The organism is Pseudomonas mendocina (assembly GCA_037482215.1).
GTDB classification, from domain to species: domain Bacteria; phylum Pseudomonadota; class Gammaproteobacteria; order Pseudomonadales; family Pseudomonadaceae; genus Aquipseudomonas; species Aquipseudomonas mendocina_E.
This window is the reverse complement of record CP148074.1, coordinates 1382471-1440141: the sequence shown is the minus strand read 5'-3', so window position 1 is coordinate 1440141 and position 57671 is coordinate 1382471. Positions and strand designations below refer to the sequence as shown.

At 55.3% G+C, this 57671-nt stretch carries 52 protein-coding genes and 2 pseudogenes (2 of these 54 running past the window's edge); 18 read left to right on the top strand and 36 right to left on the bottom strand.

The window, feature by feature from the left end; genetic code table 11:
- Positions 1 to 45 carry the final stretch of a hypothetical protein gene (locus WG219_06520; protein ID WXL27103.1) on the top strand. The gene continues 516 nt to the left of window position 1, outside the view, so 45 of the gene's 561 nt are visible here — the last part of the coding sequence; the start codon falls outside the window, past its left edge; its stop codon occupies positions 43 to 45.
- Between the two features lie 4 nt (positions 46 to 49).
- Here the strand turns inward: WG219_06520 and WG219_06515 are convergent, their stop codons facing one another.
- From WG219_06515 to prfB, 11 genes are all read right to left on the bottom strand, one after another.
- Positions 50 to 913 (bottom strand): DUF72 domain-containing protein, encoded by an 864-nt coding sequence (locus tag WG219_06515; GenBank protein ID WXL27102.1) that lies wholly within the window; start codon positions 911 to 913, stop codon positions 50 to 52.
- 47 nt (positions 914 to 960) lie between these two features.
- Complete coding sequence (locus WG219_06510; protein ID WXL27101.1) at positions 961 to 1302, bottom strand: hypothetical protein; 342 nt, start codon at positions 1300 to 1302, stop codon at positions 961 to 963.
- A gap of 99 nt (positions 1303 to 1401) precedes the next feature.
- Entirely contained in the window at positions 1402 to 2082 is a 681-nt protein-coding gene (gene tsaB / locus WG219_06505; protein ID WXL27100.1) for a tRNA (adenosine(37)-N6)-threonylcarbamoyltransferase complex dimerization subunit type 1 TsaB, read from the bottom strand.
- A 147-nt stretch (positions 2083 to 2229) separates the two neighbouring features.
- Positions 2230 to 2877: an adenylate kinase gene (gene adk, locus WG219_06500; protein ID WXL27099.1), complete on the bottom strand. Its 648-nt coding sequence runs from the start codon at positions 2875 to 2877 to the stop codon at positions 2230 to 2232.
- A 583-nt stretch (positions 2878 to 3460) separates the two neighbouring features.
- Positions 3461 to 3757 carry a hypothetical protein gene (locus WG219_06495; protein ID WXL27098.1) on the bottom strand — a complete coding sequence of 99 codons (297 nt, stop codon included), beginning with the start codon at positions 3755 to 3757 and terminating at the stop codon, positions 3461 to 3463.
- 78 nt (positions 3758 to 3835) lie between these two features.
- Positions 3836 to 4582, bottom strand: a complete 747-nt coding sequence (locus WG219_06490; GenBank protein WXL27097.1) for a TIGR00266 family protein — start codon at positions 4580 to 4582, stop codon at positions 3836 to 3838.
- A gap of 69 nt (positions 4583 to 4651) precedes the next feature.
- Positions 4652 to 5947: a flavohemoglobin expression-modulating QEGLA motif protein gene (locus WG219_06485; GenBank protein WXL27096.1), complete on the bottom strand. Its 1296-nt coding sequence runs from the start codon at positions 5945 to 5947 to the stop codon at positions 4652 to 4654.
- 17 nt (positions 5948 to 5964) lie between these two features.
- Positions 5965 to 6516, bottom strand: a complete 552-nt coding sequence (locus tag WG219_06480; protein WXL27095.1) for a hypothetical protein — start codon at positions 6514 to 6516, stop codon at positions 5965 to 5967.
- Positions 6517 to 6544: 28 nt separating this feature from the next.
- Entirely contained in the window at positions 6545 to 7255 is a 711-nt protein-coding gene (locus WG219_06475; protein WXL27094.1) for a TetR family transcriptional regulator, read from the bottom strand.
- 117 nt (positions 7256 to 7372) lie between these two features.
- On the bottom strand, positions 7373 to 8887 hold the full coding sequence (gene lysS / locus WG219_06470; protein ID WXL27093.1) for a lysine--tRNA ligase: 1515 nt from the start codon (positions 8885 to 8887) through the stop codon (positions 7373 to 7375).
- Positions 8888 to 8977: 90 nt separating this feature from the next.
- Positions 8978 to 10073 (bottom strand): peptide chain release factor 2 gene (gene prfB / locus WG219_06465; protein ID WXL27092.1). Its coding sequence is split into 2 segments (ribosomal slippage): positions 8978 to 10000 and positions 10002 to 10073, totalling 1095 coding nucleotides; the frame shifts between segments, so codons are not numbered across the junction.
- Positions 10074 to 10235: 162 nt separating this feature from the next.
- On the opposite strand from prfB, the gene WG219_06460 reads away from it, so the two are divergent.
- A complete protein-coding gene (locus WG219_06460; GenBank protein ID WXL27091.1) occupies positions 10236 to 11873 on the top strand; it encodes a GGDEF domain-containing protein in 1638 nt (545 codons plus the stop codon).
- A gap of 41 nt (positions 11874 to 11914) precedes the next feature.
- Here the strand turns inward: WG219_06460 and WG219_06455 are convergent, their stop codons facing one another.
- The 3 genes from WG219_06455 to WG219_06445 form a co-directional block, all read right to left on the bottom strand.
- Positions 11915 to 12661, bottom strand: a complete 747-nt coding sequence (locus WG219_06455; GenBank protein WXL27090.1) for a tellurite resistance TerB family protein — start codon at positions 12659 to 12661, stop codon at positions 11915 to 11917.
- Positions 12662 to 12793: 132 nt separating this feature from the next.
- Positions 12794 to 14506, bottom strand: a complete 1713-nt coding sequence (gene recJ, locus WG219_06450; protein ID WXL27089.1) for a single-stranded-DNA-specific exonuclease RecJ — start codon at positions 14504 to 14506, stop codon at positions 12794 to 12796.
- Between the two features lie 84 nt (positions 14507 to 14590).
- Positions 14591 to 15130, bottom strand: a complete 540-nt coding sequence (locus WG219_06445; GenBank protein ID WXL27088.1) for a YaeQ family protein — start codon at positions 15128 to 15130, stop codon at positions 14591 to 14593.
- 274 nt (positions 15131 to 15404) lie between these two features.
- On the opposite strand from WG219_06445, the gene WG219_06440 reads away from it, so the two are divergent.
- From WG219_06440 to WG219_06430, 3 genes are all read left to right on the top strand, one after another.
- Positions 15405 to 18293: a discoidin domain-containing protein gene (locus tag WG219_06440; GenBank protein ID WXL27087.1), complete on the top strand. Its 2889-nt coding sequence runs from the start codon at positions 15405 to 15407 to the stop codon at positions 18291 to 18293.
- A 135-nt stretch (positions 18294 to 18428) separates the two neighbouring features.
- Positions 18429 to 19628 carry a CaiB/BaiF CoA-transferase family protein gene (locus tag WG219_06435; GenBank protein WXL27086.1) on the top strand — a complete coding sequence of 400 codons (1200 nt, stop codon included), beginning with the start codon at positions 18429 to 18431 and terminating at the stop codon, positions 19626 to 19628.
- Positions 19628 to 20254 carry a 2'-5' RNA ligase family protein gene (locus WG219_06430; protein WXL27085.1) on the top strand — a complete coding sequence of 209 codons (627 nt, stop codon included), beginning with the start codon at positions 19628 to 19630 and terminating at the stop codon, positions 20252 to 20254. The genes WG219_06435 and WG219_06430 overlap by 1 nt, the downstream gene beginning before the upstream one ends.
- Positions 20255 to 20315: 61 nt before the next feature.
- Here WG219_06430 and thrC read toward each other — a convergent pair whose 3' ends face one another.
- The 4 genes from thrC to xerD all read right to left on the bottom strand — a co-directional run bounded on the left by thrC (position 20316) and on the right by xerD (position 24918).
- Positions 20316 to 21725: a threonine synthase gene (gene thrC, locus WG219_06425; GenBank protein ID WXL27084.1), complete on the bottom strand. Its 1410-nt coding sequence runs from the start codon at positions 21723 to 21725 to the stop codon at positions 20316 to 20318.
- Positions 21726 to 21788: 63 nt separating this feature from the next.
- Entirely contained in the window at positions 21789 to 23093 is a 1305-nt protein-coding gene (locus tag WG219_06420; GenBank protein WXL27083.1) for a homoserine dehydrogenase, read from the bottom strand.
- A 108-nt stretch (positions 23094 to 23201) separates the two neighbouring features.
- Positions 23202 to 23930 (bottom strand): thioredoxin fold domain-containing protein, encoded by a 729-nt coding sequence (locus WG219_06415; protein ID WXL27082.1) that lies wholly within the window; start codon positions 23928 to 23930, stop codon positions 23202 to 23204.
- A gap of 91 nt (positions 23931 to 24021) precedes the next feature.
- The gene (xerD, locus tag WG219_06410) at positions 24022 to 24918 is read right to left on the bottom strand and encodes a site-specific tyrosine recombinase XerD (GenBank protein ID WXL27081.1); all 897 of its coding nucleotides are present in this window, start codon (positions 24916 to 24918) and stop codon (positions 24022 to 24024) included.
- A gap of 205 nt (positions 24919 to 25123) precedes the next feature.
- On the opposite strand from xerD, the pseudogene WG219_06405 reads away from it, so the two are divergent.
- Positions 25124 to 25799 (top strand): annotated as a pseudogene (locus WG219_06405) (hypothetical protein).
- 15 nt (positions 25800 to 25814) lie between these two features.
- Here WG219_06405 and WG219_06400 read toward each other — a convergent pair.
- From WG219_06400 to ffh, 6 genes are all read right to left on the bottom strand, one after another.
- Entirely contained in the window at positions 25815 to 26219 is a 405-nt protein-coding gene (locus tag WG219_06400) for an acyl-CoA thioesterase (GenBank protein ID WXL27080.1), read from the bottom strand.
- A gap of 143 nt (positions 26220 to 26362) precedes the next feature.
- Positions 26363 to 26713 (bottom strand): 50S ribosomal protein L19, encoded by a 351-nt coding sequence (rplS, locus tag WG219_06395; GenBank protein ID WXL27079.1) that lies wholly within the window; start codon positions 26711 to 26713, stop codon positions 26363 to 26365.
- A 40-nt stretch (positions 26714 to 26753) separates the two neighbouring features.
- On the bottom strand, positions 26754 to 27509 hold the full coding sequence (gene trmD, locus WG219_06390; GenBank protein ID WXL27957.1) for a tRNA (guanosine(37)-N1)-methyltransferase TrmD: 756 nt from the start codon (positions 27507 to 27509) through the stop codon (positions 26754 to 26756).
- A 2-nt stretch (positions 27510 to 27511) separates the two neighbouring features.
- A complete protein-coding gene (gene rimM, locus WG219_06385) occupies positions 27512 to 28048 on the bottom strand; it encodes a ribosome maturation factor RimM (protein ID WXL27078.1) in 537 nt (178 codons plus the stop codon).
- Positions 28049 to 28053: 5 nt separating this feature from the next.
- Positions 28054 to 28305, bottom strand: coding sequence for a 30S ribosomal protein S16 (rpsP, locus tag WG219_06380; GenBank protein WXL27077.1), 252 nt, complete (start codon positions 28303 to 28305; stop codon positions 28054 to 28056).
- Between the two features lie 188 nt (positions 28306 to 28493).
- Positions 28494 to 29867: a signal recognition particle protein gene (gene ffh / locus WG219_06375; protein ID WXL27076.1), complete on the bottom strand. Its 1374-nt coding sequence runs from the start codon at positions 29865 to 29867 to the stop codon at positions 28494 to 28496.
- Between the two features lie 155 nt (positions 29868 to 30022).
- Here ffh and WG219_06370 point away from each other — a divergent pair, with 155 nt between their 5' ends.
- Positions 30023 to 30823, top strand: coding sequence for an inner membrane protein YpjD (locus WG219_06370; GenBank protein WXL27075.1), 801 nt, complete (start codon positions 30023 to 30025; stop codon positions 30821 to 30823).
- A 46-nt stretch (positions 30824 to 30869) separates the two neighbouring features.
- Here the strand turns inward: WG219_06370 and WG219_06365 are convergent, their stop codons facing one another.
- Genes WG219_06365 through WG219_06345 form a run of 5 tightly spaced genes read right to left on the bottom strand, consistent with a single transcriptional unit; the run spans position 30870 to position 34155 of the window.
- Positions 30870 to 31583 carry an SGNH/GDSL hydrolase family protein gene (locus tag WG219_06365; protein WXL27074.1) on the bottom strand — a complete coding sequence of 238 codons (714 nt, stop codon included), beginning with the start codon at positions 31581 to 31583 and terminating at the stop codon, positions 30870 to 30872.
- Positions 31584 to 31600: 17 nt separating this feature from the next.
- Positions 31601 to 32782 carry a formate-dependent phosphoribosylglycinamide formyltransferase gene (gene purT / locus WG219_06360; protein WXL27073.1) on the bottom strand — a complete coding sequence of 394 codons (1182 nt, stop codon included), beginning with the start codon at positions 32780 to 32782 and terminating at the stop codon, positions 31601 to 31603.
- A 33-nt stretch (positions 32783 to 32815) separates the two neighbouring features.
- On the bottom strand, positions 32816 to 33004 hold the full coding sequence (locus WG219_06355) for a DUF1289 domain-containing protein (protein ID WXL27072.1): 189 nt from the start codon (positions 33002 to 33004) through the stop codon (positions 32816 to 32818).
- Positions 33004 to 33528: a gamma carbonic anhydrase family protein gene (locus WG219_06350; GenBank protein WXL27071.1), complete on the bottom strand. Its 525-nt coding sequence runs from the start codon at positions 33526 to 33528 to the stop codon at positions 33004 to 33006. Before WG219_06350 ends, WG219_06355 begins: the two co-directional genes overlap by 1 nt.
- 21 nt (positions 33529 to 33549) lie before the next feature.
- A complete protein-coding gene (locus WG219_06345) occupies positions 33550 to 34155 on the bottom strand; it encodes a CoA pyrophosphatase (GenBank protein ID WXL27070.1) in 606 nt (201 codons plus the stop codon).
- A 171-nt stretch (positions 34156 to 34326) separates the two neighbouring features.
- Between WG219_06345 and WG219_06340 the strand changes: the two genes are divergently transcribed.
- The 7 genes from WG219_06340 to nagE all read left to right on the top strand — a co-directional run bounded on the left by WG219_06340 (position 34327) and on the right by nagE (position 42785).
- Positions 34327 to 34884 (top strand): NUDIX hydrolase, encoded by a 558-nt coding sequence (locus tag WG219_06340; GenBank protein WXL27956.1) that lies wholly within the window; start codon positions 34327 to 34329, stop codon positions 34882 to 34884.
- A gap of 15 nt (positions 34885 to 34899) precedes the next feature.
- Positions 34900 to 35403, top strand: a complete 504-nt coding sequence (locus WG219_06335; GenBank protein ID WXL27069.1) for a L,D-transpeptidase family protein — start codon at positions 34900 to 34902, stop codon at positions 35401 to 35403.
- A gap of 253 nt (positions 35404 to 35656) precedes the next feature.
- Positions 35657 to 36400 carry a GntR family transcriptional regulator gene (locus tag WG219_06330; protein WXL27068.1) on the top strand — a complete coding sequence of 248 codons (744 nt, stop codon included), beginning with the start codon at positions 35657 to 35659 and terminating at the stop codon, positions 36398 to 36400.
- A gap of 17 nt (positions 36401 to 36417) precedes the next feature.
- The gene (nagA, locus tag WG219_06325) at positions 36418 to 37509 is read left to right on the top strand and encodes an N-acetylglucosamine-6-phosphate deacetylase (protein ID WXL27067.1); all 1092 of its coding nucleotides are present in this window, start codon (positions 36418 to 36420) and stop codon (positions 37507 to 37509) included.
- On the top strand, positions 37506 to 38528 hold the full coding sequence (locus tag WG219_06320) for an SIS domain-containing protein (GenBank protein ID WXL27066.1): 1023 nt from the start codon (positions 37506 to 37508) through the stop codon (positions 38526 to 38528). The genes nagA and WG219_06320 overlap by 4 nt, the downstream gene beginning before the upstream one ends.
- Before the next feature lie 9 nt (positions 38529 to 38537).
- The gene (ptsP, locus tag WG219_06315) at positions 38538 to 41057 is read left to right on the top strand and encodes a phosphoenolpyruvate--protein phosphotransferase (protein WXL27065.1); all 2520 of its coding nucleotides are present in this window, start codon (positions 38538 to 38540) and stop codon (positions 41055 to 41057) included.
- 18 nt (positions 41058 to 41075) lie between these two features.
- The gene (nagE, locus tag WG219_06310) at positions 41076 to 42785 is read left to right on the top strand and encodes an N-acetylglucosamine-specific PTS transporter subunit IIBC (protein ID WXL27064.1); all 1710 of its coding nucleotides are present in this window, start codon (positions 41076 to 41078) and stop codon (positions 42783 to 42785) included.
- A gap of 58 nt (positions 42786 to 42843) precedes the next feature.
- On the opposite strand, the gene WG219_06305 is transcribed toward nagE, so the two are convergent.
- Positions 42844 to 43161, bottom strand: coding sequence for a YqfO family protein (locus WG219_06305; GenBank protein WXL27063.1), 318 nt, complete (start codon positions 43159 to 43161; stop codon positions 42844 to 42846).
- A 97-nt stretch (positions 43162 to 43258) separates the two neighbouring features.
- Here WG219_06305 and WG219_06300 point away from each other — a divergent pair.
- A pseudogene (locus WG219_06300) lies at positions 43259 to 43464 on the top strand (4-oxalocrotonate tautomerase family protein).
- 6 nt (positions 43465 to 43470) lie between these two features.
- Here the strand turns inward: WG219_06300 and WG219_06295 are convergent.
- Together WG219_06295 and purL are read right to left on the bottom strand one after the other, a co-directional pair.
- Complete coding sequence (locus WG219_06295) at positions 43471 to 43737, bottom strand: CDGSH iron-sulfur domain-containing protein (protein WXL27062.1); 267 nt, start codon at positions 43735 to 43737, stop codon at positions 43471 to 43473.
- A gap of 16 nt (positions 43738 to 43753) precedes the next feature.
- A complete protein-coding gene (purL, locus tag WG219_06290; protein WXL27061.1) occupies positions 43754 to 47650 on the bottom strand; it encodes a phosphoribosylformylglycinamidine synthase in 3897 nt (1298 codons plus the stop codon).
- Positions 47651 to 47815: 165 nt separating this feature from the next.
- On the opposite strand from purL, the gene mltF reads away from it, so the two are divergent.
- Complete coding sequence (mltF, locus tag WG219_06285) at positions 47816 to 49279, top strand: membrane-bound lytic murein transglycosylase MltF (GenBank protein WXL27060.1); 1464 nt, start codon at positions 47816 to 47818, stop codon at positions 49277 to 49279.
- A 10-nt stretch (positions 49280 to 49289) separates the two neighbouring features.
- Here the strand turns inward: mltF and tadA are convergent, their stop codons facing one another.
- From tadA to cfa, 4 genes are all read right to left on the bottom strand, one after another.
- On the bottom strand, positions 49290 to 49772 hold the full coding sequence (gene tadA, locus WG219_06280; protein ID WXL27059.1) for a tRNA adenosine(34) deaminase TadA: 483 nt from the start codon (positions 49770 to 49772) through the stop codon (positions 49290 to 49292).
- Positions 49773 to 49774: 2 nt separating this feature from the next.
- On the bottom strand, positions 49775 to 51145 hold the full coding sequence (locus WG219_06275) for a multicopper oxidase family protein (GenBank protein ID WXL27058.1): 1371 nt from the start codon (positions 51143 to 51145) through the stop codon (positions 49775 to 49777).
- 118 nt (positions 51146 to 51263) lie between these two features.
- Positions 51264 to 51695, bottom strand: coding sequence for a carboxymuconolactone decarboxylase family protein (locus WG219_06270; protein ID WXL27955.1), 432 nt, complete (start codon positions 51693 to 51695; stop codon positions 51264 to 51266).
- Positions 51696 to 51757: 62 nt separating this feature from the next.
- Complete coding sequence (cfa, locus tag WG219_06265) at positions 51758 to 52876, bottom strand: cyclopropane fatty acyl phospholipid synthase (protein ID WXL27057.1); 1119 nt, start codon at positions 52874 to 52876, stop codon at positions 51758 to 51760.
- A gap of 451 nt (positions 52877 to 53327) precedes the next feature.
- Between cfa and WG219_06260 the strand changes: the two genes are divergently transcribed.
- Both WG219_06260 and WG219_06255 read left to right on the top strand, forming a co-directional pair.
- Entirely contained in the window at positions 53328 to 54821 is a 1494-nt protein-coding gene (locus WG219_06260; GenBank protein WXL27056.1) for a GH1 family beta-glucosidase, read from the top strand.
- Positions 54822 to 55624: 803 nt separating this feature from the next.
- Positions 55625 to 57671 carry the 5' portion of an autotransporter outer membrane beta-barrel domain-containing protein gene (locus WG219_06255; protein WXL27055.1) on the top strand. The gene runs 1373 nt beyond the window's last position, so the window shows 2047 of its 3420 coding nt (coding positions 1–2047); the start codon lies at positions 55625 to 55627; its stop codon lies off the right edge, out of view.

Here is a 57671-nt window from a genome sequence, read left to right as displayed (position 1 = left end):
GGACGTAGCGGGCAAGCGGCAGACTTACTGCTGGCCCAGCGCTAAACGCTCAGAGCAACCCCAATTGCTCGCTAGTACTGTCGCCCGGCATAGCAGGTAAGTCCTCCAGGCCGGGCAGGTGCTGCATCAATTGCCGATGAAAACGCACCGCAAGCTCTGGCGCACGTCGGTTATCCGAAGTGTGCAGAAACACGTAAGGCGTTCGCCCTTCTTCAATCCAAGCCGCCACTTTACCTAGCCAAGGCGCCATAAACGGGTCGTTGTCGGCGATCTCAGGATGACCAATAAAGCGCACTTGTGGTGCCCGACTGAACGCCGTAGGCCGCAGCGGCAAACGGGGCTTTTTCGATTGCGCATGCAGCACGGCCGGGGCTCGCGATGTACAGCTGAATAACGCCCGGGAATCCAGACAGATACGTTCAACGCCGCGTCCGTGCAACAGGCGGTTCAGGCTGCGCTCTTCATCGCCTTTAGTGAAAAATGCAGGATGACGCACTTCTACAGCCAGCTCATCACCCTGCCAAGCATCGAGAAACCCAGCCAGCTCCGGTAAACGCTGAGGACTGAAACCTGCCGACAGCTGCAACCAAAACGGTGCGACACGCGCACCTAAGGGTTGCAGGAGTTTGCGAAACGTCATCGCCGCCTCAACCTGATCACGCAAGTCGCCACCATGGCTGATCTCACGGGGTAACTTGGCACAGAAGCGCAGATGCTCGGGCATGCGCTCGGCCCAACGCGCAACGGTATCCACAGAGGGCTGCGCATAGAACGTGGTGTTGCCCTCCACAGCGTTAAATATCCGGGCGTAATGCCCAAGATAGTCCGCGCTGGGGCCACTGTCCGGATACAGCAACCCACGCCAAGCCGGCTCGTTCCAAGACGGGCAACCGAGGTAATAAGGTAACTTCAAGGGCAAGTGCTCACATAGAGGCAGCAGGGCCTAACAGAGGACGCCAATCAGGCGTAGAGATCAAGCCCCATGATCTCGTGAGCGTCGAGGTCACTCGCAAAACTGGCGGTTGTGGTGTAGCTGGCCAGTGCCTGAGCAGCGCGATTATTCAACTGAGGCTGATACAGGTTATCGGTCTGACGGGCCGAAAGAACCTCTACATTACTGTTGGTCGCATCAACTTTTCGCGGCTGGGCAACTTTTTCCAAGCCCTGAGTGATTGCCGGGCTTGCCGGTTGCTCACGACGAGCCTCAACCTCTCGCTGTGCCTCACGGAAAGGCGTGACCGCAGAACCCGGACGGGCACTGCGCTCTGGCGAGTAGGAAGAGATAAAACTGTCGATACGCATTAAATAAGGCTCAATACCCAAACAACTAATTTGAGACGTTAGCTCTGCAAATGTAGCGACTCAATGCAGCAATGGCAATGTTTGAGCACGCACCATCGGTCAGAGCGGGGCCTTAGGAGTAGCCACTTGGTCGCGCAGGTACACTGGCTGCGCCTCGTCAGCGCTTACAGCCTCTCCTCGCTGCCAGGCAAATCGGGCCAACGCCAGCAGATCCTCAGCATGGGGCAGCATCCCCGCGTCACGACCCACGGTGGCCACTGCAATACGCTCAGCGTACGCGCCCCACCCAGTACCCGCAGCAAACCACTCACCGCCCGCATCTCGGGGCAATGACGCTAGCTCAGGCGGCAGCACAGCCTCTACGCCCTGCAAACGCATTTCACCTTGGTCCGCACGGTAGCATCCCCAATACACCTCATCCATGCGCGCATCAATCGCAGCAACGACTTGTGCCGCACCATGCTCACGCAGGCTACGCTGAGCCAGTACAGCCAAATTGGACACCGGCAGTACAGGACGATCCAGCGCAAAGGCAAGCCCCTGCACCACTCCGACTGCAATGCGCACGCCAGTAAAAGCACCTGGACCGCGGCCAAAGGCTATGCCATCCAACGCCGACATTGCGACGCCAGCATCGGCCAGCAACTGTTTGATCATCGGCAGCAGGCGTTGCGCGTGCAAACGCGGGATGACTTCGTAATGGCTGAGAACATTGCCTTCATGCAGCAAGGCTACAGAACAGGCTTCGGTGGCAGTATCAAGGGCCAGCAAAGTAGTCATTTGAGTTGGGCAGGTCGCAGAAATGGGGGGGCATTAAAACGGTTTAGCACTGTTTTTACCAGCTTTGCCGTTCGTGGATGCACATTATCGCCCCGGCTAAAACGACAACGGCCCGCCAAAGCGAGCCGTTTTCATCTGCACAGGTGCTTAGCTCAGCGCTTGGAAGACCTTAGCAGTGATCTCATCAACCGAGCCTACGCCAGCGATTGAGCTGTACTTCGGAGTACCTTCAGCGGCAGCCAGCTTCTGGTAGAAATCAACCAGTGGCTTGGTCTGAGAATGGTAAACCGACAGACGATGACGAACGGTTTCTTCTTTGTCGTCTTCACGCTGGATCAGGTCTTCACCTGTTTCGTCGTCCTTGCCTTCCACCTTCGGCGGATTGTGCTCAGTGTGATACACGCGACCAGAGGCCGGATGTACGCGACGGCCAGCAATACGACCAACGATTTCTTCGTCGTCTACTGCGATCTCAACCACGTGATCAATGGTCACGCCAGCTTCTTTCAGGGCTTCAGCCTGAGGAATGGTGCGAGGGAAACCATCGAACAGGAAACCATTGGCGCAATCCGGTTGAGCAATACGCTCCTTAACCAGATTGATGATCAGGTCATCGGAAACCAGACCACCGCTCTCCATAACGCTCTTGGCAATCAGACCCAGCTCGGTGCCGGCTTTGACTGCTGCGCGCAGCATGTCGCCAGTGGAGATTTGCGGGATCGCAAACTTCTTGGTGATGAATCCAGCTTGAGTACCTTTGCCGGCACCGGGCGCCCCCAGCAGAATCACGCGCATCGATGTGCTCCTCAATAATGTGTATAGAAGATCGTCGGACTCGCCTCTTGGGGCCAATCTCAGAATGGGCTCAGGCAGCAGCGATCAGTAGACCGAAGCGCCGAAAGGCCGATCAAGATACACAGCACACCCATAGCGCACAAGCCACCCAAAGTAGGATATGACTTCCCCCGTATTGTCTCAGATGAACGGGGCAAACTCGCGCCAGAATGAACCTAGGCGGAGACTCAGCCCTTGCATGAGAGGCACCTCGCAGGCTGATTGCCAACTGTCTTAGAGGTCAGTTTTGATGACTAGTAATGCCCGGAGCAAAGCGCTTCAAGCCTGATTTTCGAGCATGTGGGACGCCAACATGCCAATCATCGACCCAATATCACCACTCGATGACGGCGCGTGAGTGGGAGCTGATAGCGGCTCAAGAGCCACCCCGCAACAAGGCAATACGCCACCACTTCAACAAGCTAAGTTTAAGGCCGGAGCTGCGACAATCGGACGCGCAAAAAAACGCCATAAATCTGATCAAAAAATGACCAAAGGCAATCTTTCCACATCAATACGAGAGTAAGCAGCCCGTCCCACTTATTTAATTACAGCGTACGGCCTGCTTGCGGTCATCCACCAGCACGCCACTCAAACCCTTGTTTTCGGTGTCGAACAGTACCAATACGTTATCTATGCACTGAGCGACTTGGCGGGCAGGCTTGAGGGACACCTTGTAATCCTCGCCAGGCACGGTCTTGAGCATGGTGAAATCGGCCAGCAGTAATGCGTCTTCGGGCTTAGCAATGTGCAGATAGCCGTAATAACCCAACACTGCAATCGTGGCACAGATACTGCCAACGGCCGTTAGGATCAAAGGAATGGGATTCAACTCGCTCATAACAATTACTCGAAGGTGAAATCAGCGGCGCAGCTTGCGACAAATGCACGCGCTTGCAAAGTTAAAAGAAGTCGCAGGTCATTTCCCACCGGCACGGACTTCGCCTTGTGGTTTGGCTGTAGCCACAGCAATACGCTGGGCCAGACGGGAAAACGGCAGGCTCTGAATCCATACAGTACCGGTACCTTTAAGGGTCGCCATGATGATCCCCTCGCCGCCAAAGAGCATGCTTTTAAGCCCCCCAGACAATGCGATGTCGTAATCAATGCCGGAGGTAAAGGCCACCAGACAACCGGTATCAAGACGCAGCGTCTCGTTTTTCAATTCCTTACGGATTACCGCCCCACCGGCGTGCACAAAGGCCAGACCGTCCCCTTCCAGCTTTTGCAGGATAAAGCCTTCACCGCCAAAGAACCCCGCTCCAATTCGCTTGCTGAAACTAATGCCTACTTGTGTGCCATAAGCAGCACATAAGAAAGCATCTTTTTGACAGATCAACTGGCCACCCACTTCGTTCAAGTCAACCGGCACAACTGTACCCGGATAAGGTGCAGCAAACGCTACGTGAGCCTTGGCATTGCCCTCATTGGTGAAGTGGGTCATGAACAATGACTCCCCGGTGAGCATGCGCTTGCCCGCACTCCATAACTTGCCGAGCACGCCGCTGCTGGAACCATCACCGAGCCGCGTTTCGAAACGCACCCCCTCCGTCATGTAGTTCATCGCACCGGCTTCGGCGATGACCGTTTCTCCTGGATCAAGCCCAATTTCAACGCCTTGGGCTGAACTCCCCTGAATTACATAGTCGAGTTGGTGGCTACTCATTGATGATGCTCCGCGGTGTTATAGCAAAGCCCTGGCGCTGATTAGATCAGCGCCAGGCTCGATGGAGGATTAAAGGATATTGGCGTAATCCGCCTCGATCCGATCAAGACTGAGGTTGTTCAGGAAGTTGGAGAAGCACATCCACGCGGACAGCGAATTGAGGTCGCTGAACTGGGGTGGCAGGTACTTAGGTGGCACCACCAGCCCCTCATCGACCAATTGGCGCAGTGTGCGCATGTCTTCGAGGGTGGTCTTGCCGCAAAACAGCAATGGGATCTGCTCCAGCTTGCCTTTACGCACCGCAAGCTGAATGTAGTTGTAGATCATGATGAAGCCTTTCAGGTATGACAGGTCCTTGGTGAAAGGCAACCCAGTGCTGCTGGAGCCGCGAAAAACACGGCTGGCATTGCTATAGCTCTGTTCAAGGCTAAAGCCCTGCTCCAGATAAAACTCTGCCACTTGCAGGAAATCCGCCCCTTCTTCGGCCATATGAATAGCACGGGTACGGTTAGTCAGTTTGCGCAGACGAGATGGATAGGAGGCAAAAGCAATCACCTCCATCAAAATGGCCAATCCCTCTTGCGTCACAGTGGATGAAGGTGGCCCTTTAGCTAGGAATGTACAGATAGGCTGGTTCTGGCCATTGAGCGTGGTCGCCACGTGCACCAGCCCCTCATGGACTTCTAGCGCTTTTACGTCACGCTCGTTGAACATAGCGTCACTGCGAACCTTGATGTAGTCCGCGCCAGCCGCTGCGTCGGCAATGATGCCATCGGACTCGAAAACACGGATGGTGTCTTCATTTTCTCCGAACACCTTGTTCAGACGGCTCTGCAAGATATCAACGGCGTCCTTGGCAGTAAGGTTCTTCGCCTCGTCCTTAAGGTCCCCGCGCTTGTCGATGTTGTTCAGAAAGCCAGAGAACATCAGCCCCAAATCGGCAAGTGTCGGATCCCCGGCATGAAAGGCATCAGAAGCCGCACCATAGAGGTCCTGACTGATCAAACCGAAGTCATCAGTCCCCCGTGCCTCCAGCATGCGAATGACCATGCGGTATTCGCGACACATACGACGCATGATCTGCCCGACCGGGCTGAACTGGCCGAGCTGGCGGGTAATGTCCCGCTCAATGTTCTGAAACTCGAGCTTCTTAGCGGCCGCATCAAAGGCCAATGGCCGACCGAGGTAATAATCTCGATCAACAGCTGGCAGCTTTTTGCCTTTGTGCTTGATGAACTCTTGGCGGATGCTGTCATCCCACTTTACGGCATCCAGCACCCTGATCGGGTTTTGTGCTTCAACAATTCGGTCAGACAACGCCCGTACGGTCAGCTGGTATTCATCCAGCCCGTCACGACTATTCATGCGTACCCCATAACCCGCTAATCACCTGCGCGCTGATAGCGTGCGACCTCTATGAATACATCCGCATTGGCCGGTTCGTCGAGAAATGAAAAGACGTCAGTCAGTGGGCTAGTCATCAAGGCGCCATTGGCCTCTGCGATATCAACATTTTGCCCTTGCAGAACGCCTTGGTTGATTTCCTGACGGATACGATCAACGTCGAGATTGTATAGGACCAGCTCATTGTTGGCAGTCAGCTCGAAACCAGCAATGGCGAAGTTGGCGCCCATATCTTTAGGCAAACCTGCTGATATGTACCAGCGCCTGCCATGATGAGCAACAGTGAAGCCATACTCTTCACCACCGCCGCTTTCGGCCTGATCGGCATCGTAGACTCGGGCGCGGTAAACATTGGCCCCGGCCCGGGTAACCTCAATGAACACCTGTTCACCCCACTCGTTCTTGCGACTCCACTCCCCCAACAAGGGTATTGGAGCAGGTTCATTAGCTGGAATGGGATCCTTAAGGGTCACCAAACAGCCTCCGAGTAACGTACAGCACACGACAAGCAGCGCGCGCCAGGTGTTCATCGGGTTCTCCTTATAAAGGGTTAGTACCTCACAACCCAAGCACTAGGTACATATAGCGCTTGAGCGTAGCCAGCATTTCTTCAGTATCCAGTTTTTCAACACCATCGAGTAGGCCCATGTATTCCATGCGCAGGATGATGGCAGTCATCAGCTTAGCGTCCTGCTCAACCTCATTTGAGCCAAGCACTTCGAAAAATCGCGTCACTCCATTGAGTATGAGCTTACGGTGAGCATGTGCAACCTCATACAGGCGCGGGTTAATCAGCGCTTCCTGCATGAATGCCTGCTCGGCAAGCAGCAGTTGGCGATGGTTAACCAATTGATCTTTAACGTATTCAACAGAAACCCTGGCGACCTCATCGGCAAGGCGCTTGCGCGACTCAGGCGTGCCGTCCAACTGGTCAACCATTTGTTGTAACAAATCCTCGGTACCCGCCCAGAATTGCTCGAGGTGTGCAGCGCTGCGCTCGACAAACTGATTGAAAGTATCGGTGATTAGATCATTGATATCTTTGAAGTAGTAGGTGGTCGCTGATAGCGGTACCTCTGCTTCAGCGGCTACGGCCCGGTGCCGAACAGCCCGGACGCCATCACGCACGATAATGCGCATAGCGGCATCAAGAATGTTTTGTCGGCGTTGCTCACTGCCGCGGCGACTTGCCTTGCGCCCCAGATAGTGAACGCTATCCGAAACAGCGCTTGCTACTACGGTATTACTTGCATAAGCGGTATTGGACATCTCAATGACCTTCCATTGTCGGTGGTACTTGCGGCTGATTAAGTACTTAGTCAGCTAATAGCTGAAAAATTCCCAATCCCTGAAAGAAAAAACCGCCCGAAGGCGGTTTTTTTCAAATCACCCTTGGTGCCGCATATGTGGGAACAGAATGACATCACGGATTGATGGCGAATTGGTTAATAACATGACCAAACGGTCAATTCCAATGCCCTCACCGGCAGTCGGCGGCATGCCGTACTCTAGTGCACGTACGAAGTCAGCGTCGTAGTGCATCGCCTCATCATCCCCGGCATCCTTGTCGGCAACCTGCTGCATAAAGCGCTCGGCTTGATCTTCAGCGTCGTTAAGCTCGGAGTAAGCGTTGGCAATCTCACGACCACCGATGAACAACTCAAAACGGTCGGTAACGCTCGGATCGTCATCACTGCGGCGAGCCAGCGGCGATACTTCGAACGGATAACGGGTGATGAAATGCGGCTGTTCCAGCTTGTGCTCGACCAGCTCTTCGAAAATCATCACCTGCAACTTGCCTAGACCTTCGTGACCCAACACTTTGGCACCGGCTTTTTTGGCAATCTCACGGGCCTTATCGATGTTTTGCAGATCGTCGGCCGTGATGTCCGGGTTGTACTTGAGGATCGAGTCAAAAACCGACAGACGGACAAACGGCTCACCGAAATGGAAAACCTTGTCGCCGTACGGCACGTCAGTAGTCCCCAGCACACTTAGAGCCAACTCGCGGAACAACTCTTCGGTTAGGTCCATGTTGTCCTGGTAGTCCGCATACGCTTGGTAGAACTCAAGCATGGTGAACTCAGGGTTGTGACGGGTCGAAACGCCTTCGTTACGGAAGTTACGGTTGATTTCGAACACCTTCTCAAATCCGCCAACGACCAGTCGCTTGAGGTAAAGCTCTGGTGCGATACGCAGGAACATCTGCATGTCCAATGCATTGTGGTGAGTCTCGAATGGTTTCGCCGAGGCGCCGCCCGGGATGGACTGCAGCATCGGAGTTTCCACTTCGAGGAAGCCGCGCTCGTTGAGGAAACGACGGATGTGAGCGATGACCTGGGAACGCACACGGAAGGTGTCGCGGACCTCTTCGTTAACAATCAAGTCGACGTAACGCTGGCGGTAGCGCTGTTCGGTGTCGGTCAAGCCGTGGTGTTTGTCCGGCAGTGGGCGCAGGGATTTGGTCAGCAAGCGCACGTTACTCATGTCGACATACAAGTCGCCCTTGCCGGAACGAGCCAGGGTGCCCTCGGCAGCGATGATGTCGCCCAGGTCAAAATGCTTGACCGCATCCAGCTGTTCTGCGGACAGCGTCTTACGGTTCACATACACCTGCAAACGGCCGGAAGTGTCCTGAATAACAATGAACGCACCACGGTTAAGCATGATACGGCCAGCAACCTTGACCGGAATGGCTGCGACTTCCAGCTCTTCCTTGGTCTTGCCTTCGTACTGCTTCTGCAGATCGGCGCACAGGCTGTCACGACGAAAATCGTTGGGGAAGGCGTTGCCCTGCTCACGGACGGCGGCGAGCTTTTCTTTACGCTGGGCAATCAGCTTGTTTTCTTCGTGTTGCCGCTCTTCATGAGAAAGGGACTGCTGGTCGTTTTGGTCGCTCATGGTCGTTCAAGTGTCCTGTAAATCGTTGGTTGGGCATTAAGCCCGGCAGGTTCGCGGCAGCTCAGGCTGCCGCTTGCCGTCTGGTGGCGGTTACAGCCCCTGTTTCAGGCTCGCCACGAGGTAATCATCAAGGTCGCCGTCCAGCACCTTGTCGCAGTCACTGCGCTCTACGCCCGTGCGCAGGTCTTTGATGCGCGAGGCGTCGAGTACGTAGGAGCGAATCTGGTGTCCCCAGCCGATATCGGACTTACTGTCCTCAAGTGCTTGGGAGGCGGCGTTACGCTTTTGCATCTCAAGCTCATACAACTTGGCCCGCAGCATTTTCATGGCGGTGTCCTTGTTGGCGTGCTGGGAGCGCTCGTTCTGGCAGCTGACCACGGTATTGGTCGGGACGTGTGTAATACGCACCGCAGAGTCTGTGGTGTTTACGTGCTGTCCACCGGCACCGGAGGAACGATAAGTATCAATACGCAGATCAGAGGGGTTGATCTCGATTTCGATGTTGTCATCGATCTCAGGCGAGACGAACACTGCAGTAAACGAGGTGTGACGGCGGTTGCCAGAGTCGAACGGGCTCTTACGCACCAAGCGGTGCACACCGATCTCTGTACGCAGCCAGCCAAAGGCATACTCACCCTTGATGTGCACTGTAGCGCCCTTAATGCCCGCCACTTCACCCTCGGAGAGTTCCATGATGGTAGCGTCGAAACCACGCTTATCAGCCCAACGCAGGTACATGCGCAGGAGCATGTTGGCCCAGTCCTGAGCCTCAGTACCGCCGGAGCCGGCCTGGATATCCAGGTACGCGTTGTTTTCGTCCATCTCGCCACTGAACATACGGCGGAACTCGAGATTCTCGAGAATTTCACGCAAGCGGTCGATTTCAGTAACGATGTCGTTAACGGCACCCTCATCGTTCTCTTCAACGGCCATGTCGAGCAGATCGCGGGAATCTGCCAAGCTGCCGGTGAGGTCATCGATGGTTTCAACGATCAGTGCCAACTGGGCACGCTCGCGCCCCAGGTTCTGGGCGTATTCAGGGTTGTTCCAGACGTTGGGGTCTTCGAGTTCGCGGTTTACTTCAACTAGACGATCATTCTTATGATCGTAGTCAAAGATACCCCCGAATGGTCTGGGTGCGCTCGGACAGGTCCTTGATGCTATTAAGGATCGGGTTGATTTCCATGGCTGGCAGCACTCGCTGGTCAAACTTTCGAAAAGCCGATGATTATACCGGCAAAACCCACTACCCTGCAGTAGGAATCGACCGACAACCGAGCACAAACGTCCACCTGCCGTTCTATAATGGCCACAGACTATTGCCATTGTTTATAAGAGTTGTCGTGCCATGTTCCGTTCGCACAGTCTGCGTACCCGCTTTGCCCTCATCATTGCGTTACTGGTCGTCAGCTTGAGCTGGTTACTCGGTTCCATCATTGAACAGGATGCGAGCAAACGCATTGAGCAACGGGTGGGGCAAAACCTGGCAGAAGTCGCAAATACCATGGTTGAGCGCCTGGACATCGACATGCAAGTGCGCGCTTCCATGCTCAGCGTCATCAGCAATCTTGAAGTGCTCAAACGGCCTGACGATATCGCCCAGGTACGCACTCTTCTGGATCAGCTCAAAGAGAACTTCCCCAGAATTGCCTGGATCGGCTTTACCAATGCGCAAGGGTTGGTCTTGGCCTCCAGCAATCGTGTGCTTGAGGGTGTCAGTATTGCCCAACGCCCGGTTTATCTGGAGGCACTGAACGGCGTATTCATCGGTGACGTCCATGAGGCGGTTCTGCTGGCCAAACTGCTGCCTAACCCCACGGGTGAGGCCATGAAGTTTGTTGACATCAGCATGCCGGTACATGACAAAGATGGACAATTTATAGGTGTTCTCGCCGCCCATCTGTCCTGGGCATGGGCCAACGAAGTGCGCCTTGCCATCCTTGAGCCCATTCAAAAAACGCGCAATGTTGAATTTTTCATTCTTAGCAAGGATGGAACGGTACTGCTGGGGCCACAGGAGATGATCGGCCAACCACTGGTTTTATCGGGCATGCAATCCACCCCAATCTCCCAACCGCAATGGTTTACTCAGAAGTGGCCAGATGGTCAGGAGTACCTGACAGGAGTGGCGTCCAGCAAGGGCTACAGAAACTTTGAAGGTTTGGGCTGGACAGTGATCGCCCGCCAGCCACTCAATCAGGCCTATGACCCCGCCCGTGAGATGACTCGCAACATTTGGCTTTGGGGCGGCCTGCTGGCGGTGCTATTTGCGCTACTGGGTTGGTTCCTGGCCGGGTATTTCACCCGCCCACTGCGCCGTATTGCAAAAGCAGCAGACCGTTTAAGCGCTGGCAAGGTCAGCGTGATTCCAGACCTCAAGGGAACCAGCGAGATTGTGACGCTGAGTCAGTCCATTCGCCACTTGGTCGAAAGCCTACGCCTGCAGCAAACCGCCTTAGGCGCCATGCAGGATCTGGCTCATCACGATGCACTGACAGGCTTACCAAACCGCATTGCCTTGGAAGGTTATCTGGCCAAAGCCCAGCAACTGTGCATGACTGGCCAAAGCAGTCTGGTCGTTTTTTATATGGACTTGGATGGTTTCAAACCGGTTAACGATCAATACGGTCACGCAGCGGGCGACGAATTACTTAAAGAGGTTGCTGTACGCCTGCGGGGCTGCCTGCGCGAAGGCGATCTGGTCGCACGCCAGGGAGGGGACGAGTTCCTGATGGTGATTCAGGTACCTGCCAGCACCGCCCTGGAGCAAGCTCACATGGTGGCCGAGCGAGCTTTACAGGCACTGCGTCTACCAATCGATCTTGAAGAGCAGACGGTACAAATAGGGTGCAGCATTGGTGCCGCTATTTGGCCGGTGGACAGCCAGCAGCTAGATGACACACTCGAACTGGCCGATCAGGCACTTTACCGAGCTAAAAAAGCGGGGAGAAACTGCGTCGTCTTCCATTGCGAGCAGCCTGCTTAAGCAACTGGCGACCCTTGTTGCTGGTCGCCAGCCCTAAACAATCAGCCTGCGACCAGCTCCTGGCGCACCTGTGCCTCTAGCTCACTTTTAAGCGCTGGATCGAGCTTGAGTTGACGCGCCAGTTCATCCAAATAGGCGCGCTCCATAAAGTGCTCTTCATCTACCATCAGGACGCTAGCCACATACATTTCTGCAGCAATTTCTGGCGTGCGCGCGGCGCGGGCGATCTCTGCGGGGTCAAGCGGTTTGTTTAATTCGGTTTGAAGCCAGTGCTGTAATTCTGCGTCGCCGGTCAGACGACTGAATTCCCCTTCGATCAGTTGGCGTTCACGAGCATCAACATGCCCATCTGCCTTGGCAGCACCGACCAACGCCCGAAGAATGGCCTGGCTGTGTTCCTCAACTTGGGGTGCGGCAATGCGGTCAACCGTTTGCAGGTCAATGGGTTGAGCTACAGACTGCTTTGCCTGCCAGTTGCTGTACGCCTTATACGCCACGACACCCAACGCAGCGAGACCACCATAGGTCAGCGCCTTACCACCAACTTTGCGGGCGCTCTTGTTGCCCAGCAGCATACCCAATGCACCCGCTGCAAGCGCACCACCGCCCGCCCCTTTCAGCACGGAGCCCAAATCGCTTTTGCCGGAGTTGCCGAGCACACTGCCCAATGCGCCACCTAGCCCACCGGCCAATCCACCGCTCAGGCCACCTGATCCACCAGCCCCTTTCTTTTGCAGCAGGTCTTGGCCAGATTTCAATAACTGATCAAGCAATCCACGAGTATTCATCACACGTTCTCTCTATGAGTCTCTACGTACACTAGAGCCATTGTAGTCACTCAAGTTTCTTGACTTAGATGACAGTGTGATTCTAAAAATTGCAGGCCCTCGCAATTGCTTCTAAGCGAAGTTTTCCAACGGTTAACGAGGACTGATGTGAGCAATCATCAGTTGTACGGTCTCTTGACCACGAAACTCGTTCACATCCAGTTTGTAGGCCAGCTCTACCCAGCGCACATTGGGGTTCGGCCAGACATCACGATCTACGCCGAAGGCAATGCCATCCAGCTGTAGGCTTCCACATTCCGTCTTAAGCACCACCTTAAGGTGGCGCTCACCGACAATGCGCTGCTGCACCAGCTGGAACACACCATGAAACAAAGGTTCTGGAAAATGCTGTCCCCAAGGCCCGGCGTTGCGCAATTCTTTGGCTAAGGGCAAATGGAATTCGTTAATGGACAGCGTGCCGTCAGAAAGCAAGCGACCAGTCAGGTCATCCTCTGTCAGCTGTCGGCGAACCTCTGCATCGAAGGCGACTGCAAAAGCGCCAAAATGCGAGGCTGGCAGGGACAGGCCAGCCGCCATCGCATGGCCGCCAAATTTGCTAATCAGTTGGGGGTGCCGCGCCGCAACTGCATCCAGCGCATCACGGATATGGAAGCCCGGCACCGAGCGGGCCGATCCTTTCAGCTCACCATTACCGGCATCGGCAAAGGCGATAGTTGGCCGGTGATACCGCTCACGCATGCGTGATGCCAAAATCCCGATCACTCCCTGGTGCCAATCCGCCTCGAACAGACATAGCCCAAACGGCATGTCATCCAACGGCAAGTCTTTAAGTTGGGCCAATGCTTCGCGCTGCATGCCCTGCTCAATGGCCTTACGGTCCTGGTTGAGTTGATCCAGCTGCACGGCCATATCACGGGCCAAATCCGGGTCTTCGCAAAGTAAGCACTCGATACCCAGCGCCATGTCATCCAGACGCCCCGCAGCGTTCAAGCGGGGGCCAAGAATAAATCCCAGGTCTGTAGAAGTAATACGGCGATGGTCACGGCCTGCGACTTCGAGAATCGCTCGCAAGCCCGGGCGTGCCCGCCCAGCTCGAATTCGCGCCAAGCCCTGATGCACAAAAATGCGGTTGTTGGCATCCAGCGGTACAACATCTGCCACACTGCCGAGAGCGACCAAATCCAGAAGCTCACCCAAATTGGGCTCAGCTCGGCCGTTATTGAACCAGCCCGTCGTACGCAAACGTGCACGCAAAGCTAGGAGCACATAAAACATTACCCCGACACCGGCCAGTGACTTACTGGGGAAGCTGCATCCAGGCTGGTTGGGGTTTACGATGGCATCTGCCGCAGGCAACTCCGGCCCCGGCAAATGGTGGTCGGTAACCAGTACAGTCAGGCCCGCTGCCTTAGCTGCGGCCACACCTTCTACGCTGGAAATACCGTTATCCACCGTGATCAGTAGATCAGGCTGGCGCTCCAGAGCGACTGCAACAATCTCAGGGGTAAGGCCATAACCGTATTCAAATCGGTTGGGCACCAGATAATCCACATGGGCAGCACCTAACATGCGCAGCCCCAGTACCCCCACCGTACTGGCGGTTGCACCATCGGCGTCAAAGTCACCAACGATCAACATCCGCTGCCCCTGCTCCAAGGCATGCACCAGCAGATCAACAGCAGCATCGATACCTTTGAGTTGCTGATAGGGGATCAGCCGCGCCAAGCCTTTATCCAACTCATCGACAGACTTCACCCCACGGGCGGCATACAGACGGGTAAGGAGTGGAGGCAATGGCCCCAGATCGGGCAATTCGGCAGGCAGAGGGCGGTGTTCGATACGCATGGGCATTCCGGAGGGAGCAAAACAGATTGGTACAAGCGCCCAGCTCGTAGCCGGGCCCTGCACTCAAGTGACGTTACAACAGCATCAGCGTTCGCCGATCAGCCATTCCAGCGGCAACTCATGCTGACCGCGCTCGTCAGTGATAAACATCTCACCATCACTGATCATTACGCTCCAGCTCAGGGAACGCGGCATATCCTCAGCAATTGCAGCCAACGCTTCCTGTCCCAATGCAACCACATTGATGTTCTTCAGGCTACGCACGGGGTCCAGCTCCTTGGTTTGCCAGACACGCAGATTGCCGTAAGCCACCAGGCTGAACTTCTCAGTGCGGCGGGAGCACCAGGTCATGCGCTCGCTGTCTGGCTGCCCGACCTCAATCCAGTGCAGCACGCGATCGTCCAGGCTCTTCTCCCACAATGCGGGCTCATCCACATCGGACAGACCACGGCCGAACGCCAACTGCTCGTGATAGAACAGCGCATAGGCCACCAAGCGCGCTGCCAGCCGCTCCTCAGTTTCAGAAGGATGACGGGCAACAGTGAATCGCAGGTTTTCATAAACGTTGCGATCCATGTCGGTCAGGTTCAATTCGATTTTGTAGGTGGTAGACGGCAGGGCCATGGACAGGGCTTCTTGGTAGTTCAGATAAGGGGAGCAAGTTTACCGCGAAATACCACACAGGTGCCGGATGGCATCGCCAATGGCTGAACAGGCGACCAATCATTGCACTCGAGCGGCCTTCATAGGACAGATACTAAAAGCGCCGCAGTCGATATACACAGCCTCCTCCCCTACCTAAGATGCCCGCGCCGGCACCTTCCAACCCAATACCCAGCAGCCTTTCACTTGTCGATTGCGATCGGCAGGCCTGCGGCTGCCTGCAACAGGAATTGCTATGCACCGTTTTAAAAAGAGCGCCCTAGCACGCGCCACCCACCTTCATCGCACCGGGCTCGCCGCAGCACTTTTGCTGCCTCTGTGCACTGACCTGCACGCCCACACCGCGCCAGCACCTCAGCCTGTAGCCCACGAGCAAAGTGCCTTGAGCGGTCACTTTCTCAACCTTAAAGCGCTTAACCCCAAAGCGCGTAACGCCGGTGAGATTGCCACCGACCAACTGCGCCAACAGACGGGCCTTAATATCCACAGTATTGAACCAGCCCAAGAAGAGAGCTTCGGTGATCTGAAAGTGATGGTTGGTAAGACCATGGCCCGCACCCGCGCGGGACAAGCAGAGGATGACTTCATCATTGCCAGTCGTCCTGATGGCAGCTTCGTTGCACTGATACCTCAGGCCAACGCCATTATCCGCGGCGAGAAAGGTGGCCAGCAGACCCTACTGCGCCATGACGGCGTCCCCCTCAGCGAACACAGTGAAGACTCTATCGAAGGCCTCACCTCGCCCGCCCCCCTGCAACAGGAATCCAGCACAGGCCTGCGCAGCCTGCAGCTTGAGCGTAATGCCAGCGGAGATATTGTCATCGATTTGCTGGCAGGCTTTTCCAAGAAATCTGCGCAATACATTGGCGATCCTGAGGCATATGCATTAGGCCAGGTCATCTCAATCAACCGGGCCATCCTGCAATCCCAAATTAGAGGCGTTCGTGTGCGTCTGGTAGGCGTTCAAGTCGTTGCCGAAGACACAGCAATCACCACCCCTGCACTTGCGCAGGTCAAAGAACGTTTCGCCGAAGGCATCAAACAATACAGCCCTGATATCGTGGCCAGCTTTGTGCGCGGCGTATCAGGCGAAGACACAGCAGCAGGCTGGGGTTACGTAAATGGAGTCTACACCCTTAACCAGATCAGCGGACCGACCGTGTTCCGTCATGAGATTGCACACAACATTGGCGGTAACCATTGCTCGGACGGCTCAAGCTATCGCTTTGGCCACAATAACGGCAGGGTTAAAACAATTCTTTGCGGTAATCAGATCCCGTACTACTCCAACCCGGACCTAACAGACTCGCAAGGCGTAGCCATTGGTAATGCGCAGACTGCAAACATGGCCCGTGTATGGCGAGAGAATGCAGCAAAAATGTCCGCCTATGCACCTGCTGTGGTGCCCATGAACGGCGAGCAACCGACCAGACTTGTAGCTGAAGCACTGAGTCTTGCCAAAAACGAGATACGTTATTTCCCGCTGGACATACCCGTTGGCACTCAGCGCCTGCTCTTCACTGCAGTGCCGGGAGAAGGCTATGAATCGCAAAAGAATGTTCAATTTCACCTGAAGAAAGATCAGCCACCGACCAGTACTGACTACGACTACGTTTCCCACAACAGCCGAATCGCTTCACTATCAGTCAATAATCCAGCAGCCGGCCGCTGGTATCTCTCACTACAGGCCGAGAAAGACACCCGAGCCGAAAACCTTATCGTCGAGGCTTATGCCTTCGCGCAGAAAGAAGAAACCGCAAAGGCCCGCTACATTCGCTTTGTTGCCAACTCATCCATTGATGGCACACCAACCGCCAGCATTGCTGAACTGCATCTGGCCGACGCCCGAGGAAAATCACTGCCACGTAACTGGCAGATTCACTCCGCCACCAGCGCAGCAGCCAATTTCCCCGTTGGCAATATTCTCGACGGCAATACCAAGTCCTACTGGAGTACAGCACCTGAAGCCAAGTATCCGCATCAACTGATCATTGACCTGGGCCAGGAGTCGCAGTTTTCCCAACTGCACTACCTGCCACGCCAAGATCAGGGCCAAAACGGCAACATCAAGGCTTATCAGGTTTTCACCGGAAACTCGGCAGAAGGCCCGTGGACACTGGCCGCAGAAGGCGAATTCAATGCCAGTAACGAGGTTAAGTCGACAGCAGTTAAACCTGCGGAAAACGCCCCGTCACCTGTAGCCGTAATCGAAGGCAGTACAGCCGCAAACGCAGGCCAAAAAGTGCAACTGGACGCCTCAAAATCCAGTGACCCCAAGGGCTATGCCCTGGATTATGCTTGGCAAGTTACACCCAAATTGGACTTCGAGACTGATGGACCGCTCCTAAGCTTCGTTGCCCCCAAAGTCGCCGCCGACACTCACTACCACTTCACCTTGCACCTGAACAACGGCAAGAAGATCAGCACCGCGAGCCATCACGTTTTGGTCAAAGCGACCGCAACAGCCGCCACTTGCAGCCCTCAGTGGGATACTAAAAAGGCCTATTCGCAGAACGACAAAGTTCAGCATAAAGGCCGCCAATACATGGCGCGCTGGTGGACTCAGGGCCAAGAGCCGGGCAACCCGGCTTATACCGGGGCTGATGGCAGCGGCAAAGCCTGGAAAGACCTAGGCCCATGCAGCAGTACAAGCAGCGGCAGCAATACAGCCACTCCGGTGCCAACAATGAAAATATCCGGTACCACACTGGCCAAATCAGGCGAGCAGGTAACCCTCAGTGCCCCGGCCGATAAATCCCTAAGCTATCGCTGGAGTGTGTCACCAACCTTGAACTTCAAGGCCAGCAGCGAGCAGCTGAGCTTCACCGCGCCAACGGTGACGCAAGACACCAGCTACCGCTTCAAGCTCGAAGTCAGTAACGGCCAACAGACCGTAGTCCAAGAGCACAGCGTGAAGATTCAAGCCCAGCCGGGAACCCCGAGCAGCACTTGCCAAAGCCCGTGGAGTGCCAGTGCCTCATACCTGGCAGGCAATAAAGTCAGCCACAAGGGAAACGTCTACAGCGCTCGCTGGTGGACCCAGGGTAACGAGCCGGGCAACCCGGCATTCACTGGCGACGAAAGCAGCGGCAAGGTTTGGCGTAACGAGGGAGCCTGTAAATAACCCCCTACACGCCTATAACTGCTGCACGTATTCACGGGCGCCATCCTGCGCCCGTTTTTTCGCCTACATGCATTTCCGTCAGCAGGCTCTTGGGCAGTGGCATAATGATTAAAAGCCACTTTCACCGGAGTCATGATGGCAACGCTTAACAAACCACTCGCCGGCCTTAAAGTGATTGAGCTGGGCACCTTGATCGCCGGGCCGTTTGCCTCGCGCATCTGTGCCGAATTCGGCGCCGAAGTGATCAAGGTCGAGTCCCCAGATGGCGGTGACCCACTGCGCAAGTGGCGCAAAATCTATGAGGGGACGTCGCTTTGGTGGTTCGTTCAGGCGCGTAATAAGCAATCCCTCACGCTTAATCTCAAACATGAATCCGGCCGGGAAATTTTGAAAAAGCTGCTCGCAGAAGCAGACATCCTGATCGAAAACTTCCGCCCCGGCGTACTGGAAAAACTCGGCTTAGGCTGGGACGTGCTCCATGAACTGAACCCGAATCTGATCATGGTTCGCCTTTCAGGTTTTGGTCAGACAGGCCCAATGAAGGATCAGCCTGGCTTCGGCGCTGTTGGTGAGTCCATGGGGGGCTTGCGTTACATCACCGGTTTCGAGGATCGCCCACCTGTGCGCACCGGTATTTCTATCGGTGATTCCATCGCCTCACTCTGGGGTGTAATTGGTGCACTGATGGCGCTCAGGCAGCGTGAAGTCAACGGCGGTAAAGGCCAAGTGGTGGATGTGGCGCTCTACGAAGCCATTTTCGCCATGATGGAATCCATGGTCCCGGAGTTCGACGTGATGGGTTTCATCCGCGAACGCACCGGCAACATCATGCCCGGCATCACCCCCTCCTCCATCCACACCAGTGCCGACGGCAAGCATGTGCAGATCGGCGCCAATGGTGATGCCATCTTTAAGCGTTTTATGCTGGCCATTGACCGCCGCGACTTGGCAGAGGCACCTGACCTAGCCAGTAACGACGGTCGCGACAAACGTCGCGACGAGCTTTACGGCGTGATTGATCGCTGGGTCAACAGCCTGCCACTGGAACACGTTATGACCACGCTACAACAAGCTGAGGTTCCAGCCAGTCGCATCTACAGCGTTGAAGACATGTTCAGTGACCCGCAATTTCTAGCGCGGGACATGCTGCTGTCGAGCAAGCTGCCGGACGGCAAGCCCTTCAAGATGCCAGGTATCGTGCCCAAGCTCAGTGATACGCCAGGTGAAGTTGAGTGGATCGGACCTGAGTTAGGTGAGCACAACAACAGCATCCTCAGCCAACTGGGTTACAGCCCGGAGCAGATCAGCCAGTTGAAAAACAGCGGCGCAATCTGATGCCGCACAACTGGCAGCACACCCTTGCCTGCGAACTGCGGGATTACCCTGAGTGGCATAAGGGGCGCAGGCGCTATGCTGCCTGGGTCATCCGAATTGACGCGCAAGACGTGCTTGCCCGCATGCAACAGGCGCGGGCAATTCTTGGCGACTGGCTGCATCCAAACGGCCAGCGCCAGGCCCACATCACGCTGTTCGTCTGCGGTTTTATGGCCGACAAACAGCTGCATGATGACGACTTCACACACCATCAGCTAAACGCACAACGCAGTGTGCTGAACCAGCTTCAGCACACTGCATTCGACCTGGAAATCGGCGGTGCTGATAGCTTCAGCAGTGCCGCCTATTTGCGCATCACGGATCCCGGCCGACACCTGCAAGCCATAAGAGACTCGCTGGATAATCTGAGTGATGAAATCCGCCAGACGGATTACATTCCCCACCTGACCCTAGGCCTGTACCGCAAAAGCCTGCCACGGCAACACGTTATCGAGCGCTTACAGCAGATACCTGAAACGCCGCTGCGCGTGACAGTGCGGGACATACACTTCGCCACCTACGAAGCCCAAGAACAACACGGCCCTCTGCACTACGAACATGCAGTGGCGTTGCAGACTTCCTGCTAAAAATCGCAGACACAAAAAAGGCCGGTCCCTTGCGGCAACCGGCCTTTATTTTTAACGCGGCTTAGAGCGGCTTACCACGATTGCCGTGCTGAGCAACAAAACTCTGAACTGCTTTCAGGTCGTTCGCCAATACCGTGCAACGCTCTTCACGCTGGAACAGGTCAGTCAGGTGCGCAGGCAGTGCAGGCGCTTGGCCAACACCGGCCTTCTCCACCGCTTCCGGGAACTTAACCGGATGCGCAGTACCCAGCGTCACCATCGGTGTAGCCATGCTACGGCGGCATTCACGGGCAGCGCGTACGCCAATGGCGGTATGCGGATCAAGCAGCTCACCACACTCTTTGTAGACCTGAGCAATGGTCTCACAAGTCTGCTCATCGTTGACGGCAAGGGAATCGAACAGCTTGCGCGCTTCTGTCCAACGGTCTTGTTCAACGCTGAAGCCGCCGCCTTGCTTGAAGGTGTTCATCAGATCAGCGATAGCAGCACCGTTGCGACCGTGCAGGTCGAACAGCAGACGCTCGAAGTTGGACGAAACCATGATGTCCATCGACGGCGACAGCGTCGGGTGCAGGGTTTCCTTCACATACTGATTACCGCTCATGAAGCGGTGCAGGATGTCGTTGCGGTTGGTGGCAACGATCAGCTGGCTGATCGGCAAGCCCATGTTGCGCGCCAGGTAACCGGCGAAGATGTCACCGAAGTTACCGGTAGGCACCGAGAACGCGATGGAACGCGCTGGGCCACCCAGTTGCAGCGCAGCGTGGAAGTAGTAAACGATCTGGGCCATGATCCGCGCCCAGTTGATCGAGTTCACTGCCACCAGACGCGTGCCCTTCAGGAAGCCTTGGTCAGCAAAGCTGGCCTTGACCATTTCCTGGCAATCATCGAAGTTGCCTTCAATGGCGATGTTGTGGATGTTGTCACCCAGAATCGTGGTCATCTGGCGGCGCTGCACCTCAGACACACGGTTGTGCGGGTGCATGATGAAAATGTCGACGTTCTCGCACGCCTTGCAGCCTTCAATCGCCGCCGAGCCGGTATCACCGGAAGTAGCCCCCATGATCACCACGCGCTCGTTGCGCTTGGCCAGCACGTAATCCAGCAGACGGCCGAGCAGTTGCAGGGCAAAGTCTTTGAACGCCAGAGTCGGGCCGTGGAACAACTCCAGTACCCACTCATTGCCATTCAACTGACGCAGCGGCGCCACAGCGTTGTGAGCAAATACTGCGTAGGTTTCTTCGAGGATTTTCTTGAAGTCAGCGTCCGGGATGCTGCCCTCAACAAACGGACGCATCACACGGAAAGCCAGCTCGTGGTACGGCAGGCCAGCCCAGGAAGCGATCTCTTCCTGAGTAAAGCGCGGCAGATTTTCCGGCACATACAGGCCGCCATCGCTGGCCAGACCAGCCAGCAGCACGTCTTCAAAGTTCAGGGCCGGGGCCTGACCACGGGTACTGATATAACGCATAGAAGCAAACCTTTGATTCGAAACTTTAAACCGCAGGTGTTAATACCTGCGGCTATCGGGTAATTAACCGAGCTGCTCTACGCGGATGCGCACAACACTGCCCACAACGTCATCCAGCGCCTCAAGGGCACCGATGGCTTCATTGATCTGCGCTTCCACTACGCGGTGAGTAACCAGAATCATCGGCACCAGGCCGTCTTGTTCCTCAACTTCTTTCTGCATGATCGACTCGATGTTGATGCCACGAGCCGACATGATGCTTGCCACCTGAGCCAGTACGCCCGGACGGTCCTTGGCATGAATACGCAGATAGTACGCGCTTTCGCAGGCTTCGATTGGCAGGATCGGATGATCAGACAGTGCATCGGGCTGGAAGGCCAGGTGCGGGACGCGATTGGTCGGGTCGGAAGTCATCACCCGCACCACATCCACCAGATCAGCCACAACCGCCGATGCAGTGGGCTCCATACCGGCACCAGCGCCGTAGAACAGTGTGCTGCCTGCTGCATCACCATTAACCATCACGGCATTCATCACACCGTTTACATTGGCGATCAGACGGTCAGCCGGGATCAGCGTCGGGTGAACACGCAGCTCGATACCTGCCTCGGTGCGGCGCGCCACGCCAAGGTGCTTGATGCGATAGCCCAGCGCTTCTGCATAATTAACATCAGCAGTGGTCAGCTTAGTGATGCCTTCGGTGTAAGCCTTTTCAAACTGCAGCGGAATACCAAACGCAATAGAAGCCAGGATGGTCAGCTTGTGTGCGGCATCGATGCCTTCAACGTCAAACGTCGGATCTGCTTCGGCATAACCCAGCGCCTGAGCTTCAGCCAGCACGTCGTCAAAGGTGCGGCCCTTCTCACGCATTTCACTGAGGATAAAGTTGCCCGTACCGTTGATAATGCCAGCCAGCCAATTGATGCGGTTGGCAGCCAGACCTTCACGGATCGCCTTGATCACGGGTATGCCACCGGCAACAGCGGCCTCAAAGGCTACGATCACACCCTTTTCGCGAGCTAAAGCGAAGATCTCATTGCCATGCACAGCAATCAGGGCCTTGTTGGCAGTCACGACATGCTTGCCATTTTCGATGGCTTTGATAACCAGATCTTTGGCGATGGTGTAACCACCAATCAATTCGACAACAATCTCGACGTCGGGGTTGTTAACCACCTCGAACACGTCTTGGGTTGTTGCCGTGCCGGTAATATCGCACTGAGGGTTTTGAGAGCGCATAGCAATATGCACCACTTCAATACCGCGCCCTGCACGGCGAGCAATTTCCTCGGCGTTGCGTTTGAGCACATTAAAGGTACCGCCACCGACGGTGCCTAACCCACAGATGCCTACTTTGACCGGTTTCACACTGAACTCCCCATCCGCACTGCATAAAACGGCCGGAGCAAGCTCCGGCCGTAGAAAAAGAGCCGCACATTACGAAGCGGCTGTTTATTAGTCAATCGACATCACGGCCTAGTTAGTGGCTTCAATCGCCACCTTGGCCAATTGAGGCGCAGGCTGATAGCCCGGAATCAGTCGGCCGTTTGCCAGCACAATCGCCGGAGTACCGGTAACGCCAACCATTTGCCCCAATTCGTACTGCTTGGCAACCGGGTTATCACAGGTGGCTGCTGGCACAGGCTGGCGAGTCTTAGCCAGGTTCATTGCTGCCTGGCGGTCCTTGGAGCACCAGACACTTACCAGTTCCTTAGCGGCTTCGCTGCCCATGCCCTGACGCGGGAAGGCTACATAACGCACCTCTACACCCAGGCGATTCAGCTCAGGCACTTCCGAGTGCAGCTTCTGGCAATAGCCGCAATCCGTATCGGTAAATACCGTGATGTGAGTCTTGGCCTCTTTGGCCGGGAAAACCACCATTTCTGCCGCTGGAATTGCATCAATTTGCTTGGCAATGCCACGGCTTTCCGCGGCCTCAGTCAGATTGACTGCTTTGCCGTCCTTAAATTGGTACATATAGCCTTGCAGCAGGAACTGGCCATCCGCGCTGGTGTAGAGCTGCCGCCCACCCGCCAACTCGACTTGGTAAACACCTTTCATCGGGCTCTCGGCAATGGCCTCTACTGGCAGATTCGGGTCGAGCGCTTTGAGCGTCTGACGAATTGCTTCATCAGGTGTTGCCGCGACAGAAACACTACTGGCAAGCCCCAGAGCTATTGCCAGAATAATGCGGTTTGAGAACATAAAAACTCCTGTCGCAGTCAGTCATTCGAAAATTTTTACAGCCTACCATAGAAGCCAAGCGAGGCCGATAACGGCTACACAAACGGCAACATCATCCTCTCGGGTGATGCTGCGCGTGTAGTTCCTGTAAACGGGCACGGGCAATGTGGGTATAGATCTGTGTGGTGGACAAATCGCTGTGTCCTAACAGCATCTGCACCACACGCAGGTCTGCCCCATGATTGAGCAAGTGTGTCGCAAAAGCATGACGAAGCGTGTGCGGAGACAGACTCTTGCTAATCCCAGCAACGCTGGCTTGGTGTTTAATTCGGTGCCAGAACGTCTGCCGGGTCATCTGCTCCCCGCGAAGACTTGGGAAAAGCACATCACTGGGTTTGCCATCCAACAGGAACGGCCGAGCCTCGCGGCAGTAGCGCTCAATCCAGTTAATCGCCTCCTCCCCCAGCGGCACCAGGCGCTCCTTACTACCTTTGCCAAACACCCGCAGTACACCTTGCCGTAGATTCACCTGTTCAAACGTCAGAGCAATTAACTCACTGACACGCAAGCCACAGGCATAAAGCACCTCAAGCATGGCCCTGTCGCGCATACCAATCGGATCGTCCAGATCAGGTGCCGCCAGCAACGCTTCAACATCAGCTTCAGACAGCGACTTGGGCAGTGGTCGGCCTAACTGTGGCAACTCCACCTGCAGCGTAGGATCAGTAGAAATGATTTGCTCACGCAGTAGGTAACGGTAAAAACCACGCAGTCCCGATAATAAACGCGCGGTGGACCTCGCCTTATAGCCTTCATTCATGCGCCAAGCGAGATGATCAAGGATCACGTCACGCCCCGCAGTCTTAAGCTCAACCCCACGCCCTTCCAGCCATCCGTTAAACAGAACCAGATCACTCCGATAAGCAGCACGCGTATGGGCTGATAGCCCTTTCTCAAGCCATAAGGCCTCAAGAAAGCGCTCTATAAGGGGGTGATCAATTGCTGGCATGGGGTAAACTCTGGTTTCAGGCCCAACAGTTTCTAATAGCCCGCCAAGACATTCCAGTGCGGCGGGTTAACTGCCGTTATAAAAACCTGACAAAAGGTAAGTTTTTAGCCAAAAGTCCGCCGACACCTATCCTTGGATCGGTGACAAACCTAATGCCAGAGACCATGCCTTCATCATGCCACCATCGCACAACGGGGCGACCACGATGTCCGGCCACCAACATTCACGTCTCGGCCAAATCTTAATCAATAAGGGATTAATCAGTCGCCAACAGCTGGATGCTGCTATCAACATTCGACTCACAAGCCAAAAGCGACTCGGTGAGATTCTGATTGAACAAGGCCTTCTGACAGAACGGCAGCTCAAGAAAGCCCTGAGCAAACAGACCAATTTGCGCTTAGCGCGCGACCCTCGTTGCCGCCTTGCTCTCCCCATTCCAGATCGTATTTGCTGGTACGACTGATACGCAAAGCGCCTTTAGCCAACAGGCCCCCACAGGTGACATGCGCCCACTGAATGATTTTGAAATGAGCGAAATCAGTGCACAGGGCTTTAACGACGCTCTTCAAGGACTGCTATTACAAGCAGAAAGCGGAAGCGGCCTCAGCACCGTAAAAAAACTGAGCACATTAGTGATGCCCGTACTGAACAACCTGGAGCCTGAAGTCTCTATGAAGGATGTTCAGTACGACGTCAGTAAGCTGATATCGACAGTGAATGCCGACGGCTCAGTGAGTGTCCGCCTGCCCAGCTCAATTGGGGAATTAAAGTTCGACAATATCCGCGTGGCGGGCGCCAACTATAGCCAACCCTTCGGCAATCTAAGGCTGCAGGATATCGATCTCTCGCAGGCCTCACTGAAAATCAGCTTGAACCGATAAGAATGCGCTGCGAAATCACTCGGGCAGCACAGGTACCGGACGCTTGTTTTCGTCAATAGCGACAAAACTGAAGATTCCGTGAATTGCTCGTTCGCGCTCATCACAACTCATGCTTTCCACGTACACCTCAACCTCTACCTTGAGACTGGTGTTACCTACTGATACCACTCTGCCGATCAACTCAACAATCGAGCCTGCGGGGATCGCGTGCTTAAAGTCGATGCGATCAGAGGAAACCGTCACCAGAGGCAGGCGGCAGAAGCGCGTTGCCGTAATGAATGAAACCTCATCCATCCACGCAAGTGCGGTACCACCAAATAGAGTGTTGTGGTGGTTGGTTGTAGGTGGAAACACAGCCTTGGTCACACGTGTTTCACTAAGCGCACTACGACGCTGGATTTCCTGCTCTCTTGGAGTCATTACATTGCACCTGATGGGGAGATACCGGGACGGCCTGTCTTCTTATGCGATCAACTTCTCAGAAGCCAAGTAGAACCCGATTTTTTAACTGCTCTAAAACGCAAAAAGCAGCCCGTAGGCTGCTTTTTGTTGGAACACTGAACTTAGTTCAGTTTTTCCTTAATGCGAGCTGCCTTACCAGACAGGTCACGCAGGTAGTAAAGCTTAGCTTTACGCACGTCACCGCGACGCTTAACAGTCAGGCTGTCAACCAGCGGGCTGTAAGTCTGGAAAGTACGCTCAACGCCAACACCGTTGGAGATCTTACGAACAGTGAAAGCACTGTTCAGACCACGGTTACGCTTAGCGATAACAACACCTTCGAAAGCCTGCAGACGCTGACGGTCGCCTTCTTTCACTTTAACCTGAACGATTACGGTGTCACCCGGAGCAAAAGCCGGGATTTCTTTGTTCATCTGTTCAGCTTCGATCTGCTGAATGATCTTGTTGGTCATGCTGCGCTCCTAAGACAGGCCTTAGCCGGTCATCGATACGTTAACTATCGTCCCGCTGGCGGATGTATTCCTCCAGCAGCTTCTTCTCTTCTCCAGAAAGCGAGCGGCTATCCAGAAGATCAGCGCGACGCTCCCAGGTCCTACCTAAGGACTGCTGTAGACGCCAGCGCCGGATGTGTTCATGGTTGCCACTAAGCAACACTTGAGGAACACGTTTTCCCTCGTACACCTCAGGTCGGGTGTAGTGCGGGCAGTCGAGCAGTCCATCCGTAAAGGAGTCCTCCTCGGCTGAATCGGCATGACCCAATGCACCAGGCAATAGGCGCGTTACCGCGTCGATCAGGACCATGGCCGGAAGCTCACCGCCGGACAGGACGTAATCCCCAATCGACCATTCTTCATCGACGTACGTCTCAATGAAACGCTCATCAATGCCTTCGTAGCGTCCTGCAATGAGAATCAAAGCACTCTCATTAGCCAGTTCACGTACGGCTGACTGTGTCAGCTGGCGACCTTGCGGCGACAGGTAAATCACCTTTGCCGCACCACCTGCAGCCTGCTTTGCGTCAAGCAGAGCATCTTCAAGTGGCTTGATCTTCATCACCATCCCAGGGCCACCACCAAAAGGCCTGTCATCCACGGTGTGATGACGGTCAGTGGTGTAGCTGCGCGGATTCCAGCAGGTCAGTTGTAACAGATCCTGCTTCACCGCCCGGCTGGTGATGCCATATTCACTAATAGCGGCAAACATTTCCGGGAACAGCGTAATGACTTCAACGCGCAGATTGGCCATCAGGCTTAGAAGTCCACATCCCAGTCAACTCGCATTTCGCCAGCGCTCAGGTCAATCGACAACACACACTGCTCGGTATAGGGCAGTAAGCGCTCTCGGTCATCCAGGCTGTCGATGCAAGGTTTGACCACCATTACATCGTTGGCGCCAGTCTCGAACAGATGATCAACCTTGCCGAGCAACTGCCCGTCTTGGTTAATGACCTTCAGACCTTCCAACTGATACCAGTAGTAGTCGCCATCACTCAGATCTGGCAGCTCGCTGCGGGGCACACAAATCTCGAATCCAGCGAAAGTACGAGCGACTTCGCGATCATCAAGGCCCTTCAGCGTGGCTACCAGGACTTTGCCGTGCAAACGTCCACTGGCCAACTCAACTTGCTTAACCTCGCCTTCACGCCTAAGCGTCCAGCGAGGGTAACTGAGCACGTTAGTCAAAGGTTCGGTAAAGGAATACACCTTCACGCCACCTTTCACGCCATACACCGAAACAATCTTGCCAAGGACTACGAGTTCCTCAGCGGGAGCTGGCGTCATGCTCATAATGCTTAGGCAGCAGCCTTAGCAGCTTCCTTCAGCAGCTGAGCAACACGCTCAGACGGCTGTGCACCCTGGCTCAGCCAGTATGCAGCGCGCTCTTGGTTTACGGACAGCTTAACTTCTGCACCCGAAGCGATCGGATTGAAGAAACCGATGCGCTCTACGAAGCGACCATCGCGCGCATTGCGGCTGTTGGTCACGGTCAGGTGGTAAAATGGGCGCTTTTTAGAGCCGCCACGGGCAAGACGGATGGTTACCATTGAACTTCGTTCCTGTAGTCGTTGCTGCAAAACAAAAATGCAAGCATAGGGCGCTAGGCCCGAAAGGCCACATATTCTAAGGATTATCCGGGCTTTTGCAAATCTCTTTTTCAAAGCACCGGTATATGCAGGCTCCAGCCGCAATGTGGCGTGCACCACATCACAACCGCAGCCTTTATTACTGCCAGTTACAACTTGGGCATACCGCCCGGCATCATCCCAGCCATGCCGCGCATCATTTTGGCCATGCCACCTTTAGCAGTGAATTTCTTCATCATCTTTTGCATCTGCTTGTGCTGCTTGATCAAGCGGCCGATGTCCTGCACCTGAGTACCCGACCCCATCGCAATACGGCGCTTGCGCGAGCCGCTGATCATATCGGGATCACGACGCTCAGCAGGCGTCATCGAGTTGATGATGGCTTCCATTTGTTTGAACTGTTTCTCTGCCGCACCCTGAGCGTTGCCCATCTGCGCCAGATTCACGCCACCCAACTGGGGCAACTTATCCATGAGGCCGCCGAGGCCGCCCATGTTTTTCATCTGCTGAAGCTGATCGCGGAAGTCTTCAAGGTCAAAGCCCTTCCCTTTCTTCAGCTTTTTAGTGAGCTTCTCAGCCTTTTCGCGGTCCAGCGTTTGCTCAGCCTGCTCAATCAGACTGAGCACATCACCCATGCCCAGGATGCGGGAGGCAACGCGATCCGGGTGGAACGGATCAAGCGCTTCGGTCTTCTCCCCCATACCGATGAACTTGATTGGCTTACCCGTGATGTGACGCACAGACAGCGCAGCACCACCACGAGCATCACCATCGACCTTAGTCAGCACTACACCGGTGAGTGGCAGAGCATCGTTAAACGCCTTAGCCGTATTGGCGGCATCCTGACCGGTCATGGCATCGACCACGAACAAGGTTTCTACCGGTTTAATAGCGGCATGCAACGCCTGAATCTCGGCCATCATGTCGGCATCAATAGCCAGACGACCGGCCGTATCGACCAACACTACATCAATGAATTTGAGCTTGGCTTCACGGATTGCCGCTTCAGCAATGGCCACTGGCTTCTGGGAGATATCTGAAGGGAAGAAAGTGACCCCCACTTCACCCGCCAGGGTCTCAAGCTGTTTGATCGCTGCAGGACGGTAAACGTCAGCAGACACCACCATCACAGATTTCTTTTTGCGCTCTTTAAGGAAGCGCGCCAGCTTGCCCACTGTCGTGGTTTTACCCGCACCTTGCAGACCCGCCATCAGCACGACGGCAGGAGGAGCAGCATTCAAAGCCAGGTCTTCGTTGGCCGCGCCCATCAGCTCTTCGAGCTCGGCACGAACAATCTTCACAAAGGCCTGACCAGGAGTCAGACTTTTCGACACCTCGGTGCCGACGGCACGCTCTTTGACCTTATTTACAAAGTCCTTGACCACCGGCAACGCAACGTCAGCTTCCAGCAAGGCCATACGCACTTCGCGCAAGGTATCCTTGATGTTGTCTTCGCTGAGCTTGGCTTTACCAGTTACATTTCGCAGGGTCTGCGAGAGGCGGTCAGTTAAATTTTCGAACATGCGCGTTCCTTTCAGACTCTCCGGAGCCGAGGGTGGGCTTGCAACAGGTCGCGGATTATAGCGAAGACTCGTGACATCGGACACCGCCTGACGCTTTCGTGAGACTTGGGTTGTATGCCACACTGATTCTTTTCAGGTTTGCCAGATTAAGATTTATGGATTCCCTGCTTCCTAGCCTCGTCTCTGCCTGCCTTTACGCTGGCGCAACTGTTTACCAGGGCCTGCACCTGAAACAGGGCAAGCCGGTCAATAAAACCCTGCTGATTGCGGTCGGCATCTTGGCGCTGCTGCTGCACGCTGGCAGCCTTTGCATGCAGATGTTCAGCGGCAACAGTTTGTCGCTGGATTTTTTCAATGCAGCAAGCCTGATAGCTGCATCCATGATCACCATTACCCTATTAGCGTGCGCCAGAATCCCGGTAGAGAACCTCCTGGTTCTTATGTTCCCTCTGGGCGCGGTAACGGTAGTCGCAGCGCAATTTATGCCTGCAGGCACCAGCCAATTGATTGATGAAGAACCCGGAATTCTCGCCCACATTCTTCTTTCGATCACTGCTTACGGATTGCTCACCATAGCGGTGTTCCAATCGCTATTGGTGCTGTTGCAAGACTACCAACTCAAGCACAAGCACCCGTCGCGCCTGATCAAGAACTTCCCTCCCTTGCAAACCATGGAAAGCTTATTGTTTGGCTTCTTGTGGGCGGGCTGGATTCTGCTGTCTTTGTCGTTGCTGTCGGGCGCACTGTTTGTCAGCGATTTGTTTGCCCAACACTTAGCACACAAGACGTTTTTCTCTTGTTTCGCCTGGGTTCTGTTCGCGGTATTGCTGTGGGGACGCCACCAACTGGGCTGGCGTGGTCATAAAGCCATCCGCTGGACACTGATCGGCTTCTGCCTTCTGATGCTGGCCTATTTCGGCAGCAAACTGGTTCGCGAATTTATCCTGCACGTCTGATTTTGAAGGGTGGGCATTGCCTGCCCTCTTCTCCTCAAGCACCGCTTTACAGCAGTAATCGCTCCGCTAGGCGCTGTGCCCAAACTCGATAACCCAGCGCTGAGGGATGATAGCCATCTTCAGCCAGATACGCCGCTGAGAACTCCAGTTCAATTGGTACATGCTGTACACCGATCGCAACAGATCGCTGCTTAAGCGCAACATCTAGCAGGGCACCACGCTCGCCAAGCAAGTACCTCAACAAACCAGGTAATGCACGAAAATGCTGCAACGGTGGGACACCACTGGCAGCTACTCGAATTCCGCGAGCCTGTATGGATTCAACCATTGCAGCCTGCTCTGAAGCCCAGCGCTTCAGGGATGTAAGGTGAGTGGTGTCATTCACACCGAAGACCAAAAGCGCCAGATCAAAAGACTGATCCAGCACATCCGGCAGTAGACGTAAGCGGGCCTGCGCCACGGTAACTCCATTTTCACCGCAGGCGCGCCACTGGACAGGACGCTGGGTACGCTCCACCAGTGCTTGCGCGAGCTGGGCAGCCAGCGCTGCACCGGAGTCAGTTACACCGACTCCGGCCACGGTCGACTCCCCCAGCACCAGCAGGCGCAAAGGCACGCCGCCCTTATCAACACCGGCTACACCGGCCTGCGGCCCTTCAGCAGGCGGCAGGCGCAGTGCCGTGCGACGCGTATAGACGGCTAAAGGAAGAGCCAGCGGAGCCAGCACCAGCAACTTTACCCACCAAGCATACGCTCGCACAGAAGGATGCTTGAGACTTACAGCTCGACGTTAACCGCCTGAGCGGCGCGAGTAGCCTTGGCGCGAGCCGCTTCCAGCGACTCATCACGAGCCAGTGCAACGCCCATACGTCGCTGACCGCTGACTTCCGGCTTACCGAACAGACGCAGCATGGTGTCTGGCTCGGCCAGTGCCGCCCCAAGATTACCGAAACTAACCTGCTTAGACTCACCCTCAACCAGCACCACTGCCGAGGCAGACGGGCCAAACTGGCGGATCACCGGAATCGGCAGACCGAGAATGGCGCGGGCATGCAGGGCGAACTCGGACAAGTCCTGAGAAATCAGGGTCACCAGGCCAGTGTCGTGCGGCCGCGGAGAAATTTCGCAGAACCAGACCTGATCGCCTTTAACGAACAGTTCAACGCCGAACAGACCACGGCCACCCAACGCACCGGTTACCGCCAGGGCAATACGCTCAGCTTCTGCCTGCGCTTTCGGGCTCATGGGTTGCGGCTGCCAGGACTCCTGATAGTCACCCTTAACTTGGCGATGGCCTACTGGCGCACAGAAGCTGGTGCCACTGCCGTGACGCACAGTCAACAGCGCGATCTCGTAATCAAAATCGATAAAACCTTCAACGATCACCCGGCCCTTACCAGCACGACCGCCCGCCTGTGCATAATCCCAAGCAGTTTGCAGGTCATCAATGCTCTTCAGAACTGACTGACCCTTGCCGGAGGAGCTCATGATTGGCTTGATCAGACAAGGGAAACCAATGGCCTCGACCGCAGCCTTACACTCATCGAAGGAATCGGCAAAACGATAAGGCGAAGTCGGCAGCCCCAACTCCTCAGCCGCCAGACGACGAATGCCTTCACGGTTCATGGTCAATTGAGCGGCACGGGCACTTGGAATCACCGTGTAGCCTTCGTTTTCCAGCTCAACCAGCGTAGCAGTGGCGATCGCTTCGATCTCGGGAACGATGTAATGCGGCTTTTCCTGCTCAATCACGGCACGCAGAGCATCGCCGTCCAGCATGTTGATTACGTGGCTGCGGTGAGCAACCTGCATGGCCGGTGCATTGGCATAACGGTCAACCGCAATCACTTCCACCCCTAGGCGTTGAAGTTCAATCACCACTTCCTTGCCCAACTCACCCGAACCGCACAGCAGCACGCGGGTTGCACTTGGGGACAACGGGGTTCCAATACGGGACATGGATATTCCTCAGCAGATCAATAAGTAAACAGGTTAAAGCAGGATGCCCTGGGCTTTGGCACGTTCATGGCAGCGCTGCAGCACGGCCCTACGCTCATCATTGCCCATACGGTTCCATTGGGTAATCTCGGCGGCCGTACGCTGGCAGCCGGTACAGATATCATGATCATCCAGTGCGCAAACATACACACAGGGTGAAGTCACGGGACGTTCTTGCTCCATCACTCGCCCTGCTCAGCCAAATCCCGGGCATAGCGCTGGGCGTTATGTACGTAATGGGCAGCACTGGCTTCCAGCATTTTCTTTTGCGCATCGTTCAGCTCACGCACCACCTTGCCCGGCGAGCCGACGACCAGAGAGCCATCCGGAATTTCCTTGCCCTCTGCAATCAGCGTGTTGGCGCCGATGATGCAATGTTTGCCGATTTTCGCACCATTAAGGACGACTGCATTAATGCCAATCAAGCTGTAATCACCCACGGTACAGCCATGCAGCATGGCCTTATGGCCAATGGTGACCCCCTTCCCTAACGTCAGCGGAAAGCCCATATCGGTGTGCATCACACTGCCGTCTTGCACATTGCTGTTTTCACCGATGTGGATAAGCTCGTTATCCCCACGCAGTACGGCGTTAAACCAGACGCTCGCTCCCTGCTCCAGCTTGACCTTGCCCACCAATGTGGCATTAGGTGCGACCCAGCTATCCGGATGGGTCTCAACAAGGGACTGTCCCAGGCGGTATTTCATTTGATGTTCCTTGGCTGCCTCTTAGGACAGCTTGATGAAGTGTTCCGGCGGCTGATGCAGGTCGATATACACGTCATCAAAAGCCAGATTGACCAGTTCGACCACCATGATCGCAGTCAAACCCCATATTTTATACTCACCGAAGCGGTAGCTCGGCACATACCAACTGTTCCCCAGGTAATCAATGCGATGAGTGGTCTCACGCGGATCTGTGCGAAAGAAGCTCAGCGGCACCGCGAACACAGCAGCAATTTCCCCATCGTTGGGTTCGTATTCGACAAAATCCGGCACCACACCGACATAAGGCGTGACCTGAATGCCATGCCTGGACACCAACGAACTCAACGGTGCGACCATCTCCACCAGGCCTGGTGGTAAGCCGATTTCCTCTTGAGCCTCACGAAGCGCAGTTTGAATCAAATCCTGATCTTCAGGGTCACGCCGCCCACCCGGAAATGCCACCTCACCACTGTGGGTCGACAAGCCACTGGCACGCAGGGTCAGCACAACCTCTGGATCATCACTGCGAGTGATAGGAACCAGCACCGCAGCCTCGGGATAATTCTCGTTGAAGGGCAGTAAATGTGGGTTGTAGTTGCGCAAACGATGAAGCAAATCATCCAGCATGGAGAATCTCAGCTTTTTTGACGGCAAGGATAATGGCATGAAACCCAAGTATGGCCCACCCCTGAGCACATTTTGAGCACCATCGTACATGTCATTTACAGCAGAAAACGACCTCTTGCCGAGGCAATGCTCCCGCGCCAAGATATTTCTCAAGCAAGTCGAGGATCCGGCATGAATTATTGCAGCCACTGCGGAGGTAGCATCAAGCAGGTTATACCTGCCGGTGATAATCGCCTGCGCCACGTATGCGGCCAATGCGGCAGCATCTATTACCAGAATCCACGTATCATTGCCGGATGCCTGCCCATCTGGGAGGGGCAAGTACTGTTATGTCGTCGAGCTATTGAGCCCCGCCTTGGCTTCTGGACACTGCCTGCCGGTTTTATGGAAAACGGAGAGACACTGGAGCAAGCCGCTGCAAGGGAAACTCACGAAGAAGCCTGCGCAAGAGTACGCAACCTAAATCTCTACACCTTGTTCGATTTGCCTCATATCAATCAGGTGTACATGCTATTTCGGGCCGAATTAGTTGATCTGGACTTCCGTGCAGGCGAAGAAAGCCTTGAGGTAAAGCTATTTCAAGAGCATGAAATCCCCTGGTCAGAGCTGGCTTTTCCGACCATTGGCCGTACCTTAGAATGCTACTTTTCTGATCGACACCATCATCACTTTCCAGTCCGTAATGAACCACTAGCTGCACCAAGCGGACACTACAAGAAATCACTCTGAACCACGGAACCTATAATGCGCTGGTTGTTCGCACTTATCTGTATGAGCCTCTGCCTGACTGTTCAGGCCAATAGCACCCCCACCCTCAACGGCTCAATCATCGACAAGGTTCTGGTGGTCAAGTCCGAGCGTAAACTTCACCTGATTAGCCGGGGGAATACCCTCAAAAGCTATCGAATCTCATTGGGTAAACAGCCGGTTGGAGCCAAGCAGCGCGAAGGCGACATGCGTACGCCCGAAGGCTTTTACTGGATCGACTGGCGCAAACCCAGCGACAACTTCAACTTATCCATGCACATCTCCTACCCCAATGCTCGCGACTTAGCCCAAGCCCGCAGCAAGGGCGTATCCCCCGGTGGCATGATCATGATCCACGGCACGCCACTGGATGAAGAATATCCAGAGTGGTACTTCCACACATTGGACTGGACTGAAGGCTGCATCGCCATGAAAAACACCGACATGCGTGAAGTCTGGAACTTGGTTAAAGACGGCACGCTTATTGAAATAAGGCCATAAGCCACACCAGTCCGCTTAGATACCACCCGTCTACTTTTCTCCCTCTTTTTAAACGCTGCCACGCTTACGCCTGGCAGCGTTTTCTTTTTCTGCTCAACTACTTGATATAGAGCCTCTCGAGCCAAAAACGAGACGCACTTCACGCACACTCATTCCAAGATCATTCAGTTAAAAGAATTGGCATTGACCTGGTATTTGAGTGGTATTACTTTCAGCGGATTGCTTACATTCATTACACCCAACAGGCCTAACCATGAAGCATGCGATTGATCTGTTAATGACGCTGCGTCCGGACGAAACCCACCACACGCCGCTCTACCTACAACTCGCACGTAACATTGAGAACGCCATCCATGCAGGCCAGTGGAAAGCTGAAGAAGCCCTGCCATCAGAGCGCAATTTGAGCGAAGCACTCGGTATTTCCCGGGTAACCGCCCGCAAAGCGATGGAAGTACTCTTTGAGCAAGGCTTGATCCGCCGCAATCAAGGATCCGGGACCTACATCACCCCACGCATGGAGCAGCCGCTGTCGCGCTTGACCAGCTTCAGCGAAATGCTTCGGCGCAAAGGGTTTAAGCCCAGTTCAGCCTGGATCAAACGCAGCCTCGATCACCCCAGCCACACCGAGCTGATCCGCCTTAGCCTGTCACCAACGGAAAAAGTGGTGCGCATGAAGCGCCTGCGTAAAGCCGATGGTGTGGTTATGGCTATTGAGCTCAGCACCATCCCGGCGCGCCTACTGCCCGACCCCGAGGCAATTGGTGACTCACTGTATGAATACCTAGACGGTATCGGCCGCCCTGTTGTACGCGCACTGCAACATGTCAGTGCAATCAACGCCTCGGCGACAGACGCCCGCTTAGTCGGCATCGAACCAGGGACAGCCATGCTACTGATGACCCGCACAGGCTTTCTCGAAGACAACACGCCAATTGAGCTGACCGAAACCTATTGCCGTAACGATTACTACGATTTCGTCGCTGAGCTGCGGCGCTGAGACCCACCGGAGCCGTTATGCTTGAAGGCAACATACTTACCCCCGATGGCTGGATATCCGGTCGCCTGCATATCGCAGATGGCCGTATCGAACGCATAGAGGGCACACCCTGCAATCCGGACGAAAACGACGCGCCTTATCTGCTGCCCGGTTTTATCGACCTGCACGTTCATGGCGGTGGCGGCCGAGACATTATGGAAGGCAGTGATGCCTTCAATACCATTACCCGCACCCATCGCCGCTTTGGCACCACCTCCCTGCTCGCCACCACCATGACGGCACCACGGTCTGAAATCTCCGGTGTGCTCAGCGAGCTTGGAGAATTTTGCAGGCGCCCACTAAACGGCGGCGCGCGTGTACTGGGTGTGCACCTTGAAGGGCCTTACATCAACTCAGGCAAATTGGGTGCGCAGCCCGACTTTGCCCATGTGGCACTGCTCGAAGAGGTCGACGACCTGCTGCAAAGGGCACCCATCCGTGTCATTACCATTGCCCCGGAAATTGCCGGTCACCTGCCGCTGATCAAGGAGTTGGCAAAGCGAGGCGTGCGCCTGCAAGTCGGCCACACCCTGGGCAGCTATGAGGATGGCGTCGCAGCGTTGGAAGCGGGTGCGACCAGTTTCACTCATCTGTACAACGCCATGAGTGCCCTGCACCACCGCGAGCCCGGCATTGTTGGGGCAGCATTGGCCCATGCCCGCTACGCTGAGCTGATTCCCGATCTCTTGCATGTGCACCCCGGCGCCATTCGTGTAGCACTGCGTTCGATCCCCTGTCTCTACTGCGTGACCGACTCAACAGCCGCTGCCGGAATGCCGGACGGCGAATACAAACTCGGCAGCCATACCGTGCACAAATGTCTCGGAGGCGTGCGCCTGCAAGACGGCACTCTGGCCGGCAGCACACTGACCATGGACCAGGCCCTGCGCAATCTGGTCAAGATCGGCCTGCCGCTGCAAGAAGCCTCACAACGTCTCTCGCAATTCCCCGCCGACTACCTCGGCATAACCGACCGTGGCCGCCTGAGCCATGGTGCCTGGGCCGACATCGTTCAACTAGACAAACAACTACACCTACAAGCTGTATTCGTGGAAGGAGCCACCCATTGACCTCTCTCATGCTTAAAGAAGCCCTCTCCTGTGCGGACGTCGTCAACCACCAGCTTCAGGAAATTGACCCGATCCTGCCCACACTGGCCGAGCGCCTCAGAGCAGCCGCCCCCAATGTGGTGGTAACCGTCGCCCGTGGTAGCTCCGACCATGCAGCCAGCTACTTTGCATACCTGTGTATGCAGTTGTTGGGGCTTCCGGTGACCTCTCTTCCAATGTCACTGGTGACGCTGCACAACTCGCCACTACAAGTAGCAGGGCAAGTAGCATTGGCGTTTTCTCAGTCAGGGCAGAGCCCTGACCTTGTCGACACCCTGCGTACTCTGCGCGAACGAGGCGCCCTCAGCGTAGCGTTGGTCAATGCACCCGACTCCCCGCTGCAAGCTGCAAGCGAGTTCACCGTACCGCTTAGTGCAGGCCCTGAAGTCAGCGTTGCCGCCACCAAAAGTTTTATCGCCACCTTGAGCGCTGTTGCCCGTCTAGTCGCCTTTTGGAAAGGTGACAAAGACCTCCTGGCTGCCGGAGAGCGCCTGAGCGCCGATCTGAAGGTGGCTGCCGACCTGGACTGGTCGCCAGCCGTGCAAGCCCTGCGTGACAGCCAGCGCCTGTTAGTCATTGGTCGCGGCACTGGCTTTGCCATCGCCCAGGAAGCTGCCCTGAAATTCAAAGAGACCTGCTCAATCCAGGCCGAAGCCTTCAGCAGCGCAGAGGTTCGCCATGGCCCAATGGCATTGATTGACGAACATTACCCCATGCTTATTTTTGCTCCGCGCGGCCCCGAACAGGCCGGTCTGCTGGCCCTTGCAGAAGACATGCGCAAACGTGGGGCCAATGTGCTGCTGGCCGCACCGGATGATATCGCCGAGCGCGACCTACCGCTGGCCGGTGCTGCACATCCACTGCTAGACCCACTGCTGGCCATCCAAAGCTTCTATGTCATGGCCGCCAATCTGGCCGAGGCCCGTGGAATGAACCCGGACACCCCGAAACACCTGAGTAAAGTCACCCGCACCCATTGAGGCCTCGTTATGAACAACAAGAATCTGGCCCTCAAGGCACCGCTTAGCGGCCCCCTCGTCCCGCTTAATCGTGTGCCTGACCCGGTATTTTCCAGCAACAGCCTGGGCGAAGGCATTGCCATTGACCCCACCAACGACTGCTTGCTCGCGCCTTGTGCAGGCGTCATCACCCACGTGGCCCGAACCCGACATGCCATTGGCATGCGCACTGAGCAGGGAATCGAGCTGCTCATGCACGTCGGTCTGGATACCGTTCTGCTCAACGGTGAGGGCTTTGATGCACTGGTTAAAGAAGGTGATCAGGTCGCTGAAGGCCAGGCCCTGCTGCATTTTGATATGGACAGCGTGGCGTTGCGTTGCAAAAGCCTAATTACCGTTATGGTGCTCAACGCGACGGAGGGCTATCAGATACGCCCTCTGACAACACAACCCGTAAAGATTGGTTCACCCCTGCTTTTACTTAGCCCTTGCGGTGAAACCCAGAACGCCAAAGCTTCCGCCGATGAAGTCGAAGAAAACCTGATCGCCAGAGGCCTTGCCATAGTCGCCCATCAGGGAGGCCTGCATGCACGTCCTGCCGCACTGCTGCGTCAGACGGCATCCGACTTCAGCTGCGTGACTGAACTTCACCTCGGCGAGCGCTCAAGCAAGGCTGAAAGCATCGTCGGCATCATGGGCTTAGGGGCGGCCGAGGGTGATGATGTTCTCATCATCTGCCAAGGCCAAGACTGCCAAGCAGCCTTGCTGGCCATGCAGAAAATCATCAGCACGCCGACCGCCCATGCCTCAGCGCCCAGCAGCCTACCAGCGGCCTCCCGCACCATTTCGCAATTGCCTGCCGATACGCTTGCGGGGGTCAGTGCCTCGCCGGGACTGGTCAGTGGTCCATTGACACTGCTCGGGGATATAACCCTCCCGGAAGAGACCGGCAAACAAGATCCCAAAGAGCAACACATGGCCTTGGACTTGGCCTTGCAGCAAGTGCGCGCGGATATTCAGGACAACCTAAGCCTGAACCATGAGCACGATCACCCAGATGAGTCTGCCATTTTCGCTGCCCATTACGCCCTACTGGAAGATCCAACACTGCTGGATGCCGCTGACCTGCTGATCGACGAAGGTGTCGATGCCGCCCATGCCTGGGACCGGGCGATTGAGATGCAGCGTTCGATCCTAAAATCCCTCGACAACCATCTGTTGTCGGAGCGCGCCAATGACCTGCTGGACTTAAAAAAACGTGTCCTGCGGGTACTGCTCAGCGACAGTGCAACACTTGAGGTACCGGCTGGCGCCATCGTCGCAGCCACTGAGATCACCCCATCTGACCTCGGCCCTCTGGTTGATGCTGGTATTGCCGGTATCTGCATGGCCGAAGGAGGTGCAACATCCCATGTGGCCATTCTGGCTCGCGGCAAGGGCATTCCCTGCTTGGTTGCACTCGGCCCGCAGCTGCTACAACAAGACAGCGGTCAGGTTGTTGTACTTAACGCCGATCAAGGCCTGCTGGAACTGAAACCTGATGCACAGCGCTTGGAACAGATCGCCGCAGCCCAACAACAGCGGCTTATCGTCCGTCAGCGCCAACAAAACGAGGCCCATCGCGAAGCGATTACCCTCGATGGCCGTCATATCGAAGTAGCGGCCAACGTTGGCTCCAGTCGTGAAGCTGAAGAAGCCAACAAATGCGGTGCTGATGGCGTGGGGTTACTGCGTACCGAATTCCTCTTTATCGACCGTAAAAACGCGCCCGACGAAAGCGAGCAACAAGCCGCCTACCAAGCAGTGCTGGATGCCATGGGCAAACGCAAAGTCATCATCCGCACTATCGACGTTGGTGGTGACAAGCACCTGAGCTATCTGCCACTGCCTACTGAGGAAAACCCTGCTCTTGGGCTTCGCGGTATCCGCCTGGGACAGGCTCGACCGGATCTGCTCGACCAGCAACTGCGTGCACTGCTTAAGGTCGACTCAGCCCAACGCGTGCGCATCATGCTGCCTATGGTCAGCGAGGTGGAAGAACTCATCAGCATCCGCCAGCGGCTGATCCATCTGGCAGATGAACTCGGTGTACGCCAACTGCCAGAACTGGGCGTCATGATCGAAGTGCCTTCAGCCGCGCTGCTCTCAGACCAGCTGGCCGAGTATGCGGACTTCTTCTCTATCGGCACTAACGACCTCTCGCAATACACCCTAGCTATGGACCGTGGCCACCCAGGCCTTGCCCAACGCATTGATGCGCTGCACCCCGCGCTGCTGCGCCTGATCTCCAAAACCTGTGCATCTGCAGCGCGCCATGGTCGCTGGGTGGGGGTTTGTGGCGCACTGGCCTCTGACCCGCTCGCAACACCGCTGTTGATCGGCCTTGGTGTCGAAGAACTATCTGTCGGCCCCAACCTGATACCTGAAATCAAGGAACGTGTACGTCAACTCACTGCAGCAGATTGCCGCCAACGCAGTCATGAACTGCTCAACCTGAGTAGCGCCCGAGCTGTGCGGGAAAAATGCCGCGAATACTGGCCACTGGCTTAACACAATAAGGAGATTGCCATGCCTGCAATAATGGACAACCTGCAACGGCTGGGGCGCGCCCTCATGCTCCCCATTGCAATCCTGCCGATCGCAGGGCTGCTACTACGTCTGGGTGACACCGACCTGCTCAACATTCCACTGGTTCATGACGCTGGACAGGCAATCTTTGCCAACCTGGCATTGATCTTCGCGATTGGTATCTCGGTCGGGTTCGCACGCGACAACAACGGCACAGCGGGCTTGGCTGGTGCCATCGGCTATCTGGTGATGGTGTCAGTATTAAAGCTGCTGGATCCAGGCATCGACATGGGCGTGCTGGCCGGAATTATCACCGGCCTGACCGCGGGTGCCCTGTACAACCGATTCAAGGATATTCAGTTGCCTGAATACCTGGCTTTCTTCGGTGGGCGCCGCTTTGTACCGATTGTCACGGGGCTCAGCGCCGTCATTCTCGGTGTCATTTTCGGTTATGTGTGGCCGCCGTTGCAGGCGGGCATCAATGAGCTGGGCAAACTGATGCTGGAAAGCGGCAGCTGGGGTGCTTTTGCCTTTGGCGTACTCAACCGTCTGCTGATCGTGACCGGACTCCACCACATCCTCAATAATCTGGTGTGGTTCGTGTTCGGCAGCTTCACTGATCCTGAAACCGGGCGACTGATTACCGGAGATTTGGCCCGATACTTTGCCGGTGACCCCAAGGGTGGCCAGTTCATGACGGGGATGTTCCCGATGATGATGTTCGGCCTGCCAGCTGCCTGCCTGGCCATGTACCGTAACGCCCGTCCGGAACGGCGCAAGCTCACTGGCGGTCTGCTGCTGTCTGCAGGTCTGACGGCTTTTCTCACCGGTGTGACAGAGCCGGTGGAGTTCGCCTTTATGTTCCTCGCCCCGGTGCTGTATCTGATCCATGCGGTATTGACCGGTTTATCCATGGCCCTAACCGATCTGCTCAACATTCGTCTTGGTTTTACCTTCTCGGGTGGCGCCATTGACTTGGCGCTGGGCTGGGGCAAGTCGACCAACGGCTGGATGCTGTTTCCCTTGGGGCTCGCTTACGCGGTCATCTACTACCTGGTCTTCGACTTCTTTATTCGCCGCTTCGACCTAAAAACCCCTGGCCGCGAAGTCATCACAGAAACCAATAAGAGCGATCAAGAAAGCAGCACCAGCACACCTCTGGAAGACCGTGCGCCTGCTTATATCAAAGCACTCGGCGGACGCGACAACCTGCTGGTAGTTGATGCTTGTACCACCCGCCTGCGCCTGCAACTGGTTGATCGGGACAAAGCATCTGAGGCTGAATTGCGGGCCTTGGGCGCACTGGCAGTGGTCAAACCTGGCAAAAGTGGCGCGCTACAGGTGGTGGTTGGCCCTCAGGCAGACAGCATGGCCGACCAAATTCGCCGCGCGCTACCCCATACTCAACCGGCAGCATCTCAACCTGTCATTCAGGAAGAGCGTGAAGAAGACGAGCCAACTGTCAGTCCAGAAACCGCAGAAAAATGGTTAGCCGCCTTAGGGGGTTCAGACAACCTGATCCAAGTCGAAAGCGTTGCCATGACCCGCCTGAGGGCCACCCTCAAAGCCCCCACAAAACTGGATGAAGACAAGTTGAAAGCCTTGGGCATGACAGGCATCAGCCACCTGCACAATGGCATTTGCCACTTGGTCGTAGGGTCTCAGGCTCCAGCACTCGGCAAAGCCTTACACACACTCACAACGCGTTAGCCTTTTTGCCGCACGGCCGGATAAAGGACTCGGTCGTGCGGACTTTTTCAGAAGCCCTTCAGAACACCATGTCCGTGAGGCGCCACACTTCGTAAGCGGGCGTTTCGTAGGGATGGGCCGCCTTCATCGCCCTTACGCTGTCGTGGATGTATTCATCCGCCACAACCATCTCGACTTTCCACTCAGCGACCTGCTCAAGCTCACCGGCTTGGCCTATAAATGGCTGGCTACCGTCCAGCGGACGGAATTGCCCCTGCCCGAGCGTTTGCCAACAGCAACGGTCATATGAACCGATATGGCCTGCTCCCGCCTTGAAAACAGCCGCTTTGACTGACTCAAGATGGCTTTCAGGCACATAGAAACACAGCTTGTACATGTACACCTCTAACGTGGCATCTGCCTTGGGCAGAAGATGAACAAGGCTTGACGCCATCTCTCCCCAGAAACATCGTCATATCATCAGGATTACCAAAATGCCTTTCATCACCCTGCGTCTCACGCCTGGCACCACCGAAGCCCCAAAAATGCCCAAGTGATTAAAGAATTCACTGAAACCCTGGACCGCGTTATGGATAAAAGACCTGAGTGGACCAATATCGTTATCGAAGAAGTTCCAACGGAAAACTGGGGCCACGGTGGAACGACACTCAAACAGCAGTTCGCACAACAAGGCAGCTGAGCGAACTCAAATCCCCTTGAAAAACCGTTGAACGCGCGCGCCCAAGCCATCGACTGGCCGGTTATGCCTACCGTCGCAGTAAGGTAGGCTTTTGGATAGACCGCAGCGACACAACAGCAGAAGCTGTTCACGCTGAATCGTTAATTCCAGCTTGTCAGAGCAGGCCTGTAGACAGTCGGGAAGCTGGGGAGAACGCCCGCAGCGGCAAAGCGATAAGGTATCGCCAGGTTTGACCTGGCGAACCTCAGGTAAAATCGGCGCAGGCTTATCCACAGCCCGCGCCCCTTACTCAGTCAACCCAAACACGGGCATTACGGAACATGCGCATCCAGCCTGCATCTTCCTGCCACTCGTCTGGACGCCAAGAGTTCTGCACCGCACGGAATACACGCTCAGGGTGCGGCATCATGATAGTCACACGACCATCACGGCTGGTCAGGCCAGTGATACCACGCGGCGAACCGTTAGGGTTGGCCGGGTAGGTTTCAGTAACCTTGCCATGGTTGTCGACAAAACGCAGCGACACACAACCGGACAGATCAGCTTCCAGTAATGCCTCTTCGTTCTCGAATTCAGCATGACCTTCCCCGTGGGCAATGGCGATTGGCATACGCGAACCGGCCATACCCTGCAGGAAGATCGAAGCTGACTCCTGCACCTGCACCATAGCGACACGGGCCTCGAACTGCTCGGAGCGGTTACGGACAAAGTGCGGCCAGAACTCAGTGCCCGGGATCAGCTCACTGAGGTTGCTCATCATCTGGCAACCGTTGCACACGCCCAGGGCAAAGCTGTCCTTACGTTCAAAGAACGCTTGGAAGCCGTCGCGGGCACGGCGGTTGAACAGGATGGACTTGGCCCAGCCTTCACCGGCCCCCAGTACGTCACCGTAGGAGAAGCCACCGCACGCCACCAGCCCCTTGAACTCTTCCAGGCTAACGCGACCGCTGAGGATATCGCTCATGTGCACGTCGATGGCACTGAAACCCGCGCGGTCAAAGGCGGCAGCCATTTCTACCTGGCCGTTAACACCCTGCTCGCGCAGTACAGCGATCTTCGGACGCACGCCTGTGCGGATGTATGGCGCGCTGATGTCCTGATTTACATCGAAGGACAGCTTGGCAGTCAGACCTGGGTTTTCTTCATCCAGCAGGACGTCGAATTCCTGATCAGCGCACTCGGCGTTATCACGCAGACGCTGAATCTGATAGCTGGTCTGCGCCCACTCACGGTGCAGCAGACGGCGTTCGCCACTGAACACCAGCTGATCATTAAAGCGGATGCTGATCTTGTCGCTGTTAACCGGCTTACCGATCACAGACACACAGTCACCCAGACCAGCCGCACTGAACTGAGCCAGTACTTCTTCGGTGGAGCCCTGCTGAACCTGGATGACAGCACCCAGCTCTTCGTTGAACAGCACATCGGCCACACTGTTGCGGTCATCCGCCAGTGCGTCCAGCGCCAGTTCGAGACCACAATGGCCGGCAAACGCCATTTCCAGCACAGTGACCAGCAGGCCGCCGTCGGAACGGTCGTGATAAGACAGGATACGGCCATCCTGATTCAGGCCCTGAATCACAGCAAAGAAGGCCTTGAGGTCTTCTGCGTCATCCACGTCCGGCGCCTTGTCGGCAATCTTGCCGTACACCTGCGCGAGGATCGACGCCCCCATGCGGTTCTGTCCACGGCCGAGGTCGATCAGGATCAGGTCGGTATCACCCTTGTCCATGCGCAGTTGCGGGGTCAGGGTCTTGCGAATGTCGCTTACCGGAGCAAAGCCGGTCACGATCAGCGACAGCGGAGACGTTACAGTCTTCTCAGTGCCTTCGTCCTGCCAGCGGGTCTTCATGGACATGGAGTCTTTGCCCACCGGGATGGTGATTCCCAGCTCCGGACACAGCTCCATACCAACTGCTTTTACGGTTTCGTACAGACGAGCATCTTCACCTGGGTGGCCAGCCGCGGCCATCCAGTTGGCAGACAGTTTGATGTCGCCAAGTTTTTCAATACGCGAAGCTGCCAGGTTGGTGATGGTCTCACCAATTGCCATACGACCCGATGCAGCTGCATCCAACAGAGCAAGCGGTGTACGCTCACCCATTGCCATGGACTCGCCGGTGTAGACATCAAAGCTGGTCGCAGTCACAGCACAATCAGCCACAGGCACTTGCCATGGGCCGACCATCTGATCACGGGCAACCAGACCTGTGATGGTACGGTCGCCAATGGTGATCAGGAAGCTCTTGCTGGCTACCGCCGGATGATGCAGAACGCGCTTAACGGCCTCATCAATGGCGACGCTGGAGGCGCGGAAGTCATCGCCCAGCTCAGCCTCACGGGTGACCGAACGGTGCATGCGTGGCGGTTTGCCCAGCAGCACATTGAGCGGCATATCCACGGGCTTATTACCAAAGTGGCTGTCAGCAACGGTCAAGTGGGCTTCTTCAGTGGCTTCACCTACCACGGCAAACGGGCAACGCTCACGCTCACAGATCGCTTTGAAACGCTCAAGATCAGCGGCATCAACCGACAGGACATAACGTTCCTGGGATTCGTTACACCAGATTTCGTGCGGGGCCATGCCTGGTTCATCGTTAGGCACGTTGCGCAGTTCAAAACGGCCACCGCGACCGGCATCGTTTACCAACTCAGGGAAGGCGTTGGACAAACCACCGGCGCCCACGTCATGGATAAACTTGATCGGGTTTTTATCGCCCAACTGCCAGCAACGGTCGATAACTTCCTGGCAACGGCGCTCCATTTCAGGGTTTTCACGCTGGACCGAGGCGAAGTCCAGATCCGCAGAGCTGGCACCAGTAGCCATGGACGAAGCCGCACCACCGCCCAGGCCGATCAGCATGGCCGGGCCGCCCAATACGATGAGCTTGCCGCCGACGCTGATTTCGCCCTTTTGAACGTGCTCCTCACGGATGTTACCCATACCACCGGCCAGCATGATCGGCTTGTGGTATCCACGGACTTCCTCGCCACGCGGGGTCTGGATTGCCTGTTCGAAGGTACGGAAGTAACCCGTCAGTGCAGGACGACCGAACTCGTTGTTGAACGCCGCACCACCGAGTGGGCCTTCAATCATGATGTCCAGCGGGGTCACGATGCGCTCAGGCTTGCCATACGGCACTTCCCAAGGCTGCTCGAAACCCGGAATCTGCAGGTTGGACACAGTGAAACCTGTCAGGCCAGCTTTCGGCTTGGAACCACGACCGGTAGCACCTTCATCGCGGATCTCACCACCGGAGCCAGTGGAGGCGCCCGGGAATGGTGCAATGGCGGTTGGGTGGTTATGGGTTTCCACCTTCATCAGGATGTGCACCGGCTCCTGAGTGGCGCCGTATTCACGGGTCTCAGGGTTCGGGAAGAAACGACCAGCAACGTGGCCAACGATAACCGAAGCGTTATCTTTGTAGGCCGACAGAACACCTTCGCGGTTCATCTCGTAGGTGTTTTTGATCATGCCGAACAGGGACTTCTCCTGGCTTTCACCATCGATATCCCAGCTGGCGTTGAAAATCTTGTGGCGACAGTGCTCAGAGTTGGCCTGCGCAAACATCATCAGTTCGATGTCGTGTGGGTTACGTCCCAGTCCCTGGAAGCTGGTCAACAGGTAGTCGATCTCGTCTTCTGCCAGTGCCAGACCCAGATCTGCGTTAGCCTTTTCCAGCGCCGCACGACCACCGCCCAGCACATCAACTGCCGTCAGCGGCTTCGGTTGGGCATGGCTGAACAACGCCGAGGCGCCTTCCAGGCTGCTCAAAACAACCTGAGTCATGCGGTCATGCAGCAGCTCTGCTACCAGTTGCGCATCAGCCTCGCTCAGCTCGCCACTCACGTAATAGGCCAGACCACGCTCGATACGCTCGATTTTGGCCAGGCCACAGTTTCGGGCAATGTCGCTGGCCTTACTCGACCATGGCGAAATCGTGCCGAAACGCGGAATAGTCAGAAACAGGCGGCCAGTCGGCTCCTGCACCGGAACACTAGGGCCATACTTCAGCAAACGGGCCAGAACCCGCTCTTCGTCGGCAGTCAGTACGCCAGTAACATCGGCAAAGTGCGCGAATTCGGCATACAGGCCGGTGACGGCAGGAACTTTGCTGGTCAGCAGCTCAAGCAGTTTGCCGTGACGGAAAGCAGAAAGGGCGGGAGCGCCGCGCAGGATCAACATCGGGGACAGCCTCTGGGAAGGGGTGTACTTTGAGGCCGTGCATTCTAGCCTAAAATGAGGCGTTGATGGCACCCGTGAAGGCAAGGGTTAATCTGAAGGTTCGTAGCAGAGATACGGATGCCTGTCGATATATGGCGCGTGACAAGCTTTGCGTATACTTCACCGATGTTTTCCCAATCTGTATTCCGCACGCGCTGCGCCAGCTGGCTGTCAGCGATCGGGGTCCTCCTGCTGCTCAACGGCTGTGCTGAGCCTCCACCCAGCACCCTAGAGCGTATTAAGGAGGAAGGTGTACTGCGGGTGATTACCCGAAATAGCCCTTCCACCTATTTCCAGGACCGTAACGGCGAAACCGGCTTTGAGTACGAGCTGGTGAAACGCTTTGCCGATGATTTAGGCGTCAAACTGCAAATTGAGACCGCCGATAACCTGGATGACATATTCAGCAGCCTGAACCGTGAAAACGGTGCAGCTCTGGCGACCGCCGGTCTGGTCGCCAGCCCAGCGCGCCAGACACAAGCCCGTTTCTCTGTGCCTTATATGGAAGTCACCCCACAGGTGGTCTACCGCAACGGCCAGCGTCGCCCTACCCGCCCTGAAGACCTGCTGGGCAAGCGAATTACGGTGATCAAAGGCAGTAGCCATGCAGAACAGTTGGCCAAGCTGAAACTGCAATTCCCAGAGCTTAAGTATGAAGAGTCCTCTGACGTCGAAGTTGTTGACCTACTGCGCATGGTCGACGAAGGGCAGATAGACCTGACGCTGATTAACTCCAACGAGTTGGCCATGAACCAGGTCTACTTCCCGAATGTGCGCGTAGCCTTTGATCTGGAAAACACACAGAACTTGGCTTGGGCCACTGCACCGGGGGACGATGCCAGTCTGCTTAATGAAATGAATGCATTCATTGAGCGCGCCAATACAAATGGCACCCTGCAACGCCTCAAGGATCGCTATTACGGCCACGTCGATGTACTGGGTTATGTCGGCGCTTATACCTTCGCTCAACACCTGCAACAGCGTCTTCCGCGTTACGAGAAGTTCTTTAAAGAAGCTGGCCAGACCCACGAAATCGACTGGCGCATGCTGGCCGCCATGGGCTATCAAGAGTCCCTGTGGGAGCCTACTGCCACCTCAAAAACCGGTGTTCGCGGGCTGATGATGCTGACATTGCGCACGGCGCAGGCCATGGGGGTTTCTAACCGCCTAGACCCTAAACAAAGCATCAACGGCGGCGCCAAGTACATCAAGCTGGTACGTGATCAACTGCCCGAGAGCATTAAAGAACCTGATCGCACCTATTTCGCGCTGGCGGCTTACAACATTGGCAGCGGCCACTTGGATGACGCCCGCAAGCTGACCAAGGCCGAAGGCCTTGATCCAGATAAGTGGCTGGACGTGCAAAAAATCCTACCGCGCCTTTCGCAGAAACAGTGGTACAGCAAAACCCGTTATGGTTATGCCCGTGGCGGTGAACCGGTACATTTCGTGCGCAACATTCGCCGTTATTACGACATTCTGACCTGGGTGACTCAGCCGCAACTGGAAGGTTCACAGATCGCCGAGGGCAATCTGCATGTACCAGGCATCAACAAACGCAAGCCTGCCGAGCAGTCCCCACCGCTGTAATCGGTCCGTTTTAGCGCTGCTCGCGGCGGCGCCTAAAAAACTCGCTGAGAATGGCCCCACACTCCGCCGCCATCAACCCACCTTCCACCAAAACCCGGTGATTTAGAAAGCCCTGCTGAAAGAACTCGCCCCGGCTTTGCACCACACCCGCCTTAGGCTCTGTAGCGCCGTACACCACTCGCTGCACCCGTGAGTGCACAATCAGGCCAGCACACATGCTGCACGGTTCAAGCGTTACGTACAGGGTTGAGCCCGGCAGGCGGTAGTTTTGCAGATGCGCAGCAGCATCACGAATCGCCACCATCTCTGCGTGGGCACTGGGATCATGGGTTGAGATCGGGCAGTTGAAGCCCCGCCCGATAATCTCACCGTCCTGCACCAGCACCGCTCCGACGGGCACCTCACCCAGCTCTGCGCCTTTTGCCGCCAACGCCAGTGCTTCAGCCATAAAATGCTGGTCACGGCTACGGTCGATAATCAGGGGTTGGCGCACAATCAAGCGACCTCGATAGATGCCATTAGACCGGTCTCCATGTGGTCGATGACATGACAGTGGAACATCCAAACCCCCGGATTATCTGCAACCAACGCCACCTTCGCACGTTCATTCTTACCCAGCAGATAGGTGTCAGTGAAATATGGCGTAATGCTCTTACGGTCAGAGCTGAGGACTTTAAAGGTCATGCCATGCAGATGAATTGGGTGCTGGTACTGGGACAGATTGCGCAGCTCAAAAATATAGCTCTTGCCCAGCTCAAGCTTGGCAATCGGCCGGTCGGCGCAGGTTTTGTCGTTAATATCCCAGACCTGGCCATTAACCTGCCAAAAGCTGTGCGCCCCACCTTGATCCAAACCGACAGACACGGCCCCTGCCCATTCAAAGTTGAACCGCAAGGTTTGTGCATTAGCCAGGTCCGGCTCAGCGACAGGGTTTGCAGGAATGGCTGGCGGCCAAGTCCCGGACGCCTCCTGACTGGCAACTGATTTCAGCGTAGCCAGGCGCAACGGCCCGTTGCGCAAGGGAAGCTCTTTACCCGCCTCCGGAACTTTCAGACCGATATCAATACGCATACCGGGCCCGATCCAGTACTCCTTAGGGAACGCATGGGGTTCTACCGGGTTGCCATCCAGCGCATACACACGGGCATCAGCGCCCGGCAGGTTGAGGCGGTAGGTGTGCGTGTTATCCAAATTGAGCAGGCGTAGTCGCACGATCTGCCCGGCAGGCAGCTCCAAGACTGGCGCATGCACGCCATTAACCGTGCTCAAACGCCCCGGAGTACCACCACGCGCAGCCTCACGAGGCACACTGAAATCAGTAAAAGCGCCCTGCTCATCCACGTGCCAGCTTTTGATGCTCAACGTGCGCTCATGGACAAAGCCCGTCGGCTCCCGCTCTTCAACAATTAGCGGCCCGACCAACCCTCGTCCCAGCTGTTCACCACTGGCAGTATGGGGGTGATACCAGTAGCTGCCGGCATCTGGAGTGATGAAGTTGTAATCGAAATACTCCCCCGGCTTAACCGGCGCCTGGGAGACGTAAGGCACCCCATCCATCGACAACGGCAGACGGATGCCATGCCAATGAATGGTGGTTTCTACATCAAGCTTGTTGATAAAACGAACCCGCAGGCGCTCACCCTGGCGACAGCGCAACTCGACACCGGGGGCTTTGCCACCGTAAGCCCAAGCTTGAGTGGTATGCCCCGGCACCAACTCCATATCCAGCGGAGCGGCGATCAGTTCGTAATCGTGGGTGGCGACATTTTCCGGCCGCCCCAACCAATAGCGCACACCACCGGCGCTCAGCCCTACAACACCAAGGCCTGCGAGCCCAAATAGCATCTGTCTGCGAGTCATGTGCATATTGAGTCCTTAGCCCATCTCAAACAGGGCATCATTTCAATTGCACTATCTTCTCATTTAAGGGTGATTTCTGGCGACCCTCACAGCGAGTCAGGATGCCGCATAACGCATATTTCAATCACTGGCGCATGCCAATGGCCAACCTGTTAAAAGCGCTCATTAATGAAACAGCGAAAGTCAGATCCGCGATCTCAGCATCACTGAAATGCTTTTTCAAAGGAGCAAACTCACTATCTGGTGCATGCGTCTCGGCAACATGCACCAACGAATCCGTCCAAGCCAACGCCGCTCTCTCCCGCTCACTAAACTGATGACTCACTCGCCATCCGGCAAGACTGTCTAGTTTGACCTGGGGCATTCCACCTTTGCGTAAGGCATTGGCGTGCAACTCCAGACAGTAAGCACAAGCATTGATCTGCGATACACGCAAGTAAACCAGCTCGACCAAGGGCTTACCGAGGCTACTTTTATCGAGAGCCAGTTTGGCGAATCCAAATCCTGTGTAGGCTTCAGGTGAAAGGGTTTGATAGGGCAAACGCAAATTGTTCATAGCATCCTCTACGAGAAAGACCGGTTCTTCCTGACCGGCAATAGCCACAGTATACGGCCCCTCTATCGGGGCCCCACATACCCGCCCGGTACTCCCTCAGGGGAAAGCACCAACTGCCAGAGCTGCGCATGGCGGGTGCGAAATGCAGCCATCGAGCCGGCCAAGTAGAAATGCCACATACGGCGAAAGCGCTCATCATAGCCAGCGTCCAGCCTGTCCCATGCAGCGTCGATATTGTCGCGCCAGGCTTGCAAAGTCAGGTCGTAATCAGTGCCGAAGTTGTGCCAGTCCTCCAGGACAAACAGCCCCTCCATTGCGGAGGTTATTTGCGCTGCCGAGGGCAGCATGGAGTTGGGGAATATATAGCGGGCAATCCAGGGGTCGGTGTGGTCGCTACTCACATTAGTGCCGATGCTGTGTAGCAGAAACAGCCCGTGCTCAGGCAAACATCGCCTCGCTACTTCGAAGTAGTCCCGGTAATTCTTGACGCCGACGTGTTCGAACATGCCGATAGAGAAAATCGCGTCGAACGACTCATTAAGATCACGGTAATCCTGCAAACGAATTTCAACGGGCAATCCTTGGCATAGCTCCTGAGCGAACACCGCCTGCTCTTGGGAAATGGTGATGCCGACGCCTTCAACCCCATAACGCTCAGCGGCAAACTTCAGTGCCTCCCCCCAGCCGCAACCAATATCCAGCACACGCATACCAGGGCGCAGCTGCAACTTGCGGCAAATCAGATCAAGTTTGGCCTCTTGCGCAGCATCCAGATCAGCGCTGTTACGCCAGTAGCCACAGCTGTAGACCAAACGTTTGCCGAGCATGGCCTGATACAGGTCGTTACCCAGATCGTAGTGACGCTTGCCGACCTCAAAGCTACCCTTGCCCGTTTGCAGGTTGAACAGCTTGGCCTTAAGAGCATCCCAAACTTCACCGCTACCATGCACGCGGTCATCTAGGCGGGCTTTGACCAGATGGAACAGAAAGGCATCCAGCTGATTGGCATCCCACCAGCCATCCATGTAGCTCTCACCCAGCCCGAGGGAGCCCTGGGCCAATACCCGCGAATAGAAATGCGGCTCGTAAACCTGAATATCCTGCGCGCGGTCACCGCCTACAAGAACATCCGCCTCCATCAACAACCCTTCAACTCGCTTTTGCAGCTTTGCTTCCGGCATCGTTACCCCCTCCATCAAAGCCCTGCTCAAGCACGGCTCAAACATTGCGATAACAGCAAAAACCAATCTGCACGGAGGTTGCGACTAAACAACGGAGTAGCCACCGCCACCGAGGAACCCAATCGCCAATCCGTCACAGATGAGGTATGGACACTCCTAACAACGCAGGATTCCTTGGCGATAAAACTGTTTGTTTGATGAAGTCTTGGCCCTAGGGGGCTTAGTAAGAATACTGAGCCAGACGTACTCACTATTCATAACAATCTAAGGTATTAACTCTGCGGAACTCGCCTCAAACACCAATACAGTGCACATTCCAAAATATTGCTCCCTGACTTCCCCCTGATCACACGCCCTCAAGCCCCTATTAGATTTGATGCACGACTGTACTGATTGAGTGGCACCAACGTATCTTTCGTATGTCTCCAGGCATAACACCGAGGATGCGCCGATGACCTTGAATAGACGTGCGTTTGTTTTCTTGGCTGGTGCTAGCGTGGCAGGCTTGGCCAGCGCGCAAGTCGGTAAGCCTTCGCAGCCGACGGGTGCTACTGCTCAGAACAGCACCGCCCACGCGTTTCCTAAGGGCTTTCGCTGGGGTGTTGCCACTGCAGCCTACCAAATCGAAGGTGCCGCCAATGCAGATGGCAAAGGCCAATCTATCTGGGATGTCTACGCCCACACGCCAGGCAAAATGGCTAATGGCGATACCGGGGATGTCGCCATTGACCATTACCATCGTTACCGTGAAGACATTCAAATCATTCGTGGACTGGGGGCCAATGCCTACCGATTTTCTATCTCCTGGCCCCGTCTATTCCCGAATGGCACAGGCAAACTCAATGAAGCCGGTCTGGACTTTTATTCCCGCCTTGTCGACGCCCAACTGGAAGCCGGCATCGAACCCTTTGTGACCCTTTATCACTGGGATTTACCGCAAGCCCTTCAAGAAAAAGGGGGCTGGCAATCACGCGACACTGCTAAAGCGTTTGCCGACTACGCCGCCGTTGTGGCGAAACACCTTGGGGATCGAGTTAAGCACTTTTTCACCCTGAATGAATTGCAGAACTTCGTGGACATGGGCCACCAAGGTACATCCATGATGGTTCAGGGTAAGGAACAGCGTATTGAGCTGGCGCCGGGAATTAAGCTCTCAACCCGCGACCTGAACCAAGTTGCTCACCATGCTGTTCTGGCTCACGGCTTAAGCGTTCAAGCCATGCGTGCCGCAGCCCCCAAAGGCCTCCAAATTGGCCCGGCTGATGTTCTGTTTGCCGGAGTCCCGGTCAGTGACACGCCAGCTAATGTGCGCGCTGCTGAAATCGCCACTAAACGCTACAACGACCGCTTCCTCGATGTCATGCTCACTGGGCGCTATGACCAACACTATCTCGCCAGCGCTGGCGCCGATGCCCCCCGTTTTACCGATGAGGACATGCGCGCCATAGGCAGCCCACTGGACTTTGTTGGAGTGAATATTTACGTACCGAAAAATTACATCGAAGCGGCCGACAATGAGCAGGGTTTTATTGAAATACCCACCTCCTTGTCACACCCGCGCATGGGCTCGCGCTGGCACAGCTTTTCCCCGGAAGTAATGTACTGGGGCCCGAGGCTGGTGAATGCGATCTGGAAACCCAAAGCGATCTACATCACCGAAAGCGGCTGCGCCGCCGACGACACCCTGAGCGCAGACGGTCGCGTACTGGATACCGACCGCCTGATGTACTTGCGTGCCGTGATGACCAACCTACAACGAGCCATTGCTGAAGGCGCGCCCGTCAAAGGTAACTTCGCTTGGAGCGCCTTCGACAATCTGGAATGGACGGGCGGCTACAGCGTGCGCTTCGGCCTCGTGCACGTCGACTTCGCCACACAGAAGCGCACCCCAAAGCTCAGTGCCGAATGGTATCGCCGTGCGGCAGAGATGAATGCGGTGGTCTGAGGAGGCCCTAGCTTCAGTGGAAACAAAAATGCCCGCATCACTGCGGGCATTTTTCTGTTACAGATTTATGCAGTTTCTGTTGCGACCAACGAACTCTAGACAATGGCGCAGTGTTTATCCTGTCAGTAATTCGGTTTTCAATGGCGTCTTTATCCACGGTACGAATAGCAATGATAACGACCTACTGTGCCTCTCTTTCCCTGAAGTGCTGATTTATCAGGATGGAGACAAAATAATCGGATGAAGAGGCGATAAGTCTCAATCAGCGGCCACGCAGAGATTGAATTATTTATCACCTGCAGAGAGGCTAAACGAAATCGTTGCAATGACCGATTGAGCCAACAGCAGACTTTTAGGATTACTTTCTCCCACTGAAAATTTCATATCTGTCCCCCGTGTCTTGTATGCGCGTCTGCTCGGGGAGGAATAGCCCTGCCGCGTAATGGTGTTGTACCACCACGTTCACACTCAATTGCTCCACTCATTGGTGCAACGCGGTCAAATCTATCCACATCGACTCACAAGCTGCGGGAATTGAATGGACTTAATCCAGAATCAGGCAGGCTGCCTCGAGTTTTAAATTTGTACTGAAAGATCTTCTTGTTATTTAAACAGCAAACACATAAAAAATAAATAAACACCCATTATCAAATTGAAAATTTTAATTAACAAAAAATACAATAAAACATATTGAACAAATTATTAATGAAATATCAATATTAGAAAAAACCTATTAACATCATATAAATTATGCTCACATAAAGAATCATCTCAACCCAAAAACAACATGGATGGTTAACTCGATGATTACTATCAAAATCACAAAAAATATCGTCCCCCCGCCCTCCTCTTCCAAATACCGTTATTTTTTCATATCTACGCTAGCCCTTTCACTACTTGAAAACCCTGTATACTCAGCTGATGAGTGCGGTACAGGATCAACCGTAGTGTGTAGCTCTTCAAATAACCCTTATGCATCGGGCATAAAATATACGGTAAATGATGAGTTCACTCTTAATATCGAGTCCGGTGTCGAGATAGATCGTCCACTGGGAACTGACGTTCGCGGGATAGAAATTACAGGTAACAGCTCTGATGCTGTTACGGTAAATATTGCCGACAACGTAAAAATTCAGACACAAGGGAAGTATCCGGGCGGTGTCTATTTGATCGGTTCAGGCCCTTTGTCCATAAACTCCGGAGCCAACATTGACATTGCAATACCTAGCAACCTTGAAGAAATTGGCGGTGGTAAATGGGGATTGCAAGCATCCTTAGTCGATGCTGCCGGAGTTGATGACGTCAGCATTGTGCAACGTTCTGGGAGCACGATCACCACGTCGGGAGCTGATACAGGTGGATTGTACGGCACAAACCACGGCTTAGGCGGGGTGAAAATCACTACCGATGGAACCATCGAGCTGACTGACTCAAGTACCTTTGCGGTAAACGCCACGTCCTGGAACCCAGCGAGTACCGGAATTGTAAGTATCACTCAGGGCAGCACTGGTTACATATCCATCAATGGCGAAGATAGCCTAGCTCTTTATAGCCTCAACTACGGACTAGGAGAAACGCTCGTTGAGACCCGAGGAACACTGGAAAGCTTCAAAACCTATTCTGATGCCATCTTGGCTTATGCCGCCAACACTTCTAGCCAAGCAGATGTCATAGTCAGAGCCGCAAATACCGCCAATATCTTAACCAAAGGCGATAACTCAAACGGAGTTTCAGCAATTCAGAGCGGGCTAGGCGATGTCCATATTATATCTTCTGCGAAAATATCTACAGAAGGCGGTACTTCTCACGCCCTAGTTGCTAGGATTGAAAATAGCACCAGCACTGGAAGTGCCTCGATAGTGCTCGACAGTAGTCTTCTATCGACAACAGGCAATGCTTCACATGGGGCTTATGCAACAACAGCAGGCCCAGCCAATGCCAGCATTACTATGGGCGCCGGGACTAGTGTGATCGTTTCCGGAGCAGAGTCAGTTGGCGCTTACGCATCAACCACCGGGAACGCCTCAATAATCACGCAAGGACGGCTTAATGCTAGTGGCGAATTTGGCGTCGGTGCAGCAGCCATTAGCGAAGCTGACGCTGCCAGCCTGACAGTAGAGGCCGGCTCATTAATAACAGGTGGCTGGCAGGCGAACACCAACGATCTCGGGAGTTCCACAAATTTCGCTGCAGCAGGTGCCGTTTTAGGCTCCGCTACAGGCTCTACACTCTTGAATATGGGCACCATCAATGCCGGATCAGACCGTGCAGTTCTCGATACCGGTCGATCAACTGCCAAGCCAGGTTCTCTCACAATCGATAACCATGGTCTGCTAAGCGGATTCGTGGAACTTTCTCCTGGCGGACAAAACAATCTGAACAACCACAATGGCGCAACCATAGAACTGCGTCACTTTGCAGACACCGATGGGGATGGAGTCCGCGACACAAAACGTGTAGCGGTCTCTGACTTCGGCTCAAGTACCAGTACCTTCACAAACTCTGCTGGAGCAACTGTACGTCTCGCCCCAACAGGAGCACCTGCGACTTTCGACAACTCATTCTTCTATATACCTACCACTGGCATAGACAAGCGCTCTCTCCCTGCTGATGTCTATGCTATCGAACGTGACGGCATCGTCCAGGCGCAATTGACCAACCTTGGAGAGTTTCGAAACGCAGGTGTTATTGATCTGCGGGGCTCCCAGATTGGTAACACCCTGCTTATGACCGGAGCTGCAAGTGCGACAAGCGCTCCAGGAACAAACGTGTTTGTCTCTGAAGGAGGCCAACTGCTGCTAAGAGGTGGCGGCCTTTCCGCAAGCCTTAACGACCCCACAAAACTTTTTG

Bases quoted from the DNA above. Each gene is read 5' to 3' on its own strand.
- WG219_06440 (WXL27087.1), top strand. From the start codon at position 15,405: ATGCACCGTTTTAAAAAGAGCGCCCTAGCACGCGCCACCCACCTTCAT.
- WG219_06495 (WXL27098.1), bottom strand. From the start codon at position 3,757: ATGAGCGAGTTGAATCCCATTCCTTTGATCCTAACGGCCGTTGGCAGT.
- WG219_06455 (WXL27090.1), bottom strand. From the start codon at position 12,661: ATGAATACTCGTGGATTGCTTGATCAGTTATTGAAATCTGGCCAAGAC.
- recJ (WXL27089.1), bottom strand. From the start codon at position 14,506: ATGCGTATCGAACACCGCCCTCTGCCTGCCGAATTGCCCGATCTGGGG.
- WG219_06490 (WXL27097.1), bottom strand. From the start codon at position 4,582: ATGAGTAGCCACCAACTCGACTATGTAATTCAGGGGAGTTCAGCCCAA.
- rpsP (WXL27077.1), bottom strand. From the start codon at position 28,305: ATGGTAACCATCCGTCTTGCCCGTGGCGGCTCTAAAAAGCGCCCATTT.
- WG219_06270 (WXL27955.1), bottom strand. From the start codon at position 51,695: ATGAACAATTTGCGTTTGCCCTATCAAACCCTTTCACCTGAAGCCTAC.
- WG219_06335 (WXL27069.1), top strand. From the start codon at position 34,900: ATGCGCTGGTTGTTCGCACTTATCTGTATGAGCCTCTGCCTGACTGTT.
- adk (WXL27099.1), bottom strand. From the start codon at position 2,877: ATGCGCGTGATTCTGCTGGGGGCGCCCGGTGCCGGCAAAGGTACTCAA.
- WG219_06475 (WXL27094.1), bottom strand. From the start codon at position 7,255: ATGTCCAATACCGCTTATGCAAGTAATACCGTAGTAGCAAGCGCTGTT.
- ptsP (WXL27065.1), top strand. From the start codon at position 38,538: ATGAACAACAAGAATCTGGCCCTCAAGGCACCGCTTAGCGGCCCCCTC.
- lysS (WXL27093.1), bottom strand. From the start codon at position 8,887: ATGAGCGACCAAAACGACCAGCAGTCCCTTTCTCATGAAGAGCGGCAA.
- rplS (WXL27079.1), bottom strand. From the start codon at position 26,713: ATGACCAACAAGATCATTCAGCAGATCGAAGCTGAACAGATGAACAAA.
- thrC (WXL27084.1), bottom strand. From the start codon at position 21,725: ATGCGTTATATCAGTACCCGTGGTCAGGCCCCGGCCCTGAACTTTGAA.
- WG219_06305 (WXL27063.1), bottom strand. From the start codon at position 43,161: ATGTACAAGCTGTGTTTCTATGTGCCTGAAAGCCATCTTGAGTCAGTC.
- WG219_06460 (WXL27091.1), top strand. From the start codon at position 10,236: ATGTTCCGTTCGCACAGTCTGCGTACCCGCTTTGCCCTCATCATTGCG.
- nagE (WXL27064.1), top strand. From the start codon at position 41,076: ATGCCTGCAATAATGGACAACCTGCAACGGCTGGGGCGCGCCCTCATG.
- cfa (WXL27057.1), bottom strand. From the start codon at position 52,876: ATGCCGGAAGCAAAGCTGCAAAAGCGAGTTGAAGGGTTGTTGATGGAG.
- WG219_06370 (WXL27075.1), top strand. From the start codon at position 30,023: ATGGATTCCCTGCTTCCTAGCCTCGTCTCTGCCTGCCTTTACGCTGGC.
- WG219_06510 (WXL27101.1), bottom strand. From the start codon at position 1,302: ATGCGTATCGACAGTTTTATCTCTTCCTACTCGCCAGAGCGCAGTGCC.
- WG219_06330 (WXL27068.1), top strand. From the start codon at position 35,657: ATGAAGCATGCGATTGATCTGTTAATGACGCTGCGTCCGGACGAAACC.
- rimM (WXL27078.1), bottom strand. From the start codon at position 28,048: ATGAGCATGACGCCAGCTCCCGCTGAGGAACTCGTAGTCCTTGGCAAG.
- WG219_06350 (WXL27071.1), bottom strand. From the start codon at position 33,528: ATGAAATACCGCCTGGGACAGTCCCTTGTTGAGACCCATCCGGATAGC.
- tsaB (WXL27100.1), bottom strand. From the start codon at position 2,082: ATGACTACTTTGCTGGCCCTTGATACTGCCACCGAAGCCTGTTCTGTA.
- WG219_06275 (WXL27058.1), bottom strand. From the start codon at position 51,145: ATGCACATGACTCGCAGACAGATGCTATTTGGGCTCGCAGGCCTTGGT.
- WG219_06415 (WXL27082.1), bottom strand. From the start codon at position 23,930: ATGTTCTCAAACCGCATTATTCTGGCAATAGCTCTGGGGCTTGCCAGT.
- WG219_06340 (WXL27956.1), top strand. From the start codon at position 34,327: ATGAATTATTGCAGCCACTGCGGAGGTAGCATCAAGCAGGTTATACCT.
- WG219_06485 (WXL27096.1), bottom strand. From the start codon at position 5,947: ATGAATAGTCGTGACGGGCTGGATGAATACCAGCTGACCGTACGGGCG.
- mltF (WXL27060.1), top strand. From the start codon at position 47,816: ATGTTTTCCCAATCTGTATTCCGCACGCGCTGCGCCAGCTGGCTGTCA.
- WG219_06355 (WXL27072.1), bottom strand. From the start codon at position 33,004: ATGGAGCAAGAACGTCCCGTGACTTCACCCTGTGTGTATGTTTGCGCA.
- WG219_06480 (WXL27095.1), bottom strand. From the start codon at position 6,516: ATGAACACCTGGCGCGCGCTGCTTGTCGTGTGCTGTACGTTACTCGGA.
- WG219_06430 (WXL27085.1), top strand. From the start codon at position 19,628: ATGCCGCACAACTGGCAGCACACCCTTGCCTGCGAACTGCGGGATTAC.
- ffh (WXL27076.1), bottom strand. From the start codon at position 29,867: ATGTTCGAAAATTTAACTGACCGCCTCTCGCAGACCCTGCGAAATGTA.
- WG219_06260 (WXL27056.1), top strand. From the start codon at position 53,328: ATGACCTTGAATAGACGTGCGTTTGTTTTCTTGGCTGGTGCTAGCGTG.
- purT (WXL27073.1), bottom strand. From the start codon at position 32,782: ATGTCCCGTATTGGAACCCCGTTGTCCCCAAGTGCAACCCGCGTGCTG.
- WG219_06435 (WXL27086.1), top strand. From the start codon at position 18,429: ATGGCAACGCTTAACAAACCACTCGCCGGCCTTAAAGTGATTGAGCTG.
- WG219_06400 (WXL27080.1), bottom strand. From the start codon at position 26,219: ATGACTCCAAGAGAGCAGGAAATCCAGCGTCGTAGTGCGCTTAGTGAA.
- WG219_06345 (WXL27070.1), bottom strand. From the start codon at position 34,155: ATGCTGGATGATTTGCTTCATCGTTTGCGCAACTACAACCCACATTTA.
- WG219_06445 (WXL27088.1), bottom strand. From the start codon at position 15,130: ATGGCCCTGCCGTCTACCACCTACAAAATCGAATTGAACCTGACCGAC.
- nagA (WXL27067.1), top strand. From the start codon at position 36,418: ATGCTTGAAGGCAACATACTTACCCCCGATGGCTGGATATCCGGTCGC.
- xerD (WXL27081.1), bottom strand. From the start codon at position 24,918: ATGCCAGCAATTGATCACCCCCTTATAGAGCGCTTTCTTGAGGCCTTA.
- purL (WXL27061.1), bottom strand. From the start codon at position 47,650: ATGTTGATCCTGCGCGGCGCTCCCGCCCTTTCTGCTTTCCGTCACGGC.